This is a genomic window from Paenibacillus taichungensis (genome assembly GCF_047302525.1).
In the GTDB taxonomy this organism is placed as follows: domain Bacteria; phylum Bacillota; class Bacilli; order Paenibacillales; family Paenibacillaceae; genus Paenibacillus; species Paenibacillus taichungensis_B.
Window position 1 is genome coordinate 1783853 of sequence record NZ_CP168020.1, and the last position, 56552, is coordinate 1840404.

At 46.0% G+C, this 56552-nt stretch carries 59 protein-coding genes, 2 tRNA genes and 1 pseudogene; 45 read left to right on the forward strand and 17 right to left on the reverse strand.

Going from position 1 to position 56552, the window contains the following annotated elements; translation table 11 throughout:
- The first annotated feature begins 142 nt into the window (after positions 1-142).
- The 8 genes from ACDJ58_RS08305 (at position 143) to ACDJ58_RS08340 (ending at position 8947) form a co-directional block, all read left to right on the forward strand.
- Positions 143-1336, forward strand: coding sequence for a methyl-accepting chemotaxis protein (locus tag ACDJ58_RS08305; RefSeq protein WP_413377018.1), 1194 nt, complete (start codon positions 143-145; stop codon positions 1334-1336).
- A gap of 218 nt (positions 1337-1554) precedes the next feature.
- Positions 1555-2310 (forward strand): phosphate ABC transporter ATP-binding protein PstB, encoded by a 756-nt coding sequence (pstB, locus tag ACDJ58_RS08310; protein WP_413377020.1) that lies wholly within the window; start codon positions 1555-1557, stop codon positions 2308-2310.
- Positions 2311-2373: 63 nt separating this feature from the next.
- Entirely contained in the window at positions 2374-3033 is a 660-nt protein-coding gene (gene phoU / locus ACDJ58_RS08315) for a phosphate signaling complex protein PhoU (RefSeq protein ID WP_413377022.1), read from the forward strand.
- 218 nt (positions 3034-3251) lie between these two features.
- A complete protein-coding gene (gene polA, locus ACDJ58_RS08320; RefSeq protein ID WP_413377024.1) occupies positions 3252-5906 on the forward strand; it encodes a DNA polymerase I in 2655 nt (884 codons plus the stop codon).
- 116 nt (positions 5907-6022) lie between these two features.
- A complete protein-coding gene (mutM, locus tag ACDJ58_RS08325; RefSeq protein WP_053783551.1) occupies positions 6023-6853 on the forward strand; it encodes a DNA-formamidopyrimidine glycosylase in 831 nt (276 codons plus the stop codon).
- Between the two features lie 154 nt (positions 6854-7007).
- Positions 7008-7781: a manganese efflux pump gene (locus tag ACDJ58_RS08330; protein WP_053783552.1), complete on the forward strand. Its 774-nt coding sequence runs from the start codon at positions 7008-7010 to the stop codon at positions 7779-7781.
- Between the two features lie 9 nt (positions 7782-7790).
- The gene (gene coaE / locus ACDJ58_RS08335) at positions 7791-8387 is read left to right on the forward strand and encodes a dephospho-CoA kinase (protein WP_413377026.1); all 597 of its coding nucleotides are present in this window, start codon (positions 7791-7793) and stop codon (positions 8385-8387) included.
- Positions 8384-8947, forward strand: coding sequence for a lytic transglycosylase domain-containing protein (locus tag ACDJ58_RS08340; RefSeq protein ID WP_063568107.1), 564 nt, complete (start codon positions 8384-8386; stop codon positions 8945-8947). The genes coaE and ACDJ58_RS08340 overlap by 4 nt, the downstream gene beginning before the upstream one ends.
- Positions 8948-9054: 107 nt before the next feature.
- Here the strand turns inward: ACDJ58_RS08340 and ACDJ58_RS08345 are convergent, their stop codons facing one another.
- Positions 9055-9276, reverse strand: a complete 222-nt coding sequence (locus ACDJ58_RS08345; RefSeq protein WP_053783555.1) for an alpha/beta-type small acid-soluble spore protein — start codon at positions 9274-9276, stop codon at positions 9055-9057.
- Between the two features lie 115 nt (positions 9277-9391).
- Between ACDJ58_RS08345 and nrdR the strand changes: the two genes are divergently transcribed.
- The 8 genes from nrdR to ACDJ58_RS08385 all read left to right on the forward strand — a co-directional run bounded on the left by nrdR (position 9392) and on the right by ACDJ58_RS08385 (position 17410).
- Positions 9392-9859, forward strand: coding sequence for a transcriptional regulator NrdR (gene nrdR, locus ACDJ58_RS08350; protein WP_413377029.1), 468 nt, complete (start codon positions 9392-9394; stop codon positions 9857-9859).
- 186 nt (positions 9860-10045) lie between these two features.
- A tRNA-Ala gene (locus tag ACDJ58_RS08355) sits at positions 10046-10118 on the forward strand.
- Between the two features lie 279 nt (positions 10119-10397).
- Entirely contained in the window at positions 10398-12044 is a 1647-nt protein-coding gene (locus ACDJ58_RS08360; RefSeq protein WP_413377030.1) for a helix-turn-helix domain-containing protein, read from the forward strand.
- 115 nt (positions 12045-12159) lie between these two features.
- A complete protein-coding gene (locus tag ACDJ58_RS08365; protein WP_413377032.1) occupies positions 12160-13134 on the forward strand; it encodes an iron-hydroxamate ABC transporter substrate-binding protein in 975 nt (324 codons plus the stop codon).
- A gap of 12 nt (positions 13135-13146) precedes the next feature.
- The gene (locus ACDJ58_RS08370) at positions 13147-14154 is read left to right on the forward strand and encodes a FecCD family ABC transporter permease (RefSeq protein WP_413377034.1); all 1008 of its coding nucleotides are present in this window, start codon (positions 13147-13149) and stop codon (positions 14152-14154) included.
- Positions 14151-15158 (forward strand): FecCD family ABC transporter permease, encoded by a 1008-nt coding sequence (locus ACDJ58_RS08375; RefSeq protein ID WP_413377036.1) that lies wholly within the window; start codon positions 14151-14153, stop codon positions 15156-15158. The genes ACDJ58_RS08370 and ACDJ58_RS08375 overlap by 4 nt, the downstream gene beginning before the upstream one ends.
- A 192-nt stretch (positions 15159-15350) precedes the next feature.
- The gene (locus tag ACDJ58_RS08380; RefSeq protein WP_413377039.1) at positions 15351-16166 is read left to right on the forward strand and encodes a helix-turn-helix domain-containing protein; all 816 of its coding nucleotides are present in this window, start codon (positions 15351-15353) and stop codon (positions 16164-16166) included.
- 194 nt (positions 16167-16360) lie between these two features.
- Complete coding sequence (locus tag ACDJ58_RS08385) at positions 16361-17410, forward strand: NAD(P)/FAD-dependent oxidoreductase (protein WP_413377041.1); 1050 nt, start codon at positions 16361-16363, stop codon at positions 17408-17410.
- Between the two features lie 146 nt (positions 17411-17556).
- Here ACDJ58_RS08385 and ACDJ58_RS08390 read toward each other — a convergent pair whose 3' ends face one another.
- The 3 genes from ACDJ58_RS08390 to ACDJ58_RS08400 all read right to left on the reverse strand — a co-directional run bounded on the left by ACDJ58_RS08390 (position 17557) and on the right by ACDJ58_RS08400 (position 19037).
- A complete protein-coding gene (locus ACDJ58_RS08390; RefSeq protein ID WP_053783565.1) occupies positions 17557-17853 on the reverse strand; it encodes a putative quinol monooxygenase in 297 nt (98 codons plus the stop codon).
- Positions 17854-17939: 86 nt separating this feature from the next.
- Complete coding sequence (locus ACDJ58_RS08395) at positions 17940-18590, reverse strand: nitroreductase family protein (RefSeq protein WP_413377043.1); 651 nt, start codon at positions 18588-18590, stop codon at positions 17940-17942.
- Between the two features lie 27 nt (positions 18591-18617).
- Positions 18618-19037 (reverse strand): MarR family winged helix-turn-helix transcriptional regulator, encoded by a 420-nt coding sequence (locus ACDJ58_RS08400; protein ID WP_063568299.1) that lies wholly within the window; start codon positions 19035-19037, stop codon positions 18618-18620.
- A 564-nt stretch (positions 19038-19601) separates the two neighbouring features.
- On the opposite strand from ACDJ58_RS08400, the gene ACDJ58_RS08405 reads away from it, so the two are divergent.
- The 4 genes from ACDJ58_RS08405 (at position 19602) to ACDJ58_RS08420 (ending at position 23835) form a co-directional block, all read left to right on the forward strand.
- The gene (locus ACDJ58_RS08405; RefSeq protein ID WP_413377045.1) at positions 19602-20123 is read left to right on the forward strand and encodes a TetR/AcrR family transcriptional regulator; all 522 of its coding nucleotides are present in this window, start codon (positions 19602-19604) and stop codon (positions 20121-20123) included.
- 116 nt (positions 20124-20239) lie between these two features.
- Positions 20240-21193, forward strand: a complete 954-nt coding sequence (locus ACDJ58_RS08410) for an NAD-dependent epimerase/dehydratase family protein (RefSeq protein WP_413377047.1) — start codon at positions 20240-20242, stop codon at positions 21191-21193.
- Between the two features lie 597 nt (positions 21194-21790).
- A complete protein-coding gene (locus tag ACDJ58_RS08415) occupies positions 21791-23218 on the forward strand; it encodes an NAD(P)-binding domain-containing protein (protein ID WP_413379550.1) in 1428 nt (475 codons plus the stop codon).
- 167 nt (positions 23219-23385) lie between these two features.
- Positions 23386-23835: a hypothetical protein gene (locus tag ACDJ58_RS08420; protein WP_413377049.1), complete on the forward strand. Its 450-nt coding sequence runs from the start codon at positions 23386-23388 to the stop codon at positions 23833-23835.
- A gap of 115 nt (positions 23836-23950) precedes the next feature.
- Here ACDJ58_RS08420 and ACDJ58_RS08425 read toward each other — a convergent pair whose 3' ends face one another.
- Positions 23951-24634, reverse strand: a complete 684-nt coding sequence (locus tag ACDJ58_RS08425) for a G1 family glutamic endopeptidase (RefSeq protein WP_413377051.1) — start codon at positions 24632-24634, stop codon at positions 23951-23953.
- Between the two features lie 261 nt (positions 24635-24895).
- Between ACDJ58_RS08425 and ACDJ58_RS08430 the strand changes: the two genes are divergently transcribed.
- From ACDJ58_RS08430 to ACDJ58_RS08445, 4 genes are all read left to right on the forward strand, one after another.
- Positions 24896-25642 (forward strand): DeoR/GlpR family DNA-binding transcription regulator, encoded by a 747-nt coding sequence (locus tag ACDJ58_RS08430; RefSeq protein ID WP_413377053.1) that lies wholly within the window; start codon positions 24896-24898, stop codon positions 25640-25642.
- A gap of 2 nt (positions 25643-25644) precedes the next feature.
- Positions 25645-26556, forward strand: coding sequence for a 1-phosphofructokinase (gene pfkB, locus ACDJ58_RS08435; protein ID WP_413377054.1), 912 nt, complete (start codon positions 25645-25647; stop codon positions 26554-26556).
- Between the two features lie 137 nt (positions 26557-26693).
- Positions 26694-28688 (forward strand): fructose-specific PTS transporter subunit EIIC, encoded by a 1995-nt coding sequence (locus tag ACDJ58_RS08440; protein WP_413377056.1) that lies wholly within the window; start codon positions 26694-26696, stop codon positions 28686-28688.
- A gap of 196 nt (positions 28689-28884) precedes the next feature.
- On the forward strand, positions 28885-29670 hold the full coding sequence (locus tag ACDJ58_RS08445) for a class I SAM-dependent methyltransferase (RefSeq protein WP_413377058.1): 786 nt from the start codon (positions 28885-28887) through the stop codon (positions 29668-29670).
- A 100-nt stretch (positions 29671-29770) separates the two neighbouring features.
- Here the strand turns inward: ACDJ58_RS08445 and ACDJ58_RS08450 are convergent, their stop codons facing one another.
- The 3 genes from ACDJ58_RS08450 to ACDJ58_RS08460 form a co-directional block, all read right to left on the reverse strand.
- On the reverse strand, positions 29771-30910 hold the full coding sequence (locus tag ACDJ58_RS08450) for a zinc-dependent alcohol dehydrogenase (protein ID WP_413377060.1): 1140 nt from the start codon (positions 30908-30910) through the stop codon (positions 29771-29773).
- 75 nt (positions 30911-30985) lie between these two features.
- A complete protein-coding gene (locus tag ACDJ58_RS08455; RefSeq protein WP_413377062.1) occupies positions 30986-32149 on the reverse strand; it encodes an oxalate decarboxylase family bicupin in 1164 nt (387 codons plus the stop codon).
- A gap of 215 nt (positions 32150-32364) precedes the next feature.
- On the reverse strand, positions 32365-33249 hold the full coding sequence (locus ACDJ58_RS08460; protein WP_413377064.1) for an SDR family NAD(P)-dependent oxidoreductase: 885 nt from the start codon (positions 33247-33249) through the stop codon (positions 32365-32367).
- 205 nt (positions 33250-33454) lie between these two features.
- On the opposite strand from ACDJ58_RS08460, the gene ACDJ58_RS08465 reads away from it, so the two are divergent.
- Positions 33455-33892 carry a MerR family transcriptional regulator gene (locus tag ACDJ58_RS08465; RefSeq protein ID WP_413377066.1) on the forward strand — a complete coding sequence of 146 codons (438 nt, stop codon included), beginning with the start codon at positions 33455-33457 and terminating at the stop codon, positions 33890-33892.
- Positions 33893-33954: 62 nt separating this feature from the next.
- Here the strand turns inward: ACDJ58_RS08465 and ACDJ58_RS08470 are convergent, their stop codons facing one another.
- Positions 33955-34890: an AraC family transcriptional regulator N-terminal domain-containing protein gene (locus tag ACDJ58_RS08470; RefSeq protein WP_413377068.1), complete on the reverse strand. Its 936-nt coding sequence runs from the start codon at positions 34888-34890 to the stop codon at positions 33955-33957.
- A 165-nt stretch (positions 34891-35055) separates the two neighbouring features.
- Here ACDJ58_RS08470 and ACDJ58_RS08475 point away from each other — a divergent pair, with 165 nt between their 5' ends.
- The 5 genes from ACDJ58_RS08475 to ACDJ58_RS08495 all read left to right on the forward strand — a co-directional run bounded on the left by ACDJ58_RS08475 (position 35056) and on the right by ACDJ58_RS08495 (position 39783).
- Positions 35056-35331 carry an Atu4866 domain-containing protein gene (locus tag ACDJ58_RS08475; RefSeq protein WP_413377070.1) on the forward strand — a complete coding sequence of 92 codons (276 nt, stop codon included), beginning with the start codon at positions 35056-35058 and terminating at the stop codon, positions 35329-35331.
- A 25-nt stretch (positions 35332-35356) separates the two neighbouring features.
- Positions 35357-36094 carry an SDR family oxidoreductase gene (locus ACDJ58_RS08480; protein WP_413377072.1) on the forward strand — a complete coding sequence of 246 codons (738 nt, stop codon included), beginning with the start codon at positions 35357-35359 and terminating at the stop codon, positions 36092-36094.
- A 142-nt stretch (positions 36095-36236) separates the two neighbouring features.
- Positions 36237-37139: a LysR family transcriptional regulator gene (locus ACDJ58_RS08485; protein ID WP_053783582.1), complete on the forward strand. Its 903-nt coding sequence runs from the start codon at positions 36237-36239 to the stop codon at positions 37137-37139.
- A gap of 97 nt (positions 37140-37236) precedes the next feature.
- Complete coding sequence (locus tag ACDJ58_RS08490; RefSeq protein ID WP_413377074.1) at positions 37237-37986, forward strand: spermidine synthase; 750 nt, start codon at positions 37237-37239, stop codon at positions 37984-37986.
- Between the two features lie 180 nt (positions 37987-38166).
- Complete coding sequence (locus ACDJ58_RS08495) at positions 38167-39783, forward strand: diguanylate cyclase (RefSeq protein ID WP_413377076.1); 1617 nt, start codon at positions 38167-38169, stop codon at positions 39781-39783.
- Positions 39784-39860: 77 nt separating this feature from the next.
- Here the strand turns inward: ACDJ58_RS08495 and ACDJ58_RS08500 are convergent, their stop codons facing one another.
- From ACDJ58_RS08500 to ACDJ58_RS08515, 4 genes are all read right to left on the reverse strand, one after another.
- Entirely contained in the window at positions 39861-40220 is a 360-nt protein-coding gene (locus tag ACDJ58_RS08500; RefSeq protein WP_376032877.1) for a winged helix-turn-helix transcriptional regulator, read from the reverse strand.
- 202 nt (positions 40221-40422) lie between these two features.
- Positions 40423-40818: a DoxX family protein gene (locus ACDJ58_RS08505; RefSeq protein ID WP_413377078.1), complete on the reverse strand. Its 396-nt coding sequence runs from the start codon at positions 40816-40818 to the stop codon at positions 40423-40425.
- A gap of 57 nt (positions 40819-40875) precedes the next feature.
- Entirely contained in the window at positions 40876-41868 is a 993-nt protein-coding gene (locus ACDJ58_RS08510; protein WP_413377080.1) for a Gfo/Idh/MocA family protein, read from the reverse strand.
- Positions 41869-41908: 40 nt separating this feature from the next.
- On the reverse strand, positions 41909-43096 hold the full coding sequence (locus tag ACDJ58_RS08515) for an adenosylhomocysteinase (RefSeq protein WP_413377082.1): 1188 nt from the start codon (positions 43094-43096) through the stop codon (positions 41909-41911).
- A 233-nt stretch (positions 43097-43329) separates the two neighbouring features.
- On the opposite strand from ACDJ58_RS08515, the gene ACDJ58_RS08520 reads away from it, so the two are divergent.
- A tRNA-Leu gene (locus ACDJ58_RS08520) sits at positions 43330-43413 on the forward strand.
- Positions 43414-43474: 61 nt separating this feature from the next.
- On the opposite strand, the gene ACDJ58_RS08525 is transcribed toward ACDJ58_RS08520, so the two are convergent.
- Entirely contained in the window at positions 43475-43654 is a 180-nt protein-coding gene (locus ACDJ58_RS08525; protein ID WP_063564909.1) for a hypothetical protein, read from the reverse strand.
- A gap of 159 nt (positions 43655-43813) precedes the next feature.
- On the opposite strand from ACDJ58_RS08525, the gene ACDJ58_RS08530 reads away from it, so the two are divergent.
- Positions 43814-44968, forward strand: coding sequence for a sn-glycerol-1-phosphate dehydrogenase (locus ACDJ58_RS08530; RefSeq protein WP_413377084.1), 1155 nt, complete (start codon positions 43814-43816; stop codon positions 44966-44968).
- Positions 44969-45358: 390 nt separating this feature from the next.
- The gene (locus tag ACDJ58_RS08535) at positions 45359-45547 is read left to right on the forward strand and encodes a hypothetical protein (RefSeq protein ID WP_413377086.1); all 189 of its coding nucleotides are present in this window, start codon (positions 45359-45361) and stop codon (positions 45545-45547) included.
- 88 nt (positions 45548-45635) lie between these two features.
- On the opposite strand, the gene ACDJ58_RS08540 is transcribed toward ACDJ58_RS08535, so the two are convergent.
- Positions 45636-46232 carry a helix-turn-helix domain-containing protein gene (locus ACDJ58_RS08540; protein WP_024629188.1) on the reverse strand — a complete coding sequence of 199 codons (597 nt, stop codon included), beginning with the start codon at positions 46230-46232 and terminating at the stop codon, positions 45636-45638.
- A 438-nt stretch (positions 46233-46670) separates the two neighbouring features.
- Between ACDJ58_RS08540 and ACDJ58_RS08545 the strand changes: the two are divergent.
- The 10 genes and pseudogenes from ACDJ58_RS08545 to ACDJ58_RS08590 all read left to right on the forward strand — a co-directional run.
- Positions 46671-47063 (forward strand): annotated as a pseudogene (locus ACDJ58_RS08545) (holin family protein); the annotation flags it as partial.
- Between the two features lie 284 nt (positions 47064-47347).
- Complete coding sequence (locus ACDJ58_RS08550) at positions 47348-47635, forward strand: Dabb family protein (RefSeq protein ID WP_413377088.1); 288 nt, start codon at positions 47348-47350, stop codon at positions 47633-47635.
- Positions 47636-47808: 173 nt separating this feature from the next.
- Complete coding sequence (locus ACDJ58_RS08555; RefSeq protein WP_413377089.1) at positions 47809-48270, forward strand: DUF86 domain-containing protein; 462 nt, start codon at positions 47809-47811, stop codon at positions 48268-48270.
- Positions 48271-48281: 11 nt separating this feature from the next.
- On the forward strand, positions 48282-49187 hold the full coding sequence (locus ACDJ58_RS08560) for a DUF4261 domain-containing protein (protein WP_413377091.1): 906 nt from the start codon (positions 48282-48284) through the stop codon (positions 49185-49187).
- A 186-nt stretch (positions 49188-49373) separates the two neighbouring features.
- Complete coding sequence (locus ACDJ58_RS08565; protein WP_413377093.1) at positions 49374-49760, forward strand: YtxH domain-containing protein; 387 nt, start codon at positions 49374-49376, stop codon at positions 49758-49760.
- 203 nt (positions 49761-49963) lie between these two features.
- Entirely contained in the window at positions 49964-50773 is an 810-nt protein-coding gene (racE, locus tag ACDJ58_RS08570; RefSeq protein WP_413379552.1) for a glutamate racemase, read from the forward strand.
- Between the two features lie 239 nt (positions 50774-51012).
- Positions 51013-52227, forward strand: coding sequence for a M14 family metallopeptidase (locus tag ACDJ58_RS08575; protein WP_413377095.1), 1215 nt, complete (start codon positions 51013-51015; stop codon positions 52225-52227).
- 229 nt (positions 52228-52456) lie between these two features.
- The gene (locus ACDJ58_RS08580; protein ID WP_062322197.1) at positions 52457-52714 is read left to right on the forward strand and encodes a hypothetical protein; all 258 of its coding nucleotides are present in this window, start codon (positions 52457-52459) and stop codon (positions 52712-52714) included.
- 144 nt (positions 52715-52858) lie between these two features.
- Complete coding sequence (locus ACDJ58_RS08585) at positions 52859-53161, forward strand: heme biosynthesis protein HemY (RefSeq protein WP_053783595.1); 303 nt, start codon at positions 52859-52861, stop codon at positions 53159-53161.
- Between the two features lie 21 nt (positions 53162-53182).
- Entirely contained in the window at positions 53183-53404 is a 222-nt protein-coding gene (locus ACDJ58_RS08590; protein ID WP_024629198.1) for a DUF1450 domain-containing protein, read from the forward strand.
- Positions 53405-53498: 94 nt separating this feature from the next.
- Here ACDJ58_RS08590 and ACDJ58_RS08595 read toward each other — a convergent pair whose 3' ends face one another.
- Entirely contained in the window at positions 53499-53897 is a 399-nt protein-coding gene (locus tag ACDJ58_RS08595) for a hypothetical protein (RefSeq protein WP_413377098.1), read from the reverse strand.
- A gap of 203 nt (positions 53898-54100) precedes the next feature.
- On the opposite strand from ACDJ58_RS08595, the gene ACDJ58_RS08600 reads away from it, so the two are divergent.
- Entirely contained in the window at positions 54101-54382 is a 282-nt protein-coding gene (locus tag ACDJ58_RS08600) for a hypothetical protein (protein WP_076292069.1), read from the forward strand.
- Positions 54383-54557: 175 nt separating this feature from the next.
- Positions 54558-55388 (forward strand): aldo/keto reductase, encoded by an 831-nt coding sequence (locus tag ACDJ58_RS08605; protein ID WP_413377100.1) that lies wholly within the window; start codon positions 54558-54560, stop codon positions 55386-55388.
- 341 nt (positions 55389-55729) lie between these two features.
- Here ACDJ58_RS08605 and ACDJ58_RS08610 read toward each other — a convergent pair whose 3' ends face one another.
- Complete coding sequence (locus tag ACDJ58_RS08610; RefSeq protein ID WP_413377102.1) at positions 55730-56464, reverse strand: DsbA family oxidoreductase; 735 nt, start codon at positions 56462-56464, stop codon at positions 55730-55732.
- Positions 56465-56552: the final 88 nt, after the last annotated feature.

Genomic DNA, 56552 nt, shown 5'->3' on the forward strand with positions numbered 1-56552 from the left:
GGGAGTTTTTTTTACATTCCGTTAACATAAACAATTATTTTCCTTTACGTATAGGGAGTAGGATGAAGCTGTCTGAGTGATACTTTATACCTACATATTCCACCTCAGGACGGAGCTCATACGTAAAGGAGATTGCGCATTTATGCCCATGTTGCTCGAAGTGAAGCCCGACCAGCCCGAAGAATTGATAAATACGCAACAGGAACAAGTTGTAGCTCCCATGGGAGAACAAAAAGATGAAGATGAAGTTGGGGTCACCAAAGAGAATGTAATCTCATTATGGGACTATTGCCGTCAAATACCTGTAGTTGACGTTCATACTACCTGTGGGGAAGCGGCAAGCCTGCTCAATCAGGATCAGGAGTACCCGTGTATTGTATTATGTGATGATCACATGCAGCCATTAGGATTGTTGATGCGAGAGACGTTATACCGGATGTTGAATGGACGCTTTGCGGCAGACCTCTTCTATCGGAAGCCGGTTGTACATGCAGCGGACTCTTCTCCTGTCATTGTCGATGTGCACGCAGAAGCGATCGCAATTATTGACATCGCTTTGGCTCGCAGTGAGCAATATTTCTATGATTGTTTGATCGTTACGGAAGAAGGCCGATTGCTGGGTGTGTTGACGATGAGGGATGTCATGTCCCTTTCCCGTAAGCTGCAGCATGTGGCTTCGGAAGAACGTGTACATATTATTACACAGAGCAGGCAGGAAATAACGAGAATCAACGACTCCGTCACCAAACTGGTTCAAGCAGCTCGAAAGGCGGGGGAAGAGGCGTCTCAGATCATGCAGTTGTCCGAACGGGGAGCAAGCAGTCTCAGCCAGGTTGATGCTTCCTATAACCGTGTAAATCAGCATATGGAGGGTCAGCAGAAGCACGCTGATGACATGCTGAGCTCCATTGACATGGGTTCCGGGATGGCTCGTTCCATTCGTTCATTGGCTGACCAAAGCGGGTTACTCGCTATGAATGCTTCCATTGAAGCGGCACATGCGGGGGAGTATGGAAGGGGTTTCCAGGTTGTCGCTGGTGAGATTCGCGCACTAGCCAAGCAGACCCGTGAGGTTGCGGGAAATATGTCCTCTTTGCTGGATGATATCGGAGGTTTGACCAGACAGACTGTAGAACTGGTGAGAGCAAGCGCGGCAGAGATTGACAACAGTTCCGTTCATGTAAACGAAGGAGGGGCTGCGTTCAAACAGCTGAACACGGCTGTAGCAGGCATGTCCCATATTGCAGAGGATATCGCGATGGAAGGCAAAACGGCTGGAGAATTGTCAGAGCACATTCGGGAGAGACTGGAAGATATGGTCCAGGTGGATGACTAAACGAAGGTAGGATGGGCATCATTCATACACAATGATCGGATAGGTGGGTCATGGGTGTGAAAGATGTCTCTTTTTACATTCCGTTAACATGAAAGTGATACTGTTTTTACAATGAGAGGGTAGGATATTATAGATGACCGAGAGCCAAGTTCAATCATTGGCATCGGTCTACGTAAGGGAATCTGGTTGTCCCTGCCGCGAAGGAGAAGTGAACATCCATGAAGGACCTCATTCACATTGAAGGACTTAATTTATACTATGATACGCATCACGCGCTTAAAAATATATCGATGGACCTGCCGGAGAAGACGGTTACCGCGTTTATCGGTCCGTCGGGCTGCGGTAAATCGACCTTGCTTCGTACATTGAATCGGATGAATGACATGATTCCAGGCGTACGTGTGGAAGGACAAGTTATGTTGGACGGTTCCGACATTTATAGCAATGAGATTGAAGTGGAGACGCTGCGCAAGCGGGTCGGTATGGTGTTTCAGCAACCTAACCCTTTTCCAAAATCCATCTACGATAACGTAGCCTATGGACCACGACTTCATGGGGTGACAAAAAAGGCCGAACTGGATCAGTTGGTTGAGCAGAGTCTTGTTCATGCTGCACTGTGGGATGAAGTAAAGGATGTGCTCAAAAAATCGGCACTCAGTCTCTCTGGTGGACAACAGCAGCGCCTCTGTATTGCACGTGCTCTGGCTGTGCAGCCTGACGTACTGTTGATGGATGAAGCAACGTCTGCACTTGATCCGATCTCGACACTCAAAATTGAGGAACTAGTCAAGGAATTGCACCACAAATACACGATTGTTATGGTAACCCACAACATGCACCAGGCTGCACGGGTATCGGGTCGTACGGTATTTTTCCTGAACGGGGAAGTGGTGGAGGCGGCGGATACAGAAACATTGTTCTCCACACCGCAGGATTCCAGAACCGAGGATTATATATCCGGACGGTTCGGATAAGCAAGCTGAGTTCGAACGATCCCGGCGTGTCCGGAGATGATGGATAAGGAGGACATGGAATCTATGATTCGCAGAAAAGAATTTGATCAGGAGCTTGAGGAACTGCGCATACTGCTTCGGCAAATGGGTGAGCATGTAGGCACAGCGTTGGATGGTGCTATTGAAAGTTTACAGACGATGGATGCTGAGAAAGCTCAGGTCATCATCAAGAATGATGCGAATCTGAATGCCTTGGAAGACAAGATTATGGAATTGGGTTCCAAGCTCATCATTACACAACAGCCAGTAGCGAAGGATCTGCGACGCATTATCGTTGCATTTAAAATCTCAAGTGACCTGGAGCGTATGGGTGACCTTGCGCTGGATGTGGCGAAAGTGACCCTTCGGATGGAGGGACAGGAGCTCATTAAACCGCTTGTGGACATACCAAGAATGGCGGAAATCGTCAAAGCCATGGTTGATGAATCCATCGAATCTTTCCTGAAAGAAAATACGGATTTGGCCTACAAAATGGCTCAGACTGATGATCAGGTTGACCAATTGTACAGTCATATGATCAGTGACCTCTACGTGTTCATGACAGATCATCCGAATAAGGCTTCCCAAGCGATGCTCTTGATGATGGTTGGGCGTTACATCGAACGGATTGGTGACCATGCAACAAATATTGGTGAGAGCACGGTGTACCTGGTAACAGGCAAACGCCCTGATTTGAATCAATAGGTAACAGCTTTTAGTGGAATTGGGGTATTATTCGTAACGAAATTAAGGAACTTTCTCTCGGGTGGCCTATGATCAGGCTGTCCGCGGAGGAAGTTCTTTTTTTGCAGGCAGATTATGACATGTAAAGATGACTAATTTTTTTGTTGTAACAGGTGTGTATGGTATCATGAGAGTAGATGTAATTGAAGGATTGACCATACGATACGCGAGGTGCTGGAATGGACAAGTTTATTCTTATAGATGGAAATAGCATTATTTACAGGGCGTTTTTTGCAATGCCGCCGCTAACTAACTCGAAAGGCTTGCACACCAATGCGGTGTACGGTTTCACCACGATGCTACTGCGCTTGCTGGAAGAGCATAAACCGACACATGTGATGGTGGCATTTGATGCAGGCAAAGTCACGTTCCGGCATGAAGGTTACCAGGAATATAAGGGTGGTCGGGAGAAAACACCACCGGAGTTGTCGGAGCAATTTCCACTGCTGAAAGAGCTGCTTCAGGGCTTCGGTATTGCCCAGTTTGAGCTTGCAGGGTTCGAAGCGGATGACATTATCGGAACATTAACGAAACGTGCGGATGAAGCCGGAAGACAGGTTCTCGTTGTGTCAGGTGACAAAGATATGTTGCAGCTTGCTTCTGAACATGTGCATATCGGGCTTACGCGCAAAGGGGTAACCGAGATTGAGCTGTACGATCCTGCTCAGATCAAGGAGCGCTATGGTCTGACCCCGTTGCAAATCATTGACCTCAAAGGTCTGATGGGCGACACGTCCGACAATATTCCGGGCATTCCTGGCGTTGGAGAGAAAACGGCTTTGAAGCTGCTGCACCAGTTCGGTTCGGTTGAGGAAGTTCTTAACGGCACAGGTGAGCTAAAGGGCAAAATGAAAGAAAAGATTGAGGCTCACGCCGAAGATGCACGTATGAGCAAGCAGCTTGCCACGATCCACCGTGAAGTTCCATTGGAACAAACTTGGGAAGATATGCAGTTCGCCGGGTTAAAAGAGGAACTGGCAGGCCCGGCTTTGGCCAAGCTCGAATTCAAGTCTTTGCTTGAGCGTCTGTCATTCCGTGGAAGTATAGTCTCTGAACAGGAAGCCGTTCCAGCTGCCGCGGTAGAATCCTCCATTGCAACAGACGAAACGATTAGCGAATTGTTCGGTTCACTCGAATCCATTGATGTACTGCATGTGGAGACACATGGCGATAACCCCCATCAGGCGAAACTAATCGGACTTGCAGTAGGTTCAGCCGGAACCTATACATTCCTGTCTCCCGAATTGCTTCAGTCTGATGTAGCTGCCCCAGTACGAGAATGGCTCGGCAATGCAGAACAACCCAAGCGCGGTTATGATCTGCATCGTGTCGATCTCGCACTGCATGCGCATGGCATTGAGTTTGCTGGAGCGTCCTTTGATGTGCAACTGGCTGCCTATTTGCTTGATCCAACCGAATCGAATCAGACGATCAGTGGCCTGACCACGAAGTATGGTCTACCTTCCCTTGTGGAGGATGATACGGTCATGGGCAAAGGTGCAAAATACAGGGTGCCTGAGGCGGATATACTGGGCGATTTTCTGTGTCGCAAAGCGGCGGCGGTAGCAGCCATTATTCCACTCCAGGAGCAGGCATTGGAGAGCAATGAGATGAACGCACTTTTCCATGAACTGGAGATGCCGTTGTCACGTATTCTTGCTGATATGGAGAAACAGGGGATTAAGGCTAATACGGCAGATTTGAAGGCTTTGGGTAGTGAATTCGAAGAAAATATCAGCAGGTTGATGGCGGAAATCTACAAGCTCTCCGGTACGGAATTCAATCTGAATTCACCGAAGCAACTGGGGGAGATTCTATTCGATAAACTCGGTCTGCCTGTGGTGAAGAAAACAAAGACAGGATACTCTACGGATGCCGAAGTATTGGAGAAGCTGGCTCCATATAATGATGTGGTCAAGCACATTCTGCAATATCGTCAACTTGCCAAGTTGCAGTCCACATATGTAGAAGGACTGCTCAAAGAGATTTCAGATAAGGATGGCAAGGTGCATACGTATTACCGGCAGACGATTGCGGCTACCGGACGTTTGAGCAGCCAGTTCCCGAACTTGCAGAACATTCCGATTCGGATGGAAGAAGGTCGTAAAATCAGGAAGGTATTTGTTCCTTCCGAGTCTGGGTGGTCCATTTTGGCTGCAGACTATTCGCAGATTGAACTGCGTGTTCTCGCACATATTTCGGACGATGAGCGCCTGAAGGAAGCTTTTGTCAACGATATGGATATCCATACGAAGACCGCATCGGATGTGTTTGGCGTGAAGGCTGAGGATGTGGATGGGGATATGCGTCGTTCAGCCAAGGCGGTTAACTTCGGCATCGTATATGGGATCAGCGACTACGGTTTGTCCCAGAACCTGAATATTACGCGTAAAGAGGCAGCGCAGTTTATCGATCAATATTTTGAAGTATTCCAGGGTGTGCGCCGATATATGGATGATATTGTGAAGGAAGCACGTCAGGATGGTTATGTCAAAACGTTGCTGGAACGCCGTCGTTATCTGCCAGAAATCAATGCCAGCAACTTCAACCTGCGTTCCTTTGCTGAACGGACAGCGATGAATACACCGATCCAGGGAACTGCAGCGGACATCATCAAGCTTGCCATGGTACAGATGGATGAAGCACTGCGTGAACGCAAGCTGAAGAGCCGTATGCTGCTTCAAGTGCACGATGAACTTGTATTCGAAGTGCCTGCTGATGAGTTGGAACTGATGAAAGAGCTGGTGCCTTCGGTCATGGAAAAAGCATTGGAGCTTTCTGTACCGCTGAAAGCGGAAGTTAGCTACGGGGCAAACTGGTACGAGGCTAAATAATAGACCCCAAGCGGGTTTTCCGTTATTTTACAAAATGTTTTTCAACTGTTTTCGACACAAGAAGGGGTCCCACTGAGCGCCATCTTCCGTTATAATATAGGGGAGGTGAGAACATCATGCCGGAATTACCGGAAGTCGAAACAGTCAGAAGAACTTTGAATCAACTTATTGTTGGTAAAACCATTGACTCAGTTACCGTTAGCTTGCCGCGGATTATTCAGCGGCCAGACGACATAGATGCATTTGCAATGGAACTTGCGGGACATACCGTGATTGGTGTGGAGCGCAGAGGCAAGTTTTTGCGTATTTTGCTGGACGGGCTGGTGCTTGTCTCCCATCTGCGGATGGAAGGAAGGTACGGGGTGTACCAACAGCATGAGGAAGTGGAGAAGCATACCCATGTCATCTTTCACTTTAACGATGGTACAGAATTACGTTACAAGGATGTCCGTCAATTCGGTACAATGCATCTCTTCAATGCAGGGGAGGAACTGGTATCCAAACCTTTGTTGAAACTGGGGCTGGAGCCGCTTGATCCTGCGTTTACCGTAGCTGCATTCCGGGATGCTGTTGGCAAACGGATGACCAAAATCAAGGCCGTGTTGTTAAATCAGGCATATGTGGTCGGCATCGGGAATATTTATGTGGACGAGGCTTTGTTCCGCGCAGGCATTCATCCAGAGACCATTGCCAAGACATTGACAGCAGCCCAGTTAACCGTACTGCATGAAGCGATCGTGGTTACGTTGCAGGATGCGGTGGATGCAGGTGGATCCTCCATTAAGTCCTATGTCAATGGACAGGGCGAGATGGGAATGTTCCAGCATCAGTTGAAAATATATGGACGCAAATCTGAACCCTGTGCAACTTGTGGTACATTAATCGAGAAGAGCGTAGTAGGCGGTAGGGGCACGCATTACTGTCCGAAGTGTCAACCGCTGCTCTAAATCGGTGATGGGTTTGGCAGCATGAACGAAATCGTCAAATTGTAGCACCCTTGGATTCCTCCCTCCATATACTGATATGGCAGAAATAAGCGGGCGTATACCCATACTGGCAGCCGCCAGTTGGAACGAGTTCCGCACAGGGGAGGAATCCGGGGTGCTGCATCATTTTATTTCATTACTGGCGCTTGCTTTGGCGCTTAGTTTAGATGGTTTTGGAGTCGGGATTACATATGGGCTGCGGAGGACTAAAATTCCGCTGTTATCCATTGTCGTCATTTCCATCTGTTCGGGTCTAGTTATTGCGTTATCCATGCAAGTAGGTGTGCTTCTGTCTCATGTAGTATCTCCGGACGTGGCTTCGATTGTTGGAGCGGTTATTCTGATCGGTATTGGCGCATGGTCGTTGCTGCAACTCATTCGAAAACGAGGCAAGGAACAGCTGGAAACGGATAATGGAGTGGGTGAGGAAACGGGAGCAGGAACAATCCGCAGTGGTACGCAAGCCTCACAAGAAGCTCAATCGAAGGGCAGAAACCAGGTGCTCGCGCTTGAGCTTGAGCCATCTGCTTCTGGAGGATCTCTAGAACGAATGGTCTTTACACTTGAGCTGCGGAAGCTGGGTGTTGTTATTCAAATCCTGCGTAGTCCCTCGAAGGCGGATATGGATAACTCGGGCAGTATATCCGTCCAAGAAGCAATGTGGCTGGGTATAGCCCTTTCTCTGGATGCTTTCGGTGCAGGACTGGGGGCAGCATTATTGGGATTCCCAACTTTGTGGACAGCATTAGTTATTGCGTTGTTTAGTGGGGTATTTCTGTCACTCGGCATGAAAGTTGGATTGCGCTTTGCTGCTCTGCGTTGGATGCGAAGATTATCCGTGCTACCTGCGCTATTATTAATGTTTATGGGAATAATGAAGTTGTTGTGAGGTGAAATAATGAATATTGGCTTAACCGGCGGGATCGCGACAGGCAAAAGCAGTGTGTCCGCTTTTCTCGCCAGTAAGGGAGCGTTGCTCATTGATGCAGATGTTATTGCCCGGGAAGTAATGCTGCCCGGGCATCCCGTTTTGGCTGCGGCTGTTCAGCGGTTCGGACAAGCCATATTGAATGAGGACGGAACACTGGATCGGAAAAAGCTGGGCAGTATTGTATTTCAGAATCCAGAGGAACGTAAGGTACTGGAGGCTATTACACATCCTGCGATCCGCAAGGAGATGCGCAAGCGCGCTGCCCTTTATGAGCTTGAACATCCGGACAAGCTGGTCGTATCGGATATTCCATTGTTGTACGAGTCAGGGCTGGAGGATGGCTTCGAAGAAGTGATGGTTGTATATGTTCCGAGGTCTGTGCAGCGGGATCGACTGATGAGCCGGGATGGAATGACGGCCGAACAGGCAGATGCCCGTATAGACGTGCAGATGGATATTGAAGATAAGAAGCAGCGTGCTGACGTGGTTATCGACAACAGCGGCTTGTGGTCAGAGACGGAGCAGCAAATCATTTCATTTTTGCATCGTAAGGGCCTATTATGAGATTGCTGCGTAAGAAACGGGTATTGTTGTTGATGTTTGTGTCTTTTGTATTGGTGCTGTTCTTGAATACCAATTGGATGTCATGGTTCTATCCGATTCATTATAAGGAAGAGATTCGTGCCCAGTCTCAGAGTTATGAGGTTGATCCGTTTCTCATAGCTTCCATCATCAAGGTGGAGACCAATTTTAAGACAAGCAAGGAATCCAAGAGAGGTGCCATCGGATTAATGCAGCTGATGCCCGACACCGCGAACTGGATTATGGAGCAGGCTAAAATACCGGGCACCTCACTGGAAGAATTGAAGCACGAGCCTGAAAGGAATATCCAGCTGGGTACCTGGTATCTACGCAATTTGTCAGATCAATTTGACGGGAATGAAGCGGCTATGATTGCTGCTTACAATGCAGGTCCAGGTAAAGTGAACTCATGGTTAAGGGATGGCGTATGGGACGGTTCATTCGAGACGGTCAAAGATATTCCGTTTGGTGAAACCCGGCACTATGTACAACGCGTCATTTATTATTATAATCAATATGTAAAGATCTATAATACGTTCTAAGTTAATACACTCTGGATTCATGGTTTAAAATAAGTAGAAGCACCGAGCAGGCCGGTTATTCACCGGCCGCTCCATGCTCCTCTGTGTACCGTATTACGATGCAGATATTATTGGTATTGACCTGCCAATTGCTGTTCTGCAATTGTTACCAGACGCTTCGTGATGTATCCACCGATTGAACCGTTCTCGTAAGAAGTCATGTTACCTTGGTATCCGTCTTGTGGGATGCTGATTCCGAGTTCTTGAGCAACTTCATATTTCAGTTGTTCCAGAGCTGCGGAAGCTTTAGTTACCACCAGGTTGTTGGAGTTACCATTGCTTTGTGCCATTGCTGTTCACCTCCTCGCGGTTGGTAAAAGTATTATGTGTCGGCAATACGATTTTCATAACTAAATGCATGCAGGCAATTTCTGGTAAAAAGTAAAACATGGGAAGTGATCTGATTTGAAATGTCCTTATTGCGCCTATCTGGGCACAAAGGTGCTTGATTCAAGGCCGGCCAATGAATCGAAATCGATTCGTCGTCGTCGTGAGTGTGAGCAATGTAGCCGTCGATTTACAACTTTTGAAATGGTGGAAGAAACACCTCTGATCGTCATCAAGAAAGATGGCAGTCGTGAAGAATTTAGCCGGGATAAGATTCTCCGTGGCCTCATTCGGGCTTGTGAGAAACGTCCGGTCTCTGTGGAGACACTGGAAATGATGGTATCTGAGGTAGAGAAGTCTCTGCGAAATACAGCCGATGCAGAAGTAGAGAGCCGTCAGATTGGCGAGCTGCTGATGGAACAGCTGTTTCCAGTGGATGAAGTAGCCTATGTGCGCTTTGCTTCGGTATACCGTCAATTCAAAGACATCAATATGTTCATGAAAGAACTGAAATCCCTATTGCCCAAAGACAACAACGAGGATTAGTGAAACGGGTAAAGGGGAAGAGCATTCTGGGGTTACCATCTGTGTGTTCCAGTAAAAAAGGTTGTTCTTCTCCAATCACTTTAGCTATAAGAAAAAGTTGTTGACAGCAAAAGCTGTATTTTATATGATATAGGAGTCGCCTGCGGAGCATTGCAGCGTTGGACAACTTGTTACATTCATAATTCTGGGGCCTTAGCTCAGCTGGGAGAGCGCATCGCTGGCAGCGATGAGGTCAGGGGTTCGATCCCCCTAGGCTCCATATAGCAGTAAAAAAGACACGCCATTTATGGCGTGTTTTTGCATTGAATTGAACGATGCTAATCATCCTTGTGACCTCTCACATAGTTAGGGAGTCAATCGTATAAGCTATTTATAATTGAACGCTAGTATTCTGGAGGAAGCCATAATGTTAAAATAGTCATGCAGAGCCGTTTATCAGGCATCATCCCATCATCAGTAAGTGGACTGAGTGACCCCAGAACGGAATGATTAGTTTAGTTTTCCGCTAACAGTCATAACAGTCACGGAGGATAAGAAAATGAACAACTCGGAATGGGCAGAGTCCTATTTTCCAATATATACAGCAGACAGCATTCAATCATTGTATAGTACGTCAACCATGCCGATACATAGAATCCATGAGAACCTAACCGTTCTGTTGGCCGTTTCAAGTGGTCAGGGTTCACTTCATCTCGACGACCACATATACGAACTCACCGATGGTATGGTAATCCTTATTCCGGCGAAGAGTGATGTTGTTATACAGGGGAATCAGATGCATCCACTTCATATATACACCCTCTCCATTCGCACGCAAGAACAGAAGAGATCACTGCCAATGATAGCCATGGGACGGTCCAGTGTGCTTGCAGCAGAAACTCTTATTAAGTTTTATGAACCTGCGATTGCAGCTCAGCTTGAGGAGCTCTATATGTATCGTTTACCTGGCAATGAAGTCAAGCATATGAGTAACCAGATTCTGTTTCATCAAGTTCTGCTGAGTTTGTTGGAGCGAATGGAAGCAAGATATATTGCGAGTGAGCAGCCGTCCATGGAACGCAGCATCGCATTTATGGAGAACCATTTTAGTGAGAAAATAACAACCGAAGGACTTTCCGAAATTGCGGGGGTCAGTCGGTCTCACTACTCCACTCTTTTTAAGCAGATTACTGGATTCGCACCGAATGAGTATCTCTCACGCTTGCGTGTTCACCGTGCAAAAGAGTTATTGATTGGCGGGTCCGCTTCACTTCGTGAGATCGCGCTCAAAGTTGGATATAAGGATGAATTCTATCTTAGCCGCCGCTTCAAGCAGCAGACAGGAGAAAGTCCTTCAGGTTACACACGCCGCAGACCTTTTCAACGAGTGGCTGTGTGGTGTGCACCTTATGCAAGCCATCTGATGTTACTTGGATTGGAACCAGCGATCGTCATCTCGGAAAGCAGCGAATATGTAAGCACAGAGGGAGTTAGCCCACCTCAAACGATACGTTTTATCCATTCTGACAGTTCACCTGAACAAATAAAGCCCGCATTGCTAGATGCTAATATTGAGCTCATCATTGCAGCAAATCAGCATCTACATATGAACGGATTAAGTTCTGAACGTCTGAGATCCATCGCTCCTATTGTTGAAATTGCGTGGATGGAGCTTGGGTGGAAAGAACATCTGCGGTTTATCGCACAGGCGATTCAAAGGGTGGAGAAGGCAGAACAATGGCTGGCAGACTTTGAAAGGGAAGAACAGCAGGCACGGGAAGCCATTCAAACGAGTCAGATTGTGAATGAGACGCTGACCATTCTCGTCATAAAACCGGATACCTTACAAATATATGGAATCAGAAATGTCGGATATGTGATGTATCAATCGCTCGCATTACGTCCTCCGGCCAAGATTGCCCAGGAAATACAGAGGTTTGGCGATCAATTTCATTCGGTATCTATCCAACTGTCTGAACTTCAGGATTACGAGGGCACTCGTATGCTCGTCATTGTTTTTCCAGATGAAAAAGGGTCAAAGGCTCACTCAGAAGGTATATTTAACTCGGAATACTGGAAAGGGCTCGAGGCAGTGAAGCAAAATCGGATCTATCATCTGGAGCAGGAAGAGTGGATACCCTACAATCCGGTTTCCATTCGTTTGCAGCTTGGACGGGCTGTATCCTTATGGACTGGCATCCAATAATCCAAAGGTTTTCTCAAACAAAAAGGCATGGTTAGGTTCATCCTGCATGCCTATAATTAGCTATTGTAATGAGAATGATTTTCATATTCAAAGAGAAAAGGGAGAGAGTCATCTAATGAGAAAGCTTTTTGTTCCATTTATATTAGTTCTGGTTTTATTGCTTAGCGCTTGTGGAAGCAACTCAGCCAAAGATACAACGGGGAATGCAACTACATCCAACGAATCCACTTCTTCGAACACGGATTCAGCAGGTTCTTCATCCGAGTCAGATTCAGGTACGTTCACTTATCAATCGGAGACAGGTCCTGTGGAAGTTCCTTCCCACCCGCAACGTGTGGTTGTGCTGACCCGATTCCTGACAGGAAACGTGATGGCACTGGATGTGCCACTGGTTGGTGTGGATGAAATGTCCAAGGAGAACCCGAATTTTAAAGATAAACTGGCGAATACAGAGGCGGTTACCGACGAAAGTCTGGAGAAAATTATTGAATTGAACCCAGATCTGATTATCGGCCTGTCGGATATCAAGAACGTAGATAAGCTGAAGCAGATTGCTCCAACAGTCACCTATACATATGGTAAGGTGGACTTCCTCAAGCAACAACTGGAGATCGGAAAGCTTGTGAACAAAGAAAAAGAAGCACAGGCCTGGGTTGACGATTTTGACGCTCGAAGCAAAAAAGTAGGGGAAGAAATCAAAGCCAAAATTGGCGCCAATGCGAGTGTATCCGTTATTGAAACGTTCAATAAGCAACTCTATGTTTATGGCGAAAAATTCGGACGTGGAACGGAAATACTGTATGATCAATTCGGCTTAGGTATGCCAGATAAGGTCAAGGAAGCTACCAAGAAAGACGGATTCTTTGCTGTATCGAACGAAGTACTGAAAGACTACATGGGTGACTTTGTAATATTCAGTAAAAATGCCGACGAGGACAATTCGTTCCAAAATACCGAAACATACAATAATATTGATGCGGTGAAAAATAATCGAGTATTTGAAGCTGATGCCAAGGCATTCTATTTCAATGATCCATTGAGCATGGAATACCAGCTGGAATTCTTTATCCAACATTTTCTTGGCAAGTAAACATTGAATGCGATGAAAAATAAACGACTTCCTTTTCGGTTTGCAACCAAGCTGCTGGGTAGTGTACTCATACTTATTGTGTGCTTCATCATCGCCATGATGTTTGGCGCAGAAGAAACGACATTCCGCAATCTGTGGCTGACCCTGACCTCTGCGACTAAGAACGATAATATTCTTATTCTGCGAGAGATCAGACTTCCACGGGAACTCGCTGCCATGCTGATCGGAGCGGCTCTCGCCGTCTCCGGAGGCATCATGCAGGGAATTACTCGCAATCCGCTGGCTGATCCTGGACTGCTCGGTCTGACTTCAGGTGCCAATATGGCACTCGCCCTAGCTTTTGTCTTCATGCCATCACTCGGATATTTTGGGATTATGGTCGCTTGTTTTGTTGGTGCTGCACTTGGAGCAGCATGGGTTATTGTGCTCGGCTCGATGCGGAGAGGGAGCTTATCTCCTATCCGGGTAGTACTGGCCGGGGCAGCTGTATCCGCTTTTATGTATGCCATCTCGGATGGCATCAGTATCTTTTTCAAAATTTCCAAGGATGTATCCATGTGGACTTCGGGAGGACTCATCGGAACGACATGGGGCCAGATTCAAGCCATTGCGCCTGTCATACTGATTGGTCTAGCTGTAGTTCTGTTTCTTTCCAACCAGATCAACATTCTTAGCCTGAGCGATGAGGTGGCGACTGGACTGGGGCAGAAGCTTGTACTCGTCAAAACTGTTCTGTTCCTGCTGGTCATCGTACTTACCGGAGCGTCGGTTGCATTGATCGGAAACATGGCCTTTGTTGGCTTAATGATCCCCCATATTGTCCGTAAATTGGTGGGCACGGACTATCGGTATATTATACCCGTATCCATTTTTGCCGGAGCATCGTTTATGCTGCTTGCCGAAACACTGGGTCGAACGATAAATGCACCTTACGAAACACCTGTGGTCGCCATTGCTTCCATGCTTGGTTTACCTTTCTTCCTGTTCGTTGTGCGTAGAGGGGGCAAAGCGTTCTCATGACAATGTCTGCGCGAATTCGCAAGCAACGACTGATTCTGCTCGTGTGTTTGCTGCTGATCCTCATCACGGCTGTGGTAGGTATGAGCTGGGGTTATTCCTCGTTGTCTTTCAAAAGGGTAATTCCGGTGTTATTTGGTCAAGGCACATTTAAAGAAGACTTTGTTCTGTTTTCGGTCCGATTACCTCGAATTTTTATTACATTACTAGCTGGTATGGCGCTTGCGCTGTCAGGCTCCATTTTGCAGAGTATTACGCGTAATGACTTGGCCGATCCAGGTATCATCGGAATCAATTCCGGTGCAGGTGTTGCCGTTGCGATCTTCTTTCTGTATTTCCCGATTGAAGCGGGCACGTTCGTTTATATGTTGCCGTTAGCTGCTTTTATCGGTGCATTACTGACTGCGGCGCTCATCTATCTGTTCTCCTATAGCCGGACCAAGGGACTTGATCCCATAAAAATGGTGCTGGTCGGGGTTGGATTCTCGATGGCGCTGTCAGGCATCATGATCGTCATCATATCTTCGGCGGAGCGCTCCAAGGTCGACTTTATTGCCAAATGGATATCCGGAAACATATGGGGGGCAGACTGGCCATTCATATGGGCTTTGCTGCCCTGGCTCATTGTGTTAATCCCACTTACTTTGCTCAGAACCAGACGGCTTGATCTCATGGGACTGAACGAAGAAACAGCGATCGGAGTGGGGTTGAAGCTGGAGCGGGAACGCTTGGTACTCATGGTGATTGCTGTTGCAGCCGCCGCTTCTGCTGTATCCGTTACGGGAGGAATCGCGTTTATCGGTTTGATGGCTCCACACATCGCTAAAGCGCTGGTCGGTCCACGTAACTCGTTATTTATTCCTGTTGCCGTTCTGCTTGGAGGTTGGCTTCTATTAATTGCCGATACCGTTGGGCGCAACCTGGTTGATCCTGATGGAATTGCGGCAGGAATTATGGTCTCCCTAATCGGTGTGCCTTATTTTGTCTATTTATTATTGAAGAAATAATCTAAAAAGCTTTAGACTAATTAAACACTTAGCTAATCAGGCTATCTTTTGTCGTCAAGACAAGGGATAGCCTTTGTTTATAGTTTTGACGTGGAGAAGGTAAAGCTTAGGCTACCCAGTATGACTTGATACGTGTGATAAGATAAAAAAAGCACAGTTTAAAACCGATTCTAAAAGATAGGTGGAATTACCATGACAGATGTGGATCAATTAGCTTCAATATTTGCAGATAATTCGTTTAAAATAGATGGAATTAATCGATTGGTTTTGCAGCCCAAAAGTATATTGCGTGATTTCAGAACATTAAATCATGGATTTCTTTTTGTGGTACGGGGAGAAGCCAGCATGTCAGTGAATGGAACGATATACGAATTACAGCCCGGGTCCGTTTTTCATGCAGCACCAGGCATGCAGTTGGACTCACAAGTGTATGGTCATTCAGAGTATGAATATTATTTAGTATTTTATAGTTTTGACCAATTGGAAAAGGGCGACAGCATTCAGGAATGCGACTCTCATTTCAAATTGGACTCCGGGGCCAATCCAAGGGTTGTTGAATTACTGGTTATGCTGCAGGAACAATTACACGCGCAAGGGGGAATTGGCAAACTTCGAGTCAAAGAATTATTTTTGAGCATCATGGTTCAGGTTTTTACAGGCTGCAGTCAACGGGAAGGTGGAACTTCGCCGAGTGAGAAGGTGATCGAGCAAGCCATCTCTTATATACATGGACATTACATGAATCTGTTGACACTGGACGAGTTAGCAGAGTTACATGGCATGAGTTCAAAGCGTTTCTCCTACTTTTTTCACAAATACACGGGATTCCGCCCAATTGACTATGTCATCCATTATCGCATGGAGAGGGCAGGGGAGCTGCTGAAATCAGGTAGTTATTTGATTCGCGATGTTGCGATCAGTGTTGGTTATACCAATCCGCTCTATTTCAGTCGAATTTTTAAAAGTAAATTTGGTGTTTCTCCTTCGGAATACACGCATCTTGATTAAGCCTCCATTAGACAATAATACATCTCATATTGGTGAATTGTGCATTCGCATTTTCAATGATCCTTGCTATAGTATTAAATGATAATGAGAATCATTATTATAAAAGGTTTGGAAGTCCTCGGCCGTTCCAACCATGCAGGAATAAATGGAAGAAGAATGTTGGACAAACCAATTCGGAAATGAGGGTATTCAAGATGAAAGATCATGAAGTGTTTGATATAACGATTATTGGTGGTGGGCCTGCCGGATTATTTTCTGCTTTTTATAGCGGTTTGCGTGAAATGAAAACCAAAATCATTGAATTTCAGCCTTATCTGGGCGGTAAGGTGCATGTGTATCCTGAAAAAATGATCTGGGATATAGGGGGATTACAACCCGTTCCGGGCGCACAACTGATCGAACAAATGGTCAATCAGGGACTGACTTTCCAGCCAGAGGTTGTTCTTGGAGAAAAGGTCACGTCCATATCCAAGGATGAGCAAGGAACCTTCGTACTGCACACAGCCTCTGAAGAAAAACATTACTCCAAAACTGTGATTTTAGCCATTGGTGGAGGAATTCTGAAGCCGATTAAGCTGGAGATTGAAGGTGCAGAACGTTTCGAGGTTACAAACTTACATTATACAGTCAAATCGCTCTCCCGCTTCAAGGACAAAACGGTTCTGATCTCGGGTGGTGGTAATGCGGCGATTGATTGGGCGAACGAGCTCGCCCTTATTGCCAAGCAAGTCTATTTAACGTATCGGAAAGATACGCTGAAAGGTCATGAAGCTGAAGTGTCACGTCTTGAGAACAGTCCAGTCGAATGCTTGCTCAATACAATGATTGAGAAGTTGGTCGCTACAGACGATCATCAACAGATTGAGACGGTTGTACTGAAACGTAATGAGGACGGGGCTTCACTGGAGCTGGCTGTGGATGAAGTAATCATTAACTACGGTTATGAGCGGGACAAGGAATTGCTGGTGAACAGTCATATTAAGATTGATATGAAGGATCATTGGATCGCAGGCACACCAGTCAGCGAAACATCCGTACCGGGCATTTTTGCTGCGGGAGATATTTTGCATCATGAAGGGAAGCTTCATTTGATCGCAGGAGCGTTCCAGGACGCAGCCAATGCTGTGAACAAAGCCAAACTGTACGTGGCACCCGAAGCCAATACATACGGGATGGTTTCCTCGCACAATGACTTGTTCACGCAGAAGAACCGTGAGCTGATGAAACATCTATACACCAAATAAAATACACAAACTAAAATGGCCATCATAAAGATTTTCTTTCAATATCAAAAAAGCCGCTCGCCCGTCAGCATGACGAGGAGCGGTTTCTTTTTCACAAGCCGACGATCTCGTCGGTCTGCTTAATTAATTAATGTAAGGCTCATATGTTAGCGTTTAACCGCTTCTCCAGCGAATACTTCAACGTTCATTGGAGCGGCCATGAATGCTGCTGCTTGTTGAACGAAAGCCTGGAAATGGGCGCTTGCATTATGGGAAGCTGTAGCGGCTTCGTCTTTCCACAGCTCAATCATCGTGTAATGATGTTCGCGCTCAGTACTTTTAGCGAGATCATAGCTGATGTTGCCTTCTTCATTACGTGTTGCAGGGATTAGCACTTTTGTCGCTTCCAAAAAAGCTTGTTCCTGGTCTGGTTTAACTTGCAAGTGAGCGTGAATGATAATCATAATATTCAACCTCCATTAGTGTATTTAGAATGTTGTTATTGTTTGAAATGTAAATGGTGCTGGAGCACGTAAAACATTGACTGATATTATGCCCAAGTCGTAATTTTCTCAACAGGCAGACGGTAGGAAGGGTGACCTTCTTTGGCCGATTTACCGATCGAGATCAGCATAACAGGTTGGTAACGATCTTTATCCATACCGAATGCTTCAGCAATTTGATCTTTCTCATAACCGCCGATTGGGTTGGTATCATAACCATGAGCACGTGCAGCGAGCATCAATTGCATGGAAGCCAGACCCGCGTCAATCAGATTGACATCGCGAAGAGCGGAAGCGGGCATATTTTCATAATAAGGCATTACAGTTTTGAGCTGCATTTCCTTGACTTCCTGTGGCATATAACCGAGCTCGACAGCTTTACCAAAAATTTCGTCCATGTACTCGACATTGTTCATATCAATAAATACACCAACTACTGCTGCGGAAGTCAAAACCTGATTTTGGTTGAATTTCGCGAGAGGAGCAAGCTTTTCTTTGCCTTCAGCCGTATCTACAACGAGAAAACGCCAAGGCTGCAAATTGATGGAAGATGGGGCACGAGAAGCTTCTGCCAGAATTTCTGTCATTTCTTCACGGCTGATTTTGACTTCAGGATCGTATAGTTTTACAGACCGGCGGCCGTAAGTAATTTCGTTAAAATCATTTGTCTTTTGAAAAGTGCTTTGGAATGTACTCATGTATGGTTCTCTCCTCTATATATGGGTTTAGAAATTGTTTTGCATTCGTTCCAGGAAATCAGCAAGCAGATGAACTTCTTCTTCACTAAAATCCTGTAGAATCTGATTGATAAAATTGGTTTTCTCAACTTTATAACCTTCGATTTGCTTCCGTCCTTCATCCGTAAGGCGGACAAAGGTAACGCGGTTGTCTTCCGGATTTTTACGTCTGGTGACCATCGAATCGGCTTCAAGCTGCTTCAGATGGCGAGTGATCGCCGCACTGTCGATATTAATGATTTTCTGCAACATGGACTGATTAATCTCGTCCACCTGATCCAATTCATGCAAAATCTCAAAGCGTGATGAGCTGATGCCCGTACAGCGTTCGAACTTGGGGCTGATCTTGTTACCCAGCCCGTTAAGCAGATTGATGATCTGCTCCTCTTTGGAAAAAACACGTGTCATGACTAGACCTCCCGGGTGAATCTCGACCATGACAACGGCTTATGTGAAAAAAATACATAAAGTTGCCATTATACAATGCCATTGCTTAGCTAGTGAAATCTGCTAAGTTAATCTTTGACGTATCAATATTTGATGCATCAATCATTGATGGCTCAATTAATATATCATGGGTGTTTTGATTTTGCAACAGGGTAGTCATGAGAAGATAAATCCATCTATTCCAAAGCGATAGTCTCCTTAATTCCGTAGGTGTAGGTTATCCATTCAAGTAACTTTATATCGATTTATATTGTGATTGAGAATAATTATCAACTATAATGAAAGGTAATGTACCTATGTATGAAATTGTGGTCACAGAGATGTTTAGACAAAAGAGCTTTTAAGCAGTGCTTAGATTGGAGGATGCATGCAAATTCCTGCCGGACGATAACAGCATGTTGGAGGCGCGAGTCGGTTCGGTTTATCCTGGATCGGAGTGATGAGTCTCTTTGCAATGCACTAGACTTTCCTATATACTTCAAGCTATTGATCAATTAATTACTAAGGAATGGAGATGTGATTATCATGGGTAAAAATGCAGCGGTATCGGTTAATCGACGCAGTGATATCATATCCGCAGCGATTGAGGTGTTTGCTGAAATCGGCTATTTCCGGGCGACCACAGCTCAGGTAGCAGAAAGAGCCAAAATTTCGCAACCGTATATCTTTCGTTTTTTTAAAACCAAAGAAGCTTTGCTGTTAACAGCACTGGAGGTATCCTGGACACGAGTGATTGATTCATTCCGAGCGGTGGTGGAGACAGCTACTCCAGATCAGTTGGAGAACGAGTTAACTGAAGCCTATGAAGAGATTCTTAAGTCTCACAAGAACGAAATTTTGCTGCAAATGCAGGCGCAGACGGTTCAGGAGGAAGTCATCCGTCAAGCAATGCAAAAAGGATTCGCAGAGGTGCGAGACATGGTATTGGAAGCTTTCACAGCGGCAGGCAGTGCCAATCCACAGCAAAGAACGTTAATATTCCTGGCAATCGGCATGTTATGTAATGTATCGACCGCACTGGATATGCCAGAGCTTAAGGAGAGATAGAAAGGGAAAAGTCCCTTTTTGTATTTCAGTTATTGATCAATCACTAAATTTGCGTTATATTGTGTTTAAGTAAGTAATTGATCAATAACTAATTGAAAGAAAGAGGTTGAGATGAAATGAAAAAAGCAATCGTAGTTGGGGCAACAGGTGGAACGGGCGCAGCGATTACAGAGGAATTGATTAAACGTGGCATTTCTACAATCATTTTTGGCCGCTCACGTCAAAAACTGGAGCAACTTGCGGTAAAGCTGGGATCTCCTGATTACCTTCAGATCGCTGTGGGAGATGCGTTCCGACCTGATGATATTGTAGCTGCTTCACTAGGAGCTGATGTAATGTTTCACTGTGCGAATGTACCTTATAACGAAATGGAGGGCAAGCTGATCCCTCTGGGTGAATCCGTTATGGAGGCGGCAGAACAACTGGGCCTGAAGGTGGTCGTCATTGACGGGATTTATCCTTATGGCAGAAGACAAATGAAAGAAGTGACTGAAGAGCATCCAAAGCAGCCGCATACTCGAAAAGGTAAAACTCGGCTTGCCTTTGAGCAGATGTTATTTAGCAGCAAATGGCGCAAAGCGCAAGTGATGATTGTTCGCTTGCCTGATTATTATGGCCCTACTGCCAATCAGGCTTCATACCTGGGGTCTACACTTGAAGCAATAGCGGAAGGGAAAATGACTTTTTTTATCGGAACTATGAAAATGCCACGAGAATATATCTATTTGCCAGATGCAGCGGTCATGGTTGTGGAGTTGGCGAGCAGAGATGATGCCTATCGGCAGAACTGGAATATCCCTGGTGCTGGCGTAATATCGGGTAAGGAAATCGTACGTATTGCACAACAGGCGGCGGGTAGAGCGAAACCGGTGATAGCCCTCGGCAAAACAGGACTTTCGCTGCTTGGATTAGCCGTACCGGTAATGAAAGAAGTTGTTGAAATGTTATATTTGACAGAAGAACCGCTGGTGTTGAGTAAAAAGAAATACGAGGACAGCATTGGGCCGGTGAAGATGACTTCTTTTGAAGAAGGGATTGCACAGACGATAAGTGAGCTGAAAAAGAAATAAATGTGTTATGTTGACTTGTAATTGATCAATCAATAATTAGAATGAGTTAAGACTCGGTTAATGCTTACGACCTAAACCAAAATGATGAATGCTGATATGACTTCATTAATGGGCGGTGCACAAAACATGTCCTAGACATAGAGTGTAGCATTGCAAAAGCGGAAAATGTCCTCTATACGAATTGACGTGAGCTAATTAATTAGCACTTCATCTATTTGAAATAAGACAACACGAAAACAGATCAGGTTGGATCTATCGTTAATATCCAACCTGATCTGTCTTTTACATACAGGACAAAGTCGTTATAAATTTGGTTTCGTTATAGTTAACAAGCATGTTAGATATTTTTAGGTCTGATGACAAGAAATCTGTCGTGATATTCAAAAAAATGGCCCCAACTCATATAATAACGCTAATCCTAATGAAAATGATGTAAGAGATTGAGACGGAATCGTCGTCCTTATCCATATGATAAAGGAATTAGGCTGCTTTGGACTTACAAAATATCCATCAACAAAACAAATTATTACACCAACATAACATTAAACGAGCGGTTCGTAGAAGTATACGAGTGGACGTTGAAAGGGTTGAGGAATGATGAGCCTTGAAACATTAAACCAACGAGTACAAGATGATCTGGCTTATCTCGCATATGGAGGTGCGGATTGGATTCGCCCCCGGGAACTTGACGAAGGCCATATCTATGATGTCGTTATTGTAGGTGGTGGGCAGAGCGGTTTGGGGGCTGCTTTTGGATTTCTGCGTGAGCGGATATCCAACATTCTCGTCATTGATGAAAATGCCGCTGGGTTGGAGGGACCTTGGGAAACTTATGCGCGTATGGTCACGTTACGTACACCAAAACATCTGACTTCCATTGATCTCGGTGTTCCTTCGCTGACGTTTCGAGCATGGTGGGAGGCGCAAGCAGGTCCTTCGGGATGGGATGAAGTTGATAAAATTCCGCGCAATGAATGGATGAACTATCTGCGCTGGTACAGGCAAGTGCTTAATCTGCCTGTCATAAATGAAGTCAAACTGAGACTGATTGAACCTGCAGATGAAGGCATACACCGACTGCACATTACAGGTGCAGGGGCTCCAAGTAATATATTGCTGGCACGGAAGGTTGTCTTGGCTACGGGCATCCAGGGTGGCGGGGAGTGGCATGTACCACCCCTGATCGCTGAGAAAGTACCTAGACATTTGTACGCTCATACATCAGAACTGATTGATTTTGAACGGTTACAAGGAAAAAGGATTGCCATACTTGGCGGCGGGGCTTCTGCCTTTGATAATGCCAATTTTGCACTAGCCACAGGTGTGGCTGAGGCTCACGTATTTGTGCGGAGGGAACAATTGCCGAGCATTAACCCGATTCGTCAGATGGAACAATCCGGTATGATCGAAAGATTTCACGTTTTGTCGGACGAGGATAAGTATGCGACCATTTCCCATTTTTTCAAATACAATCAGCCGCCAACCAACGATACCTTCAACCGGGCCGCTGCATGGCCAGGCTTCCAATTACATCTTCATGCGCCTTGGCTGGATATACAGATGAAGGATGGGAAAGCGGTAGTGACTACGCCACAGGGCCAGCACTCTTTTGATTTTCTGGTCATAAGTACGGGTATGGTGAGTGATCCGTCACTGCGTCCCGAGCTCAGAATGGTGGAGGCATACATTGCACGATGGGCAGACCGTTTTCAAGCTCCGACGGAACAAAGGAATGCACTGCTTGACGCACATCCCTACCTTAGTCCCGGTTTTGCAATGACCAGCAGAGATGGGGATGGGGAGGATAAGCTACGTGGGTTGTTTGTCTTTAACTACTCTGCACTTGCAAGTTGCGGCCTCTCCGCCTCGGCAATATCGGGGACACGGAATGCTGTGCCGAAATTGGTTTCAGCTGTAGCCGATCAGCTTTTCCTGGATGACCGTGAACAGATCTTGGAGCAATTTTTTAAGTATAACGAACAGGAATTCACCGCGAGTTGGGTGAAAAGTGAAGTTGGAATCTGAGTATTCAAAATGACCGTACAGCAGGGTAAGATGCTGTACGGTTTTCCTTTTCCTAAAGTTACATTTACGGGGGCTTATATAATGCTGTAAAATATCGAATTATACAGCGTTAAGGCAGGCGATATATTATTGTGAGAATTATGGATTATGAGGGGTTCAGAACCCATTTGAAGAAAGCGTCACGCAAACGAAACGAACCCTTGATCAAAATTGTGGCTTTTCAGGAAAAGTATATGAAGATTGATGAGATCCAATATTATGATGTAGAGCAGAACTATATGAGTGTTCAGGCGTGTAATACGCTGTGGATGAACTTGAAAGATAAATCGTTCCGCAATCTAGTGTCCCATGATCTGAAGTTTTTCCAAACCATGGACAACCTCGGACGTCATTCATTGGAGAATCTAATTAAAGAACTGTACGAGATGGCTGTTCCGATCCTGCTGGATTACGATCCAAGTGATTATTATAGTGTGCAGCAGTTGTCCGAAATTCTGGTACTGGATGAGATGAAGCTAATTGAGAAATTGGAGATGGGGCGTTTCAAGGGTGCATTTATTAATGAAGAAGGAAATTGGGTAAAACCCAAGCCAGACAGGGTTGAGCTATTCCTATAAATGAAAAAAGAGACTCGTGTCAATTCCATAATGACCGAATATCCATTCTGCAATGGTACGCCGAATACGGCACATTGCAGTTTTTTTCATTAATGAATCTGTCAACGAAGGAGGCTCAGTCGTTTCTTTTCACCACGAAAGAGTCTCCTCGTGGTGCCGGTGCTCCTGGAATGGAAACAACCTGTTTTTGTTGAATCATGATGCCTTTCTCTTTGGCGACGAAGCCGGGGGAGCGACCGTTCAGGCGACAACATGTGAAGGTGACTGGCGTGATTTTTGCCATCCGGGAGATGGCGCTTCCCACAGAGGGAGCTTCAACAATCCACTCCGCGGATGATTGCTGGCCTGTATATTGCTGGACGGTGCGGAAAGTCCAATTTTGGGTCAGGTTATGAAGTGTGATACACCAGCGAGTTCGATTGATTCTGTAAATGGCCGCTCTCATCCGATCTCCCGGTGATACAGGAAAAGGGATGACCGTTTCAACGTCCGGAAGAATTTCCCACCAGGCATAATAACTAGCTTGGCCGTTAACCCAATCATGGCCTGTTCCAGTCTGAATGAGATTGGAATTCTCGTATCCATCAATCCCGATCCAGGCTGAGGAGTATGAGGACTTGGACGATGGTAAAACAAAAGGCACGTTCCATTCAGCCGAGATACGTCTGAATTCAGCTTTGTCTCCCGCTCTTGCATAACCGCTCCAGTTGGAGGAAATCCATCCGAAGCGTAGTGAAGAATTTGTTTTGCCTGTATGAGGAATACAGGGTTTTCGGCGTTTGTTTCGATTATTCGCCATAAGGCCACCTCCCATGTGAAAATAGAGAAGAAATTATTCGTTCGATATTATCAAATGCATGGAAGACGAAAGAGGACATGGACAATCTGAAAAGAAATAAGTATTGAACGATTTTGAACGATATTCATGATTGAATGCGATTTTTGATGTCTATGAAATGTCGAATGTTGATGGTTTTTGAATGTTTTTAAATTAATTTGAATGAAAATGATTGTTTTTTACGGATTTTATGTTACTATAAAAGCAGTTGGAGGAATGAAAATGCTAACTGAAGAACGATATGCTGCAATTATAGAGCGCTTACACGAAAGAGGTATTGTGAAACTGCAAGAGCTCGTCGATGTGCTTGGTGCTTCTGAATCAACGATACGTCGCGATTTAATTGATCTGGAGAGCCGTCAGATGCTCAAACGCATACATGGTGGTGCAGCTCTAGTGAATGAAAAGACGCCAGAACCAGGTATGGAAGAAAAAACGTTCAAAAACATTCAACAAAAAACGGCGATTGCTCGTTTAGCTGCGCAGGAGATCAATAATGGTGAATGTATCTATCTGGATGCGGGGACGACGACATTAGCCATGATTCCCTATATTGAAGCCAAGGACGTTACGGTAGTGACGAATGGACTTTCTCATGTAGAAGCGCTGGTAAGTAAACGAATACGCAGCTATCTGCTTGGCGGAATGATGAAAATTCACACCAAAGCCGTTATTGGCAGTATCGCATTACAGAACATGGACAACTTCCGTTTTGATAAATGTTTTATCGGAACCAACGGAGTGGATGCCGAAATGGGGTATACAACTCCTGATCCAGAGGAAGCCTTGATTAAAAGGCGTGCACATCAATTGTCCGGGAGATCTTACGTGCTGGCTGATTCCAGCAAAATTGGGGAAATTACTTTTGCCAAACTGTTTGACCTTGAGGAGGCAGACTTGATCACAGAACGTATGCCGGAACACTGGCGCTCTGTAATCGCCCAGAAAACTAAAATAATTGAGGGATAGCCATGATATATACCGTAACACTTAATCCTTCCATTGATTACATCGTGGAAGTGGATGATCTGAAGCTTGGTGATTTGAATCGTATGAATCGGGACCTGAAACTTCCTGGAGGCAAAGGCATTAACGTATCGCGAGTGCTAAATCAACTGGGAGCCGAAAACACCGCACTCGGATTTCTGGGAGGGTTCACAGGTCGTTTCATTAATGACAAATTGCAGGAAGATGAGATCCTGACGGACTTCGTTACCATTGCAGATGATACCCGAATTAACATTAAGCTTAAGCATGGAGAAGAGACAGAGATTAACGGATTGGGACCAGCCATTCGTCCAGAGGAAGCAGCGGGGTTGCTTAACAAGTTATCCGCATTGCAAAAAGGAGATATCGTCATTCTTTCGGGAAGTGTACCACCTTCACTGGGAGCTGATTTCTACGATCGTCTGATCAATGTGTGCAAACAAACGAGTGCCGAATTTGTAATCGATACGACAGGACCCGCCTTAATGGATGCTCTGGTGTATGAACCGCTGCTGGTGAAGCCGAACCATCATGAACTGGCTGAACTTTTCGGAGTAACCATCAACACTCAAGAGGAACTGGTGACCTATGGTCGCAAGCTTTTGGAAGCAGGTGCCAAGCATGTGTTAATCTCCATGGCAGGAGAAGGTGCGCTGTTGATTACCAAAACAGATGTCTACCATGCGAGCGTGCCAAAAGGAATCGTCAAGAACTCGGTTGGTGCTGGAGATTCCATGATCGGTGGATTCGTAGGGACATTTGGATTAAACGAAGACCTGCTTGAAGCGTTCCGAACGGGGGTTGCTTCGGGTAGTGCAACGGCTTTCTCGGATGACCTGGCTACTCGGGAACTCATTGAAGAGCTGCGTACTCAAGTCACCATAACCCAAATATAGTCCGTACAAAATGAATGGAATGCATGCCCCTTTTATAGAAGAGGGGATTCAGTTAATCGCATATAACAGCGTAAGAAGTACAATTATGAGTCGGTCTGCATCACACAGGCCGACTGAATTTAAGGGAGTGTACCATAATGAGAATAACAGACCTGATGATCCAGGAAACGATGATCATGGACCTGCAAGCCACAACGAAAGAAGAGGCTATTGATGAACTCATTGCAAGTTTAAACCGGAGCGGACGTATTAATGACCCGGTGCTGTTTAAGGAAATGATTTATAAACGCGAAGCTGAATCGAGCACGGGGATCGGTGGCGGTATTGCCATGCCTCATGCCAAGACAACAGCAGTCAATGAACCTACAGTTGTATTCGCAAAAAGTCGAAAAGGACTTGATTTTGAAGCGCTTGATGATGAACTGGCTCATATATTCTTCATGATTGCAGCTCCAGAAGGGGCGGCCAATACACATCTACGTACGCTTGCGGCTCTTTCCAGGCTGTTGATTGATAGCGATTTCATCTCGCAGCTGATGAGCACGGACACTCCTGAAGAAGTGACTGCATTATTCGATGCCAAACAGGCGGAGGAAGCGGAGAAAAAAGCTGCCAAAGAAAAAGCCGAAGCGGAGAAAGCAGCAAATGCTGCAAATGGAACAAACGCTGTATCTGGCTCGGGCAATGCGAATGGACAGAAGCAGAATACATCAGGCCTTATTGTTGGCGATGCGGCATCTGAAGATTTTGTCGTTGCAGTAACAGCATGCCCAACAGGTATTGCTCACACGTTCATGGCTGAAGACGCTCTCAAAAAGAAAGCACAGGAAATGGGCATTAATATCCGAGTGGAAACCAATGGTTCCGAAGGTGCACAGAACGTACTGACAGCTGATGAAATAGCGCGTGCCAAAGGGGTTATTATTGCGGCGGATAAAAATGTGGAGATGGCCCGCTTTGATGGCAAACCGGTATTGCAAAGACCCGTAAGCGATGGCATTCGCAAATCCGAAGAACTGATTCGCAAGGCAGTTAACGGGGACGCTCCGATCTACCGAAGCCAGGGCGGTAACGGTGGTAAAAGTGAAGGTGAAAGCCAAGGCAAAGTGAGCATGGGCAGCAAGATTTATAAAGATTTGATGAATGGGATCTCGCATATGCTTCCATTTGTCGTGGGTGGCGGGATTTTGCTCGCCATATCCTTCTTGTTTGAACAAATTGCGAGTCCGGAAAATCCTATTGTGCAACTGTTGCAAACCATTGGTGGCGGGACCGGTGCGTTTCACTTCCTGATTCCTGTCCTAGCCGGATTTATTGCGATGAGTATTGGTGATCGTCCTGCCCTGATGCCTGGTATGGTCGGTGGATTGATGGCCGTGAATTCAAACGCCGGTTTCCTTGGTGGTCTCGCTGCCGGTTTCCTGGCAGGTTACGTTGTAATTGGTCTGCGCAAACTGTTTAAAGGACTACCTAAAGCAATTGATGGATTGAAACCAATCCTGCTATATCCTGTATTCGGATTGCTTATCGTGGGTGCAATAAGTTTCTATGTCTTCGATCCAATCTTCGGTTCCCTTAACACATGGCTTGTAGATGCACTTGGCAATCTGGGTACCGGAAATGCTGTATTGCTTGGCTTGCTGCTTGGCGGCATGATGTCCATCGATATGGGTGGACCATTTAACAAAGCGGCCTATACGTTTGCTATCGGTGTATTCACATCTAGCGGCAATACAGATGGCGCTTGGATGGCAGCTGTTATGGCAGGCGGGATGGTACCGCCGCTGGCGATTGCACTGGCAACAACGTTCTTCAAATCCAAATTTACGGAGCAAGAACGCAAATCAGGTTTGACGAATTACGTGCTCGGGTTTTCCTTCATCACAGAAGGTGCCATTCCATTTGCTGCGGCTGACCCGCTGCGTGTTCTGACATCCTGTATTCTCGGTTCTGCTGTTGCAGGTGGACTGACTCAACTGTGGAGTATTAACGTACCTGCTCCGCATGGCGGAATCTTCGTTGCGGCACTGGCGAATCACGCATTACTCTTCCTGCTTGCTGTAGCAATCGGTGCAGTGATCTCCGGTCTGATCCTCGGACTGTGGAAGAAATCGCCGACCGTTGTGAAATAAGTCAAAGGATTAAGTTTTCCTAGAAGATATAAACAAGCTCTATCCCATAGTTTTTTTAAAATAAAATGGCATCTTCTGAGTGAAATTCACTGAGGAGATGCTTTTTTATTTCGCTGCAGGTTATTCTGTGATAAGATAAATAGTATCAAATTAATGAAACCAAGTTTCATCTAATGAAACTATAGGAGGGGACAACATGTCTAATGATCAGATTAAAGGACAGGTGCGCAAACAATTTGCTAAAAATGCAGAGAAATATGTGACTAGTGTCGGTCATGCCAAAGGTGATGATCTGGCATTGCTTGTGGCTTCATCTCAAGCGAGCTCGGATATGAAGGTGCTGGATATTGCCACTGGGGGAGGACATGTTGCCAATGCATTAGCTCCACTTGTGGAGCAGGTTATCGCATTGGATTTAACGGATGAGATGTTACAAGTGGCTGAACGCTTTATCCGGGGAAACGGGCACCAGAATGTGGATTTTGTTGCAGGAGATGCTGAACACATCCCTTTCGAGGATGATTTCTTTGACCTTGTGACCTGTCGCATTGCTGCACACCATTTTCCAGACGTACCTTCCTTTGTATCAGAGGCGCTTCGAGTACTGAAACCTGGTGGCAGACTGTTATTAATTGATAATGTGGCACCTGAACGTGATGAGAACGACCAATTTTACAATGAAATCGAGAAGTGGCGTGATGGAAGTCATGTTCGGGCATGGCGTAAGACGGAATGGATTCGGATGTTGGAGCTTGCCGGATTTCGAATGGAAACGATGGTTTCCTATGAGAAACACTTTATATTTGAAGACTGGTGCAACAGAGCTGGACTTCCGGAGCCGGAGAGCAGAGAGCTTGAAGCAAGCATGCTGAGCGCGCCATCTGTGATTAAGAAGTATTTCAATTTTGAAGTGACGCAACCTGGCAGACTCGTTAGCTTCAAAGGAGAGAGTGTATATATTCAGGCGGTGAAAACGAAATAGGATTCGCGCTCTTAGATTGATCCGTTGAAGTGGGTAAAATCAAAATAAAAAAGCAGAGTACCCGTGTAAGGGACTTCTGCTTTTTTTGATCGTCACACAATCAAGGCTTCAGTATAACTTTGGTACATTCGTCTTCGTGTTCGTAGAAAATCCGGTAAGCTTCCTTCGCATTCTCCAGCGCAATACGGTGGGAGATGATCTCGGTAGGGTCGAATTCGCCAGCCGTGATTTTGCGGAAAAGCTCCGGCATATAGTGAATGACAGGGGCTTGTCCCATTCTCAGGTTAATGTTTCGTTCAAACAGATTGCCTAGGGGGAACATGTTATAGGTCGAGCCATAAACACCCGTCAGTTGCATCGTCCCGAATTTGCGCACAGCCTTGATACCGATCTCAATTGCACTTAATGTACCGCCTTGAATTTTCAGCTTCTGTCCAATTTCCTCCAAAGTGGATTTCTTGCCATCCATGCCTACGCAGTCGATGACAACATCCGCTCCGCCTCGGGTTATTTCGCGAATATGTTCACCCATATCATCGTAATCTTCAAAATTAAATACTTCGGAATCATTCATTCGTTTGGCTTTGTCCAGTCGATATGGCAGGCGATCCACAGCAATGACTCGTTTGGCACCTTTCATCCAGGCGAATTTTTGTGCCATCAGGCCAATCGGCCCGCTGCCGAGCACAGTTACAGTGTCTCCCGGCTTCACCCCGGCGTTCTCCACACTCCAGTACGCAGTAGGAAGCACATCGGACAGGAATAACAGAGCTTCATCCTCCAGCTCACATGATTCGGGAATCACAAAGGGCATGAAATTCCCATAAGGAACACGCAAAAATTCTGCCTGACCGCCCGGATAATTTCCGTACCGTTCCGTGAAGCCAAAATAACCACCAGTATGAATCTCTGGATTACGGTTTGAGTTATCGCACTGGCTCTCCATGTCGTGATTGCAATAAAAGCATTCGCCGCAGGAGATGTTAAAAGGCAACACCACACGATCTCCTTTTTTTACTCGCGTCACTTCAGGTCCCACTTCCTCAACAATGCCCATCGGCTCATGGCCAATGACATAATCTTTCTGGGCTGGTAGGGCTCCTTGATATATATGAAGATCTGATCCACATATGGCTGTAGAAGTAATACGCACAATGATGTCATCCTTTTGCTGCAATTTCGGGTCTTCAACCTCTTTTACTTGAATATCCTTGGTTCCTTGAAAAGTAACGGCTTTCATCTTTATATTCCTCCTTCATATTAGGATTATTTAACTTTTACCCGATTTTCCTCTATTTGATAGAGATATAGCCCACTAAACAACAGGCCATTTTTCTTTACGCAGTGCATGAAGCAGTTCAGGGGAAGCGTTCAGGTTGTCATGTACAAGTTCTTCCGGGGTTAATGCCATCCATTGATTTAGGGAGATATCCTCAAAGCGATCACTTCTAAACATCTCCAAAAACCATAACGTGTCGGTGCCCGTATTCTGAATATAATGCCCCATGGCTACAGGTACGTATCCAACATCTCCAGCCCGATAATCGAATGTGCGTGCAATGCCATTCCCTCCAAAAACCGTCATCCGTCCTTGCCCTGTCAAATAGTATTGCCATTCATCCGCGTTGGGATGCCAGTGAAGTTCGCGCATGCCTCCAGGCTTGATTTCCACGAGTGCTGCGGCAACGGTTGTGGAGATCGGAAAGTTGGTGGAGTCCACAATGCGTACACTGCCTCCCGGTGTAATGATCGGTTTCTGGGCTAACAGCCGATGTTTAAAGGAGAGCGGAACCGTGCCATAGGGGGACTGCACTTCCTGGCTTGCGAGGGAACCCGGGACCTGATCCTGAAAAATGTAAACTTGTTCTGTTGGCATGGATTGGAACGCGGATTCCGGTATGCCAAAATTGACGGATAACACTTCAGGTGGCGTATGCGCAAACCAATCAGAGATGGATAATGTATTCAGATCGGAGAAGGACCCGTCATCAAATACAAGCAAAAACTCACACCCATCGGCCAGGCCCTGAATGGAATGGGGCAGACCTTTTGGGAAGAACCACAGATCTCCCGGCCCTACATCTGCAATAAAATTACGACCTTGCTGATCCACGGACGTAATTCGTGCCGTACCCCAGATCATATACGCCCATTCCGATTGCTGGTGCCAGTGCAACTCCCGTACACCTCCAGGTGTAAGACTCATATTCACACCAGCCAGTGTCGTAGCGATGGGCAGATCCCGTACCGTAATTTCGCGGGACCATCCGCCATGGTTCAACTGCATATGTGTATCGGAAAAAGACATTCTCAAGTTGGGTAATAAGCCGTTGTCGGTTACCGGAGGAACCAGCATATCCGGATTTTGTAGATCTCTCATCACATCCCGAGGTCCCAGATCGGGTCCTCCGGCACCGTCTTTTCGTATCGGCTGCGGTATAATTAATGGCTTGCCATTGTTGTTGTTTTCATTTTTCATATCCAGATTCCTCCAGTTCATCACTTCATCCCATGATAGATGTCGTTATAGAGAAGATTATGAACCAGAGCCTGGCAATTATGAGGGACGGGGAATTTATATCCAAAAGTCCGCTCCTGAAGGGAAAGTACGGATTAAAAACAATCCAAAGGAACAACAAAAAGACGTAACCGATACGCTCGGTCCCGTCTTTTTGGATGAGTACAGAAGAAAGCTCAGACACTTTTTTTGCTTACTGGGTCGGTCTTGGAGTCAAACTGCAAAAATTCAAGCTCATAAATTTCATGTACTCTGTTCAGAATGGCTGAGCCTTGCTCCGTAAACCGGAGATTAGTGGGTTTGTTTTTCATCAGGAACGTACCGGATGTAAGACTGGTTTGCGCAATGGCAGCGTTATAAAGCAGAGAAGCTCCGTGACTTGGATGTGGGAAGAACAGCTTCATGATTGGTTTGATATAAAAGGGCAGTCCGGATGTTTTATTACCTCTGAGTGTATTGTTGCCTCCGGGGTCCACGCTGAGTAACCGAATTCCTTTAGCCGCAGGGGTAGAAGCAGCTTCGCGTGTCCATAAAGACAGTGCGAGCTTCGAAGTCGCATAAGGACCGAACAGCTTTTTGAACTCGGCTGGATGTTCCAGGATGTCCATATTAAACTGTTTGACCATATTGAACGCACTGGTGGATGTATTAATAACGGTTTTCAAGGTGCTTTTGTGAAGAAGATCCTGTAGTTCCACGTAAATGATGTACGGCACCACGGTCTGTAATTCAAAGTGCATTTCATGCCCTTGATCCGACAAACGAAGATCGTAACCGCTGCCCCCGGCATTATTAAACAACACATCGATGGTATCCGTTTCGGATTTAATCTGATTCAGCGCTTTTCTTAGACTGTCGTACTGGGTAAGATTAGCCTGAACCCAACGCAGTTGGCCGGAGCGCAATCCGTCCTGAATATCACTGTCTTCCTTTGGAAAAGCGGAACGGTTAAGGCCGATAACTTGCCAGCCTTCGGCTAACAAGGTGCGGGTTAGTTCAAGACCGATTCCCGAAGTTGAACCTGTAATTAAGGCTGTACGAAGTGTATGGTTTGAATTCATATAAATACCTCCTGAGTGAATGGGATGACAGAGCCAATCTGTCTAATGCGCTCATTCTATAATTTGGAGTCGACTCCAAGTCAAGCGTAATGTTGGTTTATATTTTAATTTTTAGTAAGTGGAGTGTTTGAACTCATAACAAACTTGACTTGGAGCTGACTCCAAGTTGTAAGATAGAGATCAATAGAGGCGGAGGAGGTCGACGATGATGAATGATGCTGAAGTGTTCTCCATTAAAGAGACGTCAGAACAGGCCGGATTATCGGAAGATACCATTCGTTATTATGAGAAGATTGGACTTCTTCCCCGGGCTGAACGCAAGGCCAATCGCCATCGGGTATACCGTCCAGAGGATATTCAGACGATGAAGCTTATTACTTGTCTGAAAAAAACAGGCATGTCTCTGGAGGAGATGAAGCCTTATTTACAGATGTCGATGGATTCGGACCTGGAAGATTTCCCGGATGAGCGTGAAATGCTGTTAAACCATCGGAAGAAGATCGAAGCGCAGATTGCATCCTTGCAGCAGATCGTCGATTTTATTGATGAGAAGATGGAGAAACGAAGCATGTTTCCGGATGAGTGCCCGATTACCGGGGAGAATCAAATGTCTGTATTTGAAAAGAAGAACATCTTCTCCTGAGCGCTGCAAGCTCAGCGGAACCAAAAAACCACGTCATTATGAAGTGGTTTTTTTGCTTATATTTAGCAGTCAATATGGAGTGTATGGCGAAGGCGATTGATATCACTTTTGGGAGGAAGGCCATACATGCGGGCGTACTCCCGACTGAATTGGGAAGGACTCTCGTACCCAACCTGGAATGCAGCATCAGCTGCATCGTTTGAACCTGCAAGCAGCATTCGCCGGGCCTCCTGCAATCGAATCTGTTTTTGATATTGCAGTGGGCTCATGGCGGTAATGGCTTTGAAATGATAATGCAATGAGGACGTACTCATGTTAATCATGGAAGCCAATTGCTCGATTCGCAGTGGATGAGCGAATTCTGATTGGATCACTTCAATGACTTGAGCGATGTGCTGTGCATGACTGTTCTGGACTGCAAACTGCCTGATGGAATGTCCGTGTTCATCCTGAATCAGGCGATATAGAATCTCGCGAGTCATAAGCGGTGCAAGTACAGGAATGTCTTCAGGTGTATCCAGCAATCTGACCAATCGGATTACGGCTTCCAGAAGCGGAGGTTTGGTTGAGCTTACAAACAACCCACGACGTGTTGATTTGTCGGGTTTGGTTTGTACGGTAGGAGAATCCTGAATAAGATCAAAAATCTGCCCTGAATCAAAATCAAGTCGCAAGCAGAGATAGGGATGTTCTGTCGTAGCCTGTACAACTTGCCCTGAAATAGGCAAGTTTATGGAAGCAACCAAATACTGTGAAGAGTCATAGGTGTAGCTCTCCTGTCCGAGAATAACCAGTTTGGACCCTTGGGCCACAATGCACAGGGCGGGTTCGTGCACGGCATGAATGGGCTCTGAAACCTGGGAAGCACGGATCAAAGCAAGCGAAGGAATTGCTGTTAGGTGAACCCCGTCTTCGTGGGTAAAACGCTCGATTAAGCGGGCCAATTCCTGCTGCTGCTGTTGAATAATAGCTGTATCTGGTTCCATTTTTGAAAGCATGGATTGCAGGCCCTCCTTTCCTCGTGCTCGTTTAACTATTTTAGAATGTGCTGGACGAATAGGCAAGAATACTGTGGGATTCTTCTATCGTACAGAGACTGATCCCTTACATAATGAAGGTAAGCAATTGAATCTGTTGGCAACAGAAAGGAGTGTCGTGGAAATATGGTAGGCAATAGATCAGGAGAAAGACAAGAAGTGGAACACCCGTATGTTGGGATGTGGGTGACGAAGGACGGGTACATCAGGCATGAACTTCTCCCTGACGGTCGCTATGATGAAGCGCGGGGAAATAGGCAAAGTGCATATCAAGGTCGATATGTAGTCGATGGAGACCATATTGAATATGTGGATGATACTGGCTTTACCGCGGATGGAGACTTTAAGGACGGCGTGCTTTATCATGCGGGCATGGTTTTGTACAGAGAAAATGCACAATAAAATACCTAATAGGGAGAGAAACAATATGTTTAATGTAAAAGGGAAAGTCGTTGTGATCACTGGTGCAAGCAGCGGAATTGGGGAGGCAACAGCGCGTCTGTTGACAGAGCATGGTGCACATGTTGTCATTGGTGCAAGACGGTTGGATCGCCTAGAGGCGCTGGCGTCCTCCATTCGCTCGGAAGGAGGTTCGGTGGAATATCATACACTTGATGTTACACAGCTGGAAGAAATGCAAACGATCGTAGGGGTGGCGCTCAATCGTTATGGACGTTTGGATGTAATTGTTAATAATGCCGGAGTCATGCCGCTATCGCCCCTTGAAGCACTAAAAGTGGACGAGTGGAACCGTATGATTGATGTTAACATTCGCGGTGTTCTACACGGCATTGCAGTTGGGCTGCCGATTATGAAAGAACAGGGCTTTGGTCAGTTTATTAATATCGCCTCCATCGGAGCCTATGCCGTGACACCAACAGCCGCGGTATATTGTGCAACCAAATACGCAGTCCGTGCGATCTCGGAGGGCCTGCGACAGGAGGTAGGCGCAGATATCCGCGTGACCCTCGTATCGCCAGGTGTGACTGAATCCGAACTTGCCGAATCGATCTCTGATGATGAAGCACGCGAGCTTATGAAAGATTATCGGCGGATATCCATTCCGGCCACGGCTATTGCTCAGAGCATTCTGTACGCGATCAACCAGCCGGCTGAGGTGGATGTGAATGAAATCGTGGTGAGACCCACAGCAAGCATGGCTTAAACCTCGCTGTAAGACACCAAAGATGTCCACAACCATATATACGGTTGGGGGCGTCTTTTTGTACCCTGAAAGAGAGCTCGTCTAGGTTGCAATATGGTATAGTAATGATCAAGTAACGCACCAGAGAGAGGGGAATAATGCATTGACGCTGCAACAGCTAAAATATGTGATTGAAGTCGCCACGCGTGGCTCGATGAATGAAGCCGCCAAGCGGCTGTTTATTTCCCAGCCCAGCCTGTCGAATGCCATTCGGGATCTGGAGCAGGAGCTGCGGATTACCATTTTTGAACGCACGAATAAAGGGATAACCCTGTCCAAAGAAGGCGTTGAATTTTTAAGTTATGCACGCCAGGTGGTGGAGCAGGCGGAATTGCTGGAGAATCGCTATTTGAATGCGAAGCCGTCTCCGCAACATTTCTCCGTCTCCACACAGCACTATGCGTTTGCAGTAAATGCCTTCGTGAAGCTGGTGCAGCAGTATGGACAGGATGAATATGAACTGGCTCTGCGGGAGACGAAGACATATGAGATTATCCAGGATGTAAAAAGCCTTCGCAGTGAGATTGGCATTCTTTATCTGAATGAATTCAATTCCAAGGTTATTAACAAGCTTCTTAAGGATGCCGGGCTGGTGTTCAACAGTCTGTTTGTTGCCAAGCCGCATATCTTTATCAGTGTGCAAAATCCGCTGGCGAAGCAGGAATCGGTTGCGATTGAACAGCTTCAGGATTATCCATACCTGTCCTTTGATCAGGGGGAATATAACTCCTTCCATTTTTCAGAGGAGATCCTAAGCACGCTTTCTCATCCCAAAAGCATACAAGTTAACGACCGAGCCACACTGTTTAATCTGCTGATCGGTTTGAACGGATACACCATCTCGACAGGTGTGCTTAGTGCCGACCTGAATGGGAATGAGATCATCCCCGTCCCGCTAGAGTGTGAAGAGACCATTAATGTCGGTTGGATTAGCCACAAAAATGCTTCACTTTCCAATCTGGGCGTGGAGTATGTCCAGGCTCTGCATGAGGCGATTCAGTCCTAAATGGTCATGAAAAAACCGTTTCCGTTCCAGCGGAGTCGGTTTTTTTTAGAAACACATGTATAATCATTTGCGTAAAAGTACGAAGGGAGAACGGTCAGTGCGAGTTTTATACCGAAATAAGAGTGAACAGAATGAGTTGACGATATATGATACATCCAAGCTTTATGGGGAAAAGGGCCGATTTCGTGTGCTGGAATTTTCCAATGCAGCAGTACAGGGGGCGATGGATCTGGACGAGCCATCCCGAATGGTGCTGGAGTATCCAAGAGCGATGGTGCACCTGATGGAACGAAATAATCCCGAATATGAATCGGTTTTTGTGGTGGGCCACGGCATTGGAACCTTATCAACCTATCTGTCCAACCGTCAAGTAAAAGTGGCAGAACTCGATGCGGAAGTCGTTGAGCTCAGCAGAACTTTTTTTGGATATATTGGAGATCATGTGTTGGTTGGTGACGGTCGTGAACTATTGGAGCAGGAAACCTCAGGCTCATATAATTATATTATTGTAGATGCTTTTACGGCTACGGGAACACCTGTACAGTTTACTTCAAGCTCATTTTTCGCGATGCTAAAAGACAAATTGCATTCTGGTGGTATCGTATTGCTGAATGTATTTGGGCGTGCGGGCAATGACAGACTAGTGAATGCGATTCACACCACGTTACAGGAACACTTCGCTTATACGCGCTCGTTTGCATTACCAGCTGAAACAACTGATGAAATCCAAAATCGTATTTTGGTGGGTAGTGACGAACCCATTTCGTTTCAATCACGTCATATGGCTGGGTTTGTAGAACAGCAGCCTGGCGAGGGATATGTTATTGTGGATTCAAATGAATCTTAATCTCGAATACAGATCCAGAAAATTTCGAAGAAAAGTGTCATATCATGTAATCAAATGTCATTAATTCGTCAATGTTCCTATGTAATTATTCGAACTTCACAAACTATTTATTTCTTCTTAACAACTTTCGTATAAGATAGAAGGAATATGCCTTTTCATGAAAAACCGGGGGAAGCAATAATGATCGCAAAGAATAAAACATCCAGATTAAGAAGAAAAGTAAGGGAGATCAAAAAAATCAGCCTTACCGCTCTGTTGAGTGGATTGGTCACCATTGCCGTTTTGATGACATTGACCATTATGTTTATTTCGTCTTATACATCCCAGAAGCAATCGCTGATTGACAATACGCTCTCACTTAATTATTCAAGTGCTGTTCAAATGAGCCAAACATTGGACTCGTTGTTTCAATCCATGCAGGGCAGTTTGAAGTATTCAGCCAACTATTTTCCGGATATAGACTATGCAGACGCCAAAAAACTGGATTCCACACTGGATTTGATTCGAAACAGCAGTAATTATTTCAATTCGGTTTCTCTGATAGATGAATCAGGAATCATTCGGGGTTCATCTCCTTATTTGGAAAAAAGCCTCGGACAGCCTATAACTTCTGATGCAGCGAAATATGCGTTCAAATCGAGGGATTCCTTTATATCCGAAGCGTATCGTGCGCCTTATTCGGAACGCAGAGTCGTTTTTGTGAGTGAACCGATCTTCAGTCCATCAGGTGAATTCAAAGGTTTAATTAGTGGGAGCATCTATCTACAGGAAAACAACATCTTGAACCTGTCATTTGGCAGCCAGCTGAAGACCAGTAATGGCTCTTATTTTTATATTGTTGATGCCAAAGGAACGTTGTTGTTTCACCCGGATACGGAAAGAATCGGTGAAAATCTAAGCAAAAATCAAGTTGTGCAGAAATTGCTTAACGACCAGACAGGGAAAGAACAATACAAGAATCTGGCTGGTGTGGATTCACTGGCAGGTTATTATAAGGTTCCAACAACAGATTGGGGAGTTGTCGTTGTATCTCCAACCCAGATGGTATACGATCAGCTGAATCAACATATTCGCATGTTGCTGTTGTACACTTCAATTCCGTTTATCATTCTGACGCTTATCGTTATTCGTGTAGCGCGCAAGCTGGCTAGTCCGTTTGTTTATCTTGCGGACCTGGTTAACCAGGTGGATCAGGGTAAAGTAGATCTGCCTGTAATGAAGCCGCATTGGAACAGGGAAGCGGACTTGTTAACACGAACCGTGCTGACTGCATTGGCGAATTTTCGAAAGCAGAAGGATCAGCTTACCTATGATGCCAGAACGGATGTATTAACCGGAATGACCAATCGCAGAACATTTGAAGAAGTCATTCAGCAGTGGATTGATGAAGAAGTTCCGTTCTCCATTGTGGTACTGGATATTGATCGCTTCAAATCCATAAACGATACGTATGGGCATCATGCGGGGGATCAGGTTCTGAAGCATATCGCGAATATCATTAAACTGTCGGTTCGGACACAGGATGTATGTTCCCGGTTTGGCGGGGAGGAGTTTGTTGTGTTATTGCGACATACGAATTCCAAAACAGCGTATCAGATTGCGGAGCATATCCGTGTATCGGTGGAACAAAGTATATTGCCCATTGATCGTTCTGTGACCATTTCGGCAGGCATTGCCGAATATCCGCTGCATTCCACAACGGCGACAGAGTTGTTCCATTTGGCGGATAATGCGTTATATCAAGCCAAGGAAGAGGGACGTAATCGTACCATTACCATTCAAACGGTCATAAAATAGGGTTTACTCATCTTTCATATCGAAAACAAAAGAAGCTAATCCCATCTAAGAAAGGGATAGCTTCTTTTGTCTTTTGTTTAGACCTCTTGTGATCTGGCCAAGACTTCATTTGTATATTGTTCTCCCCAGTCTCGCATGCTGTAAATAATCGGCTGGAGCGTTTCTCCAAACGGTGTAAGCGAATATTCCACTTTGGGTGGAACCTGAGGATATATTTCCCTGTGAACAATTCCACTGCTTTCCAACTCTCTTAACTGGAGAGTTAACATCCGTTGGGTAATATCAGGAAATAATTTTCTGATCTCGTTGAATCTTAACGAACCAGAGAATAGGTGATATAGAATCGCACCTTTCCATTTACCTCCGATGACACTAAGCGTGACTTCAACGGAACAGCCATAAGGCGAGGGACACGCATCGTTCGGGTTCTTTCTCATTATAATTGCACCTCCAGTTCGTGGTGGTTAATAATAGTATCCAATAGAGTACTACAGCACATAAATGTATATATCATTCATCTATGAGCATATCACTTCTCCCTTGGATTATAAACCCCATGCATCGTCATAATGTTATAACAACAAAGAACCCCGGTTTCGTATCACGAAACATCGAGGTTCTCACGAATGAAAGGCTTGATTAGATTAAAGTGTCCAGGGAGTACGCTCCTGCACCCGCAAGTGCAACACCGATCAGCGATCCGAGCATAACCAGATTGTATTCGAATCCTCCGTTCAGATTCCAAAGTCCTTTACCTGCATGGACTTTCGCTATGGCAACAACCATAGGGATAATGAGCAAAATGGCAGCAAAACCAGTCCAGAGACCCGCCCCAAACAGGAATCCGCCGATCAATTCAATAAGGCCTCCACAGACGGCCATAACTCTCGCAGGCTTCAGACCAATTGCCCCGAAAAATTCGGCTGTTCCTGATATGCCTTCTCCACCAAACCAGCCAAACAGTTTCTTGCATGCATGACCCATCATAATGAAACCAATAACAAGTCGAATGATAAGTAATCCGGCGTCTAACATGTGTTTCTTTCCTCTTCTCTGGTTGTATAAAATGATTGGCCTTATATCATATAAACGTCAGATCAGCGACTCGAGAATGGTATCACATAACGCCATGGTTTCAATATTATCCTTACCACTGGAATGTGGATCAGATTTGTTCTGGCAGCATTCCATAAAATGAGCCATCTCCCCTACAAATCCTCGTAAGTAGAGATCGCGATAAGCCCCTGACATGGGAGAGCCAGAAGGGGTGAAAACAGTATCCTGCTCCTCAAGGGATTTCCAGGGAAGGTTATCTCCTGTACGAGATTGATGAACCGTAAGTGTGTTAATTTCATCTGCTAACGCAAATCCGTTGTCAAAGGTGACTAGTACACTTTCGCTCTCGCGTGACCATGCACTCATGCCAACAAAGTAGGCACTGCCCACCACACCATGATCAAATTTCAGGGAAATGCTCTGGTTAATATGTTCTCCGTCCGTAACCGTTGTGCCTGTGACCTGTATGGCTTCCCCGAACAGAAAACGCATCAGATCGACCATATGAATGGCAGCGAGCTTTATGAATTGTTCCTCATCCTTGCAGAATGGTGTGCTGTCTACAGCGAATTTCATTTGGAAAGAACGTGCTCTGCCCAATGATCCACCATCAATCAGTTCCTTGAGTTTCATGTAGACCGGAGCATATCGTTTCATAAATCCAACCATGACAACCACACCTGCCTTTTGGGCAGCTTCAGCCACAGCAGCAGCTTCGGCAGCGTTCCATCCGAGGGGTTTGTCGACGTATACATTTTTGCCAGCCCGGATGCATTCAAGGGCAAGTGCTGTCTGATCCTCTGGTTGCGCCACAACAACGACGCCGTCACAGTCTTCATTCTGCAGCATCAGCTGAGTATTATCATACGCTTTCCCGCTGCTCCCAAAACGGAGGAGAGCCGCCCCTGACCGTTCAATACTGCGGGTGGCGATGGCCTGAATGTCTGCTCCTGCTTCAACAGCAGATGGATATATATTCGTGGATGCATGGAATCCTGCACCGATAAAACAAAGTTTCGCTTTTTTCATGTGAACCTCTCCTTTAAATGCAGATCACCAATCACACTGATTAGATTTTGTAGCTTAAATGCTTCAGCATCTGTCCGGCAATGGTGTTGTTAACGCTATGAGGAACCGGCTGTGGTCCGAGGGTGAGATGTTGGCGTTGCTGTACAAGATATAGGAGGGAGGCGGCTTGCAGGGATAAGCCCAGATCCATCGTTTCGGCAGGGTTGCCGCTGCCACCAGCCAGGTTCAGCATCTCGCCTTGAGTAAGCAGCATGAGTCGACGTCCGTTGGTTAATGTAAATTGTTCAATATCCGCTGTCAGTTGTTCCGTATGCTTCGCATCCTGACGGAGACTTTCCAGATCCATCTCCCAAGAAAAATGTCCGGCATTGGCGAGGATCGTTCCATCATTCATTTGATTAAAATGTTCCTTCAGAATAGCGTTAGGACGGCCAGTGACAGTAATGTACACTTGGGCAAATGCAAATGTATCCTCCAGGCGTGCCACTCTGAACCCATCCAGCGCCGCTTCTAGGCCAGCAATCGGATCGGTTTCAACGACGACGACTTGACTGCCCAGATTCCGCAAATACCTGGCAATGCCTCGTCCACAGGTTCCATAACCTACGATGACGAAACGACGTGTGGGCAGAATCAGGTTTGTAGTACGCATAAAACCTTCAATAATGGTCTGTCCAACACCGTGTTCATTTTCCATGATTCGTTTGAGTGGACTGTCATTAATAACAATGATCGGGAAAGGAATGTTCTCACCTGTCTCTTCACGCAGCAGATTGGCCCCGGTTGTTGTCTCCTCCGTACCACCAATAAGAGAGTTAGTATCATACTGTTGAATGAAGGTGCGCGCCAGATCAGCTCCGTTATCCATGAGGAGATGGGGTTGGTGACGAAGTACACTGTGGATATTTTGCAGGTGCTCATTGCGCCTGTCCGCACGTTGACCATATACCGTGATGCCTTCTTCTTGCAGAGCTGCTGCGACGGCGTCTTTGGTTGTGCCCGGGCTGCCAGTCAATACAACTTTGGCTCCACCTGCTTGGAGTGTTCGGCATAACACAGCAGTTTTGGGCTCCACATGAATACATATACCGATGGTTAAGCCAGCAAAAGGCAGCTCTTTGGCAAACTGGGATTTCAATTCGCCTAGCAGGGGCATATGCATTTCTGTCCAGTGAATACTGCGTTTTCCTTCTTCAATACGTTCATGTGTTGTGTTCTTGATATTCATGCAAAACTCCCCTTTTCTATGCAACGAATAGCGTGTCCAACAGGACACTTGATCTGCTTAATGTCTACGATAGGGAGTTTGATGGGGTTAAAAAAGGACATATGTCCTTTTCATTGCAGCTTGGAAAAAAGGTATTGCAAACTTATTTCAGTGCATGTATACTCTTAATTACGGTAAAACAAGCATTGCTTGACCGGAATACTTTTCATCCATGATGAGAAGATACATATTATGCGGTCGTGGCGGAATTGGCAGACGCGCACGGTTCAGGTCCGTGTGGGCTAACCCCCGTGGAGGTTCGAGTCCTCTCGACCGCATCGAAGAAAAAAAAGCTCGCGAAATTGCTATAAAGGCAATTCGCGAGCTTTTTTTGTGTTTTTATTTATTGAATATGAATTGTTGCACACATAGGCCTGCTATCGCTCCGGCAATACCAAAGAGCGCAACACTGGCCATGACCTCATACGCCTGAAAGCGAAACAAAAAGGCTATGCCGCTGCCAAATGTCGTTCCTGCGAGAAATCCGAGAGAAATCCCTATTTCTTTGGTTAATTTCATAGGTTCACCTGCTTAGGAAAGTGAGTTTAGGATTTGCAAATTTTTAAAACAGGAAGTAAAGTGTGATCAGGAAAATACTCACATTTTATTTCCTTTTTTCATTTTGTGGTTTTAACCATGTAATTATGCATGATATTTCTTAAGGGAGGTTAAGAGGGAATGAATATGAACGAGCGAATTGCCGCATGGAACGAAGAAGCGCAGAATTGTACTTGTGGGCATGATCATCGATTGGTGCAAATGCAGGTCTATCTGGAGCATGGAGCTATTCAGCGGTTACCTGGCTATTTGTCCGAGCAAGGGTACAGACGTGTAACAGTGGTATATGATCGATTTACGGGTCCGGCAGCAGGATACGAGGTGGTAACGAACATTCGAGAAGCGGGCGTTCATGTGGATGAGATATGCATGCCAGAGAACAAAGCAGGGGACGTGATCGCCGACGAGGCCGGGATTGTGCAGGTACTGCTGGGTGTGAAACAGGGAAGTCAGGCTATCATTGCTGCAGGTTCAGGGACCATTCATGATTTGGTGCGATTTGTTTGCTCCAAAATGAACAAGCCCTTTCTGTCCGTACCCACGGCAGCTTCGGTTGATGGATTTACCTCGGCAGGTGCACCTCTTATTGTAAGCGGCGTCAAACAGACTTTCCAGGCGGTACCGCCTGAAGCTATTTTCGCGGACATCGATATTTTGGAGCAAGCCCCCCAAGAGATGAATGCTGCCGGATTCGGAGATATGCTTGGTAAATATACATCACTGGCGGACTGGGTGGTTTCCAGGGATCTGGGTGGAGAACCGTTCTGCCCCGTAGCTTATCGCATGACAGAAGAAGCACTAACGACCTGTGTGGAGCATGTACAAGGTATCGCTGAAGGACGGGCCGATGGTGTGACTGTATTGATGGATGCGCTGATTGCTTCCGGCATTTCCATGCTGATCATTGATCATTCCCGTCCTGCATCTGGTGGAGAACATCATCTGTCTCATCGGTGGGAGATGGACCTGATGGAGGCAGGGCACAAGCCTGTTTTGCATGGTGCCAAGGTGGGAGTGGCCTGTGCACTGCTGACCGTAAAATACAAAGATCTTGCACAAGAATCCGACGAGCCGGTTTTCCGTATATACGATAATCTTCCGGATGCATCTCAGCTTACAGCTTGGCTTGAGCAAGTTGGGGGCCCTATAACAACTGAACAACTGGGTGTATCCATGGAGATGGTAGAACATGCTTTCACCACAGCTCATTTGCTTCGTGATCGTTATACAGGACTGAAATATATCAACGAAATTCTTAACGTGGGTTCGAAATAAGGTTGAAATAAATATGAACAGATGTTATCTCATGCATTTAGTTGTACGTACAAATTAAGAGTGCGGAATGTAATGTACGAGACAAGGAAGTGCCGTTGTTTACAATAGAGGTGCTAGTGCTTGATTCGAAAGCAATATATCCAGATGGATTTTTGGAAAACACGGTCATACAAGGGTTTGGAATGGATCGGACCAAACGTTATTCAAGCTGAAATAGAGGGTGAATTAAAGCCTATTCCTTTGGGGAACAGGCTTTTTTCACTTTCTATAAAAATTGTGAGATAAATTGTTCGTACAAATATATTGTGAAAATGAAGCTAACGATGAAGTTCTATTTCTTTAAATGATCAATGATTTAATGAAGTGGTAGTTAGCATCCATGAGGTATATATGGGTATAAGTCGCCGTCCCTTTATACAAAGTGATTTTCGCCTCGTTCAGAGAGCAAGCTGTATCGGCGCAGGTAAAGGAGTGACTGGGGAGGAAGGGATGATGCATCCAAAGCTGGTTGGAGGGCAAGAGGGCCGCTTACAGTCCCTGAGAGACGATATGAAGTGCATCCGACTGGAGAAATGGTAACCTAATAATCTGTACGATAAAAATGGTACTTTAAAAAGGCTCTGTCTTTCCCATGGGGGAGGACAGAGCCTTTTGGTTGTTCGCTAATTTAGTTATTGTGGCGATCTTTCAAGATGACATCTGCGAACAAAATAGTTTTCGGGATGCGGAAAAATTGTTCCGCTTGTTCCTGAAACGCAGCAGAAGGCAGCGTTCCCTGATGCAGCCATTTGCGGAAAGTGCCGGGGTGAACCCCGATCCAGTGGCTGACATCTGTCACCGACAAATCATGGACCATACACAAGCCTGTCAGAATACGGTTGCTAACCGGAGAACGGGTCACCGTACGCTTCATGAAGCGGGAAGGCTCGGGCTGACAAATGACAGGGCTCTTGCGTACCACTTCTTCATTAAAAAGAATGTGGCGCGGGTAGCCGAGCAATTGGCATGCCTTGTCCAAATTGGTACTGCCGGGTATCCGTCCTTCATACACCCACGCGCTGACACTGCGTGAAGAGATGGATAGATCTTCGGCGAGCTGAGACAACTTGATATCATTGGCCATCAGCACGGCAAGAAGAACACGGTTGCGGATTTGACAGCGTGTCGGTTTTCGGAATCGTTTAACACGGACGCCTTTTCCCAAATATTTACGGTTGATCAGAGACCACGCCTGGATGGAATGTTGTTCTGGTTGATTAGGCATATTTCCTCCGATTTTTTTAACCAAATACTACAATAAGTATGGGGGTACTTTCAAGTGCCGGGTGCACCTGTTTCAAATGAACGGATGCGTGAATCCGCTACAAAGGAGGAATTATGAACTAGACCAGACGCAATTCACATCCTAGTATATTCCTAGATTACAATGTTTCACTAAATTTAAGGGATCAAATAGATAATGAATAAAAATAAAATGAGTCTAATTACCTATTAGTGAGACTATAGTACTTTTATCTATTTTTGTTGATATGATGCGGTTTATTTCCCTGATTTACCCATAAATATTCGTTTTCCGTTAAAGGGACCAATTTCCAATGTGCACAAATCTGAAATTAGAAATCCGCTTGTTTAGCAAGGCATGTGGACTGTCAAAATCTCTTACTCTTACATATCTTGTATGGAGATCAAGTGAGAGGGAGAGGTGAGGAACGTGAGTCCATCCGTAAGTACCTTTGCTGCCATTTCAGGGGCGTTCCTGACGTTTGCTTTTGGTGGATGGGATCAGCTGCTTAGCTTGCTGGCGGTTGCAATGGCTGTGGATTATATTACGGGTCTCGCTGCGGCAGTCAGAACGGGTAAGGGATTAAATAGTAATGTTGGATTCTGGGGGCTCGCGCGCAAAGGCCTCATGTTAACGGTTATTCTGCTTGCCCACCGAATTGACCTGCTCATGGGGACTGACATCATTAAAGGGGGAGCCATCTACTTTTATCTGGTGAATGAGCTGATATCCATTACCGAAAATTATGCCCGCATTGGGCTTCCATTGCCTGACAAGCTGAGACAGGCTATAGCGGTGCTGAAAAAACAGGAGGGGTTGTCTGACAGGGAATGGCCTCAACCACAGCCGAACGTGGAGAATAAGGAGACAAAAGAACAAGCAGCAGAAGTTGACCCGGAAAATCAGACAAACCAAAGTGAACAGACGGATAATATGTCTCAGGAGAAATCCAAGGCGAATGAAAGCAGCCCCGATTAGATTGTCTTTTAAGAGAACGTTTCCAAGTATCCTTTCGTAATAGAGGCCGTTATGATATATTTTGGATACAAGAAAATTCATTCATACCAATTATTATACTCAAATGAGGTGCTTGTCTGATGATTAAACATATTGTTCTCTTTAAAATGAAAGATCGTTCTCCTGAAAATATCGAAGCGGCTGCGAATGTTCTTCGCAATCTGCAAGGGAAAATTGATGTTCTGATCTCGCTTGAAGTGGGTATCGACGTGCTTCGTTCGGAGAGATCTTTTGACATCTCACTTACGGCAGAATTTGCATCACTGGAAGATCTTCAGGCATATCAGGTGCATCCGCTGCATCAGGAAGTCATCAAGTATATGAACGAGGTCAGAGAGCAGTCGATTGCAGTGGACTACGAAATCTAATCTGTTATTCATTCTACTTTGGATAAAGGGGACTCTGCATGAGCGATTTAAGAGACGTTATGGAATTTTTATATATTTTTGTCGTGTTTCTAATCGCTTGTCCTGTGATGTTATTTTGGCTGAAGCGAAGAGGAAAAAGGAACCGATAATTCACTGAACGGGAAGTGAACGCATTGTATTACGTAAACAGAGAACAGATTGCCCGCCGGCTTGCTGCCGTACCTGAGGTGGCCGAAGGTCTTCGCCGCGCGTCACAAGCTTGGGATGGCAGTCTCATGCTGGGTCTGGTACAGGAACGTTGTCTTCATCTGGCGATTGAAATCGTTACGGATGTGGGAAGTTATCTCATTGACGGCTTCATCATGCGTGATGCGAGCAGCTATGACGATATTATTCAGATTAACTACGAAGAGAAGGTTTTTGATCATGCAACCTATGATGTGCTTAGTCGCCTCGTATCGTTGCGCAAGCCGCTCGTTCAGGACTATTACAGCTGGGAGCGGTCTGAACTGCATCCGCTGAGCAGTGACTTGCCGGGCGTGCTGGAACATTTTTCCCATCAGGTCAATACCTATGTGGAAAAAGAACTCGGACCTTTCCAGATTGCACAGGCCGAGGGACAGAGCAAGGAATGAGGGGAAGCAGCATGACGAACGAATGGAAAGAAGCTCGAGAAGGAAATAATGAAACGAATGACATACCTTCCGGATTTCATCCGGTATATATGATTGAGCTGTTATTTCAGGAACGTCCCGTTATTGATCAGGGGCGTTTGCAGGATGCACTGAGCCGTCATACCGGACAAGTCCGGCTTGACGTGAAGCAGGGCAATGAGGAGCATAATCCTGAGATGCTGGTTTTCTACCATCTGGACCATAAGGTTTCTTTTCAGGAAGGTAACATTCCAGCACAGACTTGTATGCTCCCCATTACTGAAATTGTAGATCGCGCCCGTTTTGGAGGGGCTTTGCAGCAAGCCTGGCATTGGCCAGAAGCAGGACAAGCTATGGAAACGATCCAATATTCCATCCGGCTTCATGATATGTTCACTGCTGCCATGCCGCGCAAACAGCGGCTCGAATTGTTCCAAATGACGATTCAGGCTGTCATGGAAGTGTTGCCTTGTGAAGCGTTATACTGGTACGGCAGTGACAAATTGGTTGAACCGGAAGCCTATGTGCTGTCACAGGAGCGTGAGGAACATCTCTATGCTGCGATGAATGTACGCATGTATCAGGCTGGAGGCACGGAGGAACAGCGTCAGCTGGTTATGGACACGGTAGGTTTGTCAGCACTTGGCGTGCCTGATGTACAGTGTCATTTCATTGGACTTGATCCGGATACGGTAGCCCAGACATTACTGGGTGCCGCCTATTACATATTTGATCAGGGAGATGTTCTACAGGATGGACAGACGCTGGGATCTTCAGGCGGACGACGCTGGCGTTGTGAGCATCAAGCGGCGATGATTGCACCAGGACGATATGTAATTGATCTGGACCCGGGTGATGAACATGCCGCTGCTCCTCTTGAGCCGGCGCGGCAGACTTGAGATATATCACTATAACGTCAGAAGGTGTGGAAACGGTATCCAGAATTTTTTTTGGTATCCGAGTGTCAGGTCAAGCCCTTGCTGCTTATACTGCATCAACAGAGTAGGCATTCGCCCGGATTGACGAGCAACAGTCCGTTGCTTGGTTATTCGGTACTTCATTTAAGGTAAAGGGAGAGATGCGACGTGAAGGATTCTAACAAAAGTTTGTTGTGGGGAGCATTAATCGGCTCGGTTGTAGGTTCAGTGACAGCTTTGCTGCTGGCGCCAAAATCCGGACGCGAACTTCGTCAAGATATTTCGGAAGGTGCACGTCAGGTGAGTGAAAAGGGTCAGGAACTGGCTAGCAAGGTGGGCGAACAAAGCGCACAGATCGTATCCAAAGTAAAAGAGACGGCAGATGTTGTTATCCAGGATATCCAATCCTGGCGCAATTGCGCTGAAGGTAAAGAAGTGCACGTATCCGCCGTCATTACTGATTCTGATTCTTCCATCGATGCAGATGCAGCTAACGAGTCAGACATTGAAATCATCGCGAAGCTTCCTGCCGACGACTCCAAAGATAACATCTAAAGCTAAGCTAGAACGCGAGCAGGCTTTCCTCCATCTGGAGGGGAGCCTGCTTTGTTGCGCGATACAGCATTTTGTTTGAACCCTGCGATGAAATCGGGTAAGATGTAGGTACCTTTTTGCCTGAAAATTCATACGGTAGGGAGAAAGCTCTGGGAACCAATGTGTTACAGAACCAATTCAATGAAGAAGGAAGCGGTGTGTTCGTGCAGCAAGCAATCGCTATATTAGACTCCGGTGTAGGGGGATTGACGGTCGCCAAGGAAGTGATGCGTCAGCTCCCACGGGAAAAGATCATATATTTTGGAGATACTGCCCGGACACCGTACGGACCCCGTTCGTCCGAACAAGTTAAACAATTCACGGAACAAATCGTTGATTTCTTGATCCAGTTCGATCCGAAGGTTATCGTTATCGCCTGTAATACGGCTACGGCAGCAGCGCTCGACTATATTCGAGCCAAGGTGAATGTGCCTGTCATTGGTGTCATTCATCCGGGAGCACGAGCGGCCATCACAGCCACACGCACAGGACGCATCGGTGTCATTGGCACCGTGGGAACCATTGGAAGTGGTGCGTATACGTCTGCACTCAAACAGTTGTCCCCCTATATTGATGTGGTCAGTCAGGCTTGTCCGGCACTTGTGCCACTGGTAGAGCAAGGCGAATTCCGTTCCGAGCAAACGACAAGTACGGTGGAGCAATCTTTAGGCCAGATTAAACAACAGCCGATTGATTGTCTTATTCTGGGTTGTACACACTATCCTTTTCTCATGGACACCATTCAGGAGGTTATGGGGCAGGAAGTGAAGCTGATCAGTTCGGCAGATGAAACGGCGAGGGAAATCAGTACGATTTTGTATGATAAACGAAAGCTGGCCAGTGGGGATGAGACGCCGGTCCATCAGTTTTTTTGCACAGGGGACCCCCGCATGTTCCAGAATATTACCCGCCAATGGCTCGGAGAACAGATCTCCAAAACGCCAGTTGTGTGGCAGGTTACGCAATTATCATAGCGTTTTTTTGATTTCTATGCTGATAAGAATCCCGGAACCCTTAGTGTTCCGGGATTTTTTTGTTCATATCAGAAAGTAAAAGAGCTTCGGAAGATCATCACGTTTTCTTATGATAGAGGTATTTACGCGATTCATGTCACATGACGGACAACCAGACTTGCATACATATTACATACAGTAAGGACACAGGCGAGAGAAGGACAGGAGATTAACAGTTTCCTAAGGGAAAGGAGATCAACATGGAGCTGCAATGGATTATTGTTCATCAGGGAGATACCTTGTCGCGTATTGCGGCAGCGAACCATATGACGAAGGAGTTACTGGCCGCTCTCAACCCGGAAGCAGCGTCCCAGCCCTATTTACTGACAGGACAGATGCTGCGCATTACGCCGGGGACGGGACGCAGGTATGCAGTAGAACCTGGGGAGAAAGTGGCCGTGATTGCATTACGTTTTGGACTGAATGAAGAAGAATTGCGCGAGGCCAATCCAGAAATAGCGAACATTCCGGACTGGTGCGGGCGATGTATTCATATTCCGGATTCAAATGGAAAAACTATCGTCAAGTTGCAGGGAGAGTATGGTTACCGTGAAATGAACCGTGATATCGATTTGCTGGCAAAGAAGTATCCATTTATCGAGATTGGCTCGATTGGCAGCAGTGTTATGGGCAAGGATTTGCCTTATCTGCGTTTGGGTCAAGGACCCAGACATATTCATGTCAACGCATCTGTTCATGCGAATGAGTGGCTGACAACAGCGGTTCTGATGCGGTTCATTGAAGAATATGCGAAGGCCTACAGTACACATACGCCATGGCATCAATTCCAGACGGAACGCTGGATGCAGGAAACCACGCTGTGGGCTGTACCCATGGTCAATCCGGATGGAGTTGAATTGGTGCAAGAGGGCGTGGTTAATGATCATCCCCATGCAGAAGAATTGCTGGAATGGAATGCCGGACGCTCCCATTTTACGCATTGGAAGTCCAATATCAGGGGGGTAGACCTTAACGATCAATTTCCGGCTTATTGGGATGAAGAGGCAGCTAGAAGAGGGATAACGTCCCCAGGGCCCAGAGATTATGCAGGAACCGCTCCCTTATCTGAACCGGAGGCGTGGGCGCTTGCACAGTGGACAGAGCAACATCATTTCGATGCTGTTGTCTCGCTGCACAGCCAGGGGCAGGAAATTTATTGGAACTACCGCGATTTGGAGCCAAAGGAGAGTGCTCCGCTGTCACGCAGACTGGCAAGAGCTTCAGGGTACAAGGCAGTCAAGCTGGGTGGAAGCGATGCAGGGTACAAAGACTGGTTCATCCAGAAGTTTCGGAAGCCTGGCTTCACGGTAGAGGTGGGACTCGGGGTAAACCCACTCCCTATGGATCAGTTCGATGACATCTGCGTAGAGGTTGGCATGCTGTTGGCTGAATTATTATCAGATCGAGAGCACTAACAGGAAACACTGAGAATCCATGAAACCTGACTTAACATAATCTGGATGGGAAGACATGAAACTTACTGGTTGTCCACTCGTATAACAGGAACGGGCGCTGTTACCGGCGTTCGTTTTTTAATCTGCATGTTGCATCATTCGTTCCGGATCGCTCTGGAACGGGTAATGATGGGTGTGACTATAACGTGTCTGTTTTATTTCAGTGCAATACTTATACGGAGGGGTTCATATGAAGTGGAGAAGACTGCTGTCATTCAAACGATGGACACAAGTATTCAAACGGCTGCCGCGTCTGTTGCGGGCTCCGCAGATTCCATTGGGCGAAAAGCTGCTGTTCATCATCCCGGCGCTGCTCTACTGGGTACTTCCCGACGTGATGCCGTTTATGCCTATAGATGATATCGGGGTTACGTTGTTGCTGATGAACTGGTTTGTAAGTCGTGCGGAGCGCAAATATCCGGTACTTACAGCGGGCGCATCGTCTTAATCCGACACAAAATGGGTGGTTTTAACATCGATTTTGCATCAATGTTATTGCGAAGCGCAGTAATTTTCTTTACAATAGATGCTGGAGTTTAGAAATACTGAAAAATTGTTGGAACCAGCAATTACGATATAGGAGATGAATGGAATGAACTGCAAAATTACACGTAATGCCGCGAAAGTATTAAAACTTGAATTGGACAAGCCTGAGAACGAAGGTAAATTGCTGCGCGTTGTGATCACGCATGCACATGGAGACCATGCCCACTATGGACTCGATATCGATACGCCAAAAGAAAATGATACGGTCGTATCTACGGATAAAGAGATCGACGTTATTCTTGAAAATGATCAACCTTTGCTGGATGGCGTTAAAATTGATTACCTTTACTTCCCTGAAGAAGGATTCGTTATTACGAACCCATCCAAAGGCAACCACGGCGACCACTAAGGGAGCGAAGAAGGGGAACTCATGGCTAACGATATCCGCGTATGCGAAAAATGTAATCATATTAGACTAAAATCGATTGTAGCCAAGTTGGAGAAAATGGCTCCGGATACGGAGATCAAAATTGGTTGCAAATCGTATTGCGGTCCTTGCGCGAAGCGTGCTTTTGTCTTCATCAACGGTCGGTACATCAGTGCACCGTCAGAAGAAGAAGTGCTTGCAAAAGTAGCGAAATTCGTGAAGTAATGGTATGAATTTGCAGTGGGCAAACTTGTCCACGAAGGGAAAGGAGAGGCCGTGGCCTCTCTTTTTTTAGTTTGTGATCGGGAATGATAAAAGATTAAAAGGTGAAGTCCTGCCTCATTTCAAAAATCTTAAAGGTATCCTCTTGAATCTCAATAGCGATGACAGTATCGCTTTTTTTAAAATAATGAACATTCCCCATACGCTCTTCTTTCACCTCAACCCATCCGGCTTCGGATAACTTCTCAAAATAATCGGATGGTACATATAATCCCTGTTCTCCTCCAATATGTTTCAATTCATATTTAATGCCTGTTTTAATGTTTGGGTTGTCTGAATATGTCGATACGCTCAGCTGCTTTGCATTCTCGGGAACCGGAATCTCGTCATTAATAGAGGAACCTGTATATCCCGTTATTTCATACGTGGAAGGTGTACAGCCACTGGTAAGTAGCAATAAAGGTACCAGAATGAATAGAATCCAAAAGTTCTTCAAATACAAACCTCCTTGTGAAAAGATACTTATCAAATAAACGCAGTCAGACCGGAAAAGGTTATACACATCATTAATATTCATCTTTAATCTCACATGGGGAACATAAAGTAATCCTTTATTGTTTCAACAAAACAAGAATAAGGAAGGCCGATGTCAACCATCCTAAAGGGGTAACAGGAACATGATCCCAAGGAGGAATACTCATGCCGAAGCGTTATGATTCCAGTTTGCAAGCCGATACGACCGTATCCCAGGCGCAGAATGCAGTGAACAAACTTCATTTTGCCGTTTCACAGGCAATGTCACATCCAACAGAACAGACCATTGAACAGGCAGAACGCCGTTTGGCGCATACCGAGCAGGCTATGCTTCAAGCTGAACGTTCGCTTGGAGGTCAGGGCGTTGAGCTGGCAGAAGAGATGTTCATTGAGGAGAAGAGAAGATTGAACTCGATCCAGAGTCAGAATGGGCAAGGGGATCTATAGGCGTTCCTGTCACACAAGAGACCCGCAGAGCAGCAGTGCTTTGCGGGTTATTCATGTCTATTTTTGAATGGCCCCGAGAAATGATCTCAGCCAAACGGTATGTAACGTGCCGCTTAAAATATTGTGAGAAGGTTAATAGACCAAGAGCAGGCAAATTTCACACAGGAGGTACAGAATGACAAAACATATTACAGATTGTACGATTCTGAACAACGGCGTGACGATGCCATGGCTGGGATTTGGGACCTATCGAGCAAAGGGCAAGGAAGTACAGCAAGCGGTGGAGACTGCATTGGAAGTTGGATATCGGAGCATTGATACGGCGTCCGTTTATGGAAATGAAGAGGAAGTTGGACAAGCTATTGCGAGCAGCGGTATTGCCCGTAATGAGCTGTTTGTGACAACCAAGCTGTGGAACGAGGATCAAGGGTTCGATTCGACCTTGAGAGCATTTGAGGCCAGTCAGAAGGCACTTGGATTGAATGTCATTGATCTATACTTAATTCACTGGCCTGGCAGAGACCAGTATAAGGAGACGTGGAGAGCATTCGAACGTCTATATAGCGAAGGAAGCGTACGTGCCATTGGTGTAAGTAATTTCGAAGTACACCATCTGCGCGATATCATAGATGAAGGTGGAACGGTACCTGCGGTGAATCAGGTGGAACTGCATCCGGGTCTGATTCAGCAGGAGCTGCAGGATTTCTGTGGGGAGCAGGGCATTCAACTGGAGGCATGGAGCCCCATTATGAGAGGTAAGCTGAACAAGGAATCGGCTTTGAAAAGTCTGGCCCAGAAATACGGAAAAACGCCGGCACAGGTTATTCTGCGCTGGGATATCCAGAACCAGATTGTGACGATTCCGAAGTCGGTTACACCAGGGCGAATTCGGGAGAATGCAGACATTTTTGATTTTGAATTGACCCCGGATGAGCTGAAATTGATTGATACGCTGGATTCGGATAAACGGACGGGACCACATCCGGATCAGCTGTTTTGGGATTGAGCGAGTGGCTCAATTCCGAAACAAGTGTTTAATGATCTGCGTGTAGTTGTTCCGGTTACGGATCGTTCTTCGTGATATAAAATGAAAGCATAATCCTTTACACTAGGCCACTACGTGTGCAGAACAATCTTTCGATCGCCGTTATCCCCGGATTTTTGGAATTCCCTTTCTTCAAAGGGTAAAATCCAGTGATAAATGCGAGCGCTCCGCTTCTCCAGATTTGTTCTGCCCTCTCCGTTATAGTGTAAATTATGAGTTCATCTTATGTGGATGGATTTAAAAGGGGAAAGTAAAAAAAGCAGCAGGTTCAGGGGAAGCCCCTTGATCCTGCTGCTTTTGTGTTATTTGGATTGATCCGGTTGCGGAACCTCGCAGCCGTCTTCGGTGCATACTCCACTGCCATCTGCGTCAGTGGTGTTGGACTCTACCATGGTGAAAGGGGAACGCTTGTCCCATGCTTTCTGGATAGCATCAAGGAACACCTCATCCGGTTGAGCGCCAGATATAGCGAACTTGCGATCAAAGACGAAGAACGGTACACCCCGGATGCCTAACTGTTCGCCTTCGGCCTGGTCGGCACGCACTTGGTCTGCGAATTGATTGCTTGACAACACTTCTGCTGCGGCATTGCGATCCAGACCCACTTCTTCAGCCAACTCGATCAGTGCATCGGTATTGCCGACATGTTTGCCTTCAATGAAGATCGCTTGAAATAGTCGTTCGCTCAGCTCAAGCATTTTCCCTTGTGTTTCTGCCCAATGGGTCAGGCGGTGAGCAGAGAAGGAGTTGGTAGGGATCATCTCATCAATGTTGTATTCCAGTCCAGCCGTGCGAGCATTGGCATTCATCTGGGCATTCATACCGCGTGCCTGCTCGACACTCATATTGTATTTGGCAGCCAGATATTCCGCGTTGGTTTTGCCACTGTTCAATTCAGCATTTGGATCGAGCTCAAAACTTTTGAACTGTAATTTAACTTCATCGCGGTGTGGGAATTGTGCCAGTACATTCTCCAGACGACGTTTGCCAATATAACAGAAAGGACACATAAAGTCGGACCATATTTCAATATTCATCAATTAATACCTCCATCATTTATAAATGAAACCAATACAGTTACAATTATATAGCGACTTTCTATCATTCGCAAGGTTGCGGTTATTG

Bases quoted from the DNA above. Each gene is read 5' to 3' on its own strand.
- coaE (WP_413377026.1), top strand. From the start codon at position 7,791: ATGAATATTGGCTTAACCGGCGGGATCGCGACAGGCAAAAGCAGTGTG.
- ACDJ58_RS08450 (WP_413377060.1), bottom strand. From the start codon at position 30,910: ATGAAAGCCGTTACTTTTCAAGGAACCAAGGATATTCAAGTAAAAGAG.
- mutM (WP_053783551.1), top strand. From the start codon at position 6,023: ATGCCGGAATTACCGGAAGTCGAAACAGTCAGAAGAACTTTGAATCAA.
- ACDJ58_RS08525 (WP_063564909.1), bottom strand. From the start codon at position 43,654: ATGAAATTAACCAAAGAAATAGGGATTTCTCTCGGATTTCTCGCAGGA.
- ACDJ58_RS08385 (WP_413377041.1), top strand. From the start codon at position 16,361: ATGAAAGATCATGAAGTGTTTGATATAACGATTATTGGTGGTGGGCCT.
- pfkB (WP_413377054.1), top strand. From the start codon at position 25,645: ATGATATATACCGTAACACTTAATCCTTCCATTGATTACATCGTGGAA.
- ACDJ58_RS08475 (WP_413377070.1), top strand. From the start codon at position 35,056: ATGGTAGGCAATAGATCAGGAGAAAGACAAGAAGTGGAACACCCGTAT.
- ACDJ58_RS08415 (WP_413379550.1), top strand. From the start codon at position 21,791: ATGAGCCTTGAAACATTAAACCAACGAGTACAAGATGATCTGGCTTAT.
- ACDJ58_RS08600 (WP_076292069.1), top strand. From the start codon at position 54,101: ATGCCGAAGCGTTATGATTCCAGTTTGCAAGCCGATACGACCGTATCC.
- ACDJ58_RS08470 (WP_413377068.1), bottom strand. From the start codon at position 34,890: ATGCTTTCAAAAATGGAACCAGATACAGCTATTATTCAACAGCAGCAG.
- ACDJ58_RS08535 (WP_413377086.1), top strand. From the start codon at position 45,359: ATGGGTATAAGTCGCCGTCCCTTTATACAAAGTGATTTTCGCCTCGTT.
- ACDJ58_RS08460 (WP_413377064.1), bottom strand. From the start codon at position 33,249: ATGAATTCAAACCATACACTTCGTACAGCCTTAATTACAGGTTCAACT.
- ACDJ58_RS08370 (WP_413377034.1), top strand. From the start codon at position 13,147: ATGAAAAATAAACGACTTCCTTTTCGGTTTGCAACCAAGCTGCTGGGT.
- ACDJ58_RS08380 (WP_413377039.1), top strand. From the start codon at position 15,351: ATGACAGATGTGGATCAATTAGCTTCAATATTTGCAGATAATTCGTTT.
- ACDJ58_RS08480 (WP_413377072.1), top strand. From the start codon at position 35,357: ATGTTTAATGTAAAAGGGAAAGTCGTTGTGATCACTGGTGCAAGCAGC.
- ACDJ58_RS08305 (WP_413377018.1), top strand. From the start codon at position 143: ATGCCCATGTTGCTCGAAGTGAAGCCCGACCAGCCCGAAGAATTGATA.
- ACDJ58_RS08580 (WP_062322197.1), top strand. From the start codon at position 52,457: ATGAAGTGGAGAAGACTGCTGTCATTCAAACGATGGACACAAGTATTC.
- ACDJ58_RS08510 (WP_413377080.1), bottom strand. From the start codon at position 41,868: ATGAAAAAAGCGAAACTTTGTTTTATCGGTGCAGGATTCCATGCATCC.
- ACDJ58_RS08345 (WP_053783555.1), bottom strand. From the start codon at position 9,276: ATGGCACAAAGCAATGGTAACTCCAACAACCTGGTGGTAACTAAAGCT.
- ACDJ58_RS08375 (WP_413377036.1), top strand. From the start codon at position 14,151: ATGACAATGTCTGCGCGAATTCGCAAGCAACGACTGATTCTGCTCGTG.
- ACDJ58_RS08495 (WP_413377076.1), top strand. From the start codon at position 38,167: ATGATCGCAAAGAATAAAACATCCAGATTAAGAAGAAAAGTAAGGGAG.
- ACDJ58_RS08605 (WP_413377100.1), top strand. From the start codon at position 54,558: ATGACAAAACATATTACAGATTGTACGATTCTGAACAACGGCGTGACG.
- ACDJ58_RS08530 (WP_413377084.1), top strand. From the start codon at position 43,814: ATGAATATGAACGAGCGAATTGCCGCATGGAACGAAGAAGCGCAGAAT.
- ACDJ58_RS08410 (WP_413377047.1), top strand. From the start codon at position 20,240: ATGAAAAAAGCAATCGTAGTTGGGGCAACAGGTGGAACGGGCGCAGCG.
- ACDJ58_RS08425 (WP_413377051.1), bottom strand. From the start codon at position 24,634: ATGGCGAATAATCGAAACAAACGCCGAAAACCCTGTATTCCTCATACA.
- ACDJ58_RS08455 (WP_413377062.1), bottom strand. From the start codon at position 32,149: ATGAAAAATGAAAACAACAACAATGGCAAGCCATTAATTATACCGCAG.
- ACDJ58_RS08445 (WP_413377058.1), top strand. From the start codon at position 28,885: ATGTCTAATGATCAGATTAAAGGACAGGTGCGCAAACAATTTGCTAAA.
- ACDJ58_RS08390 (WP_053783565.1), bottom strand. From the start codon at position 17,853: ATGATTATCATTCACGCTCACTTGCAAGTTAAACCAGACCAGGAACAA.
- ACDJ58_RS08550 (WP_413377088.1), top strand. From the start codon at position 47,348: ATGATTAAACATATTGTTCTCTTTAAAATGAAAGATCGTTCTCCTGAA.
- phoU (WP_413377022.1), top strand. From the start codon at position 2,374: ATGATTCGCAGAAAAGAATTTGATCAGGAGCTTGAGGAACTGCGCATA.
- ACDJ58_RS08505 (WP_413377078.1), bottom strand. From the start codon at position 40,818: ATGTTAGACGCCGGATTACTTATCATTCGACTTGTTATTGGTTTCATT.
- ACDJ58_RS08585 (WP_053783595.1), top strand. From the start codon at position 52,859: ATGAACTGCAAAATTACACGTAATGCCGCGAAAGTATTAAAACTTGAA.
- ACDJ58_RS08515 (WP_413377082.1), bottom strand. From the start codon at position 43,096: ATGAATATCAAGAACACAACACATGAACGTATTGAAGAAGGAAAACGC.
- polA (WP_413377024.1), top strand. From the start codon at position 3,252: ATGGACAAGTTTATTCTTATAGATGGAAATAGCATTATTTACAGGGCG.
- ACDJ58_RS08610 (WP_413377102.1), bottom strand. From the start codon at position 56,464: ATGAATATTGAAATATGGTCCGACTTTATGTGTCCTTTCTGTTATATT.
- ACDJ58_RS08340 (WP_063568107.1), top strand. From the start codon at position 8,384: ATGAGATTGCTGCGTAAGAAACGGGTATTGTTGTTGATGTTTGTGTCT.
- ACDJ58_RS08560 (WP_413377091.1), top strand. From the start codon at position 48,282: ATGACGAACGAATGGAAAGAAGCTCGAGAAGGAAATAATGAAACGAAT.
- ACDJ58_RS08465 (WP_413377066.1), top strand. From the start codon at position 33,455: ATGATGAATGATGCTGAAGTGTTCTCCATTAAAGAGACGTCAGAACAG.
- ACDJ58_RS08430 (WP_413377053.1), top strand. From the start codon at position 24,896: ATGCTAACTGAAGAACGATATGCTGCAATTATAGAGCGCTTACACGAA.
- ACDJ58_RS08590 (WP_024629198.1), top strand. From the start codon at position 53,183: ATGGCTAACGATATCCGCGTATGCGAAAAATGTAATCATATTAGACTA.
- pstB (WP_413377020.1), top strand. From the start codon at position 1,555: ATGAAGGACCTCATTCACATTGAAGGACTTAATTTATACTATGATACG.
- ACDJ58_RS08440 (WP_413377056.1), top strand. From the start codon at position 26,694: ATGAGAATAACAGACCTGATGATCCAGGAAACGATGATCATGGACCTG.
- ACDJ58_RS08500 (WP_376032877.1), bottom strand. From the start codon at position 40,220: ATGAGAAAGAACCCGAACGATGCGTGTCCCTCGCCTTATGGCTGTTCC.
- ACDJ58_RS08575 (WP_413377095.1), top strand. From the start codon at position 51,013: ATGGAGCTGCAATGGATTATTGTTCATCAGGGAGATACCTTGTCGCGT.
- ACDJ58_RS08365 (WP_413377032.1), top strand. From the start codon at position 12,160: ATGAGAAAGCTTTTTGTTCCATTTATATTAGTTCTGGTTTTATTGCTT.
- ACDJ58_RS08405 (WP_413377045.1), top strand. From the start codon at position 19,602: ATGGGTAAAAATGCAGCGGTATCGGTTAATCGACGCAGTGATATCATA.
- ACDJ58_RS08395 (WP_413377043.1), bottom strand. From the start codon at position 18,590: ATGAGTACATTCCAAAGCACTTTTCAAAAGACAAATGATTTTAACGAA.
- ACDJ58_RS08360 (WP_413377030.1), top strand. From the start codon at position 10,398: ATGAACAACTCGGAATGGGCAGAGTCCTATTTTCCAATATATACAGCA.
- ACDJ58_RS08540 (WP_024629188.1), bottom strand. From the start codon at position 46,232: ATGCCTAATCAACCAGAACAACATTCCATCCAGGCGTGGTCTCTGATC.
- ACDJ58_RS08400 (WP_063568299.1), bottom strand. From the start codon at position 19,037: ATGACACGTGTTTTTTCCAAAGAGGAGCAGATCATCAATCTGCTTAAC.